This window comes from Hydrocarboniphaga sp. (assembly GCF_028291725.1).
Taxonomy (GTDB): Bacteria; Pseudomonadota; Gammaproteobacteria; order Nevskiales; family Nevskiaceae; genus Hydrocarboniphaga.
Genome location: NZ_JAQGNT010000092.1, coordinates 1 through 57,671, shown reverse-complemented (window position 1 = coordinate 57,671; position 57,671 = coordinate 1). Strand labels below are relative to the sequence as shown.

Sequence of the window (57,671 nt, the reverse complement as noted above, 5' to 3'; positions counted from 1 at the left end):
AGCTTCTTCGCGCAATGCTCGATCGAACAATTCCCCGACGGCAGCGACCCGCGAACATAGTCCTCCACCCGCTCCACCACGGTTTTTCTCGAGGCCACCTTGACCCGATCCAGGTAGCCGCCCAGCAGTCTGAACAGCAGGCGATTCGACGTGGTGACGGCCTGGCTCAGATTTTCAACCGGGAACGCGATCGCATTCGTCGTCGCCCTGGCGTTGAACCGGCAGCCCAGCTGGTTCTCGAGCTCGGCGATATCCTTCAGGCGCGTGTCGACAGCCAGGTTCACATAGCTCGGGCGAAAATTGCGGCCGCCGATCAGCCGAAGAAAATTCACGTCCAGCAGCGCCGCCTGGTAGTTCGCCTGGTTGTTCGAACCCAGATCGCTGCGGACGCACCACCTCAGCTCCGCTGTCTCCTTGCCTTCTACCAGTTCCATCAGGATCACCGGCGAGTGAACCACCGGCAGGTAGTCGATGAAGCCTACGATCGCTTCCCGGAACGTGGACGCCGCCCGGCACAGCGCGGTGACGGAGCCGAACAGGTCCGGCTCCTGAAGTTGCGCCAGCCGCAGGCCGAACAAGGGTTGGTTGAAGCGGGTGCTGCAGTCCTCCAGCAGCGAAACCAGGCTCTTGCAGCTGATATAGGAATCCGGGTCGCGGATCGCCCGCGCATCGAGTCCATGCCGCTCCAGGATAGGCCGGGGATCGGCGCCGAGGCCGCGAACCAGGTCCGCAAAACCGCCCAGGTTGGCGGTCCGCATCTGGCCCTCGGCGGGCATCGAATCCAGCGGCCCCTCCAGGCTGAAAAAAGCAGTTTCGCCCATTGTTGTATTCCTCCTCATCGAGCCTGCGCCTGGGGGACAGCGCGGCTTTGCACTCACTGTAGACGCTAGCACACAAGATGTCAGGACATGGGCGCCCTCGGTGTGGCAAATATTCACACCCGCCAGCGGAGAGCAAGGCCATGATCGACATCGACGACCTCAAGAAAGAAGCCAGGAAGTACATACGCTACGAGAAAGACACCGAGAACCGCATCGCCTACCTGAGCTTCGACCGCCCCGACCGCCTGAATGCGACGACCATCGGCATGCGCCAGGTCTACGCCGACCTGGTGTTCCAGGCGAATATCGACGACCACGTCAAGGTGCTGGTCATCCGCGGCTCCGGCGAAAATTTCGGCGGCGGCGGCGACCTGCCGGAACAGGCGGAAATGCTGTCTGAATCCGACGAGGATGTATCGCTGCTGCACGAGTTCGGGATCAAGGACCCCAGCGTCAAGTATCCGCCGAAGGACTCGTTCCGGTTCCTTCATGGCCTTACGGATCACTACGCGAAACCCAGGGCAGGCAACCGGCCGCTGCAGGATTTCAAGAAGATCAGCATCGTCGAGACCAAGGGCTATTGCTACGGCTGGCACTTCTACCAGGCGGCGGACGCCGATCTGCTGGTCTCGTCCGACGACACCCTGTTCGGCCACCCGGCGTTCCGGTACGCGGGCTGGGGCCCCCGGCTCTGGACCTGGGTGGAAACCATCGGTCTGCGCAAGTTCCAGGAGATGCTGTTCACCGGGCGCCCGTTCACCGCCAAGGAGATGTACGACTGCAACTTCATCAACAGTGTTGTGCCACGCGAAAAGCTGGAGCAGGAAACCCTCAAGTACGCGATGGCCTGCTCGCGCACGCGTCCGATGGACGTAGTCGCGGTGCAGAAGACCTTCCTGGAGATGTACAAGCAGTATCGCGGCGAATACATGGGCAGCCTGCTCACCGGCTTCGTCGAAGGCATGCTGCCGATGATGAAGAACGACCGAAAGAGCGACGTGCAGCTCGGCGGTGATGTCTTCGACAAAGGGCTCAACAATGTCGTCAAGGACCTCGACATGGACTATCCGCCCGAATGGCGCCTGAGCCGCTCCAATCGCCGCAAGCCCTGACGGGACGCTGCACCGGAACCGATAGGGCGGCGATCGCGCCGCTCTATGGGCCCGCCACCGGTGACCCGGCATCCGCGTCCTGCGCGGCGGTGGTGGCCGCCTCTGCATCGCTCCACAACTCTGCTGCGAGTTCGAAGGCCGCAGCGACCAGCGGTTCACGCCGGCGGGTTTCCAGGCAGACCAGGGTCAGCTCCGTCGCAACCGACACCGGCGTCAGTGCGACGCGCCGTGCACGGCTCTCGTGGCGCGCTACCGACTCGCGAACCAGCGACAGGCCGACCCCGGCCTTGACCAGATCGAGCATCGACGGCTCGACGTCGACGGTTGCTGCGATGTTCGGCGTGACGCCCAGGCGGCTGAACTGCGCCGTCAGCAGACGGTTGTGCACGGATTCCGGCGGCGTCCAGATCCACGGCAACCGGGACAGCTCCTCCCAGCTCGCATGGGCGACGCGATCCTTCCATTTGCGCGGCGCGACGACGCGGTAGCTGAAGGGCGTCAATCCTGCGACGTGCAGGCGCGAGCCCTGCGGCCGGCCGAGATAGAAGCCCAGGTCTAGAGTCCCGTCCTCGATCTGCGACAGCACCGATCCGGAGATGCCATGTGAAACATCGGTCTGAACCGACGGGTAGCGTTCCAGCATCAGCCCCAGCAGCGCGCCGAGCCGCAGGAAATCCGGGTCGAGAATGGTGCCCAGCCTGAGCGTGCCGGCAACGCGCGCGGCGAGCCTCGCGGCGGCCGACTGAAATTCGGATGTCGCCGCGAGTACCGCCTCCGCATACGGCAGCAGATCGCGGCCGCCCGGCAACAGCTCCATGCCGCGCGAGGTTCGCCGAAACAGGCTCGTGCCGATCTCATCCTGCAGTGTCTTCAGCTGCAGGCTCAGCGCGGACTGCGTGAGATGAATCGCCTCGGCTGCGCGGGTCATGCTGCCGTGCTGTGCAATCAACACGAACACGCGTAGCTGTTTCAGATCCATGAGCGGGTGATATTGGCCATTCTTATATCGTCACCCAGTTTAACTCATTGGCCTTTGCGTTCGGGATGCGCGCTAAATGCGGGATACCTAGGCGTCCAAGCCAACGGCCGTAGCCGGCCCGTCTCATCAGGAGAAGAAGATGTCCGAAGCACTGATCATCGATGTTGTGCGTACCCCACGCGCGATCGGCAAGCCGGGCAAGGGCGCCTACGCCGGCATGCACCCGCAGCACCTGGCCGCGACGGTCCTGAAAGCCCTGCAGCAGCGCAACGACCTCGATACCGCCGACATCGATGACGTGATCTGGGGCACCAGCGCGCAAATGGGCCTGCAGGGTGGCGACATGGGCCGCATGGCGGCGCTCGACGCGGGCTTCGACATCCGCGTCAGCGGCGTGACGCTCGACCGCTTCTGCGGCAGCGGCCTGACCGCCGCCAATCTGGCTGCGGGTCAGCTGATGTCGGGCATGGAGGATCTGCTGATCGCCGGCGGCACCGAGATGATGTCGATGGTCACCGCGCTGGGCCAGCTGCAGGCGGCTGCGGGCCTGCGCTCGGGCGGCCTGGGCACCGGCAACGCACGGCTGCAGCGCAAGTATCCGCAGTCCAATCAGGGCGTGTGCGCCGATGCCATCGCATCGATGGAAGGCATTGGCCGCGAAGCGCTCGACGCCTTCGGCCTCGAAAGCCAGCGCCGCGCCGCGCGCGCCATTGCCCAGGGCTGGTTCGATCGCTCGATCGTGCCGGTGATCGACGACGAAGGCCGGGTGATTCTGGCCAAGGACGAGTATCCGCGCCCGGACACGACGGCCGAGGGCCTGGCCGCGCTGAAGCCGAGCTTCGCGCAGATCGCCGACATGCCGAGCAGCCCCGACGGGCCGACTTTCCGCCAGCTCATCAATCAGGTCTATCCAAACCTGAAGATCGAGGCCTTCCATCACGCCGGCACCTCGTCCGGCGTCGTCGACGGCGCCGCGGCTCTGCTGATGGCCTCCAGCGATTACGCGCGCAAGCGTGGACTGAAAGCGCGCGCCCGGGTGATCGCTACCGCCAACATCGGCGACGATCCAACACTGATGCTCAATGCGCCGGTGCCGGCGGCCAGAAAGGTACTGGCCAAGGCCGGCCTCACGGTGGACGACATCGATCTGTGGGAAGTCAACGAGGCCTTCGCCGTGGTGGTCGAGAAATTCATTCGGGATCTGCGGCTGGACCGCGAGCGCGTCAACGCCAACGGCGGCGCCATCGCGATGGGCCATCCGATCGGTGCCACCGGCGCGGTGCTGATCGGCACCGTGCTGGACGAACTCGAACGCCGTGACCTGAAGCGTGCGCTGGTGACGATGTGCGCCGCGGGCGGCATGGCGCCGGCGATCATCATCGAGCGCGTGTGAAGCCCTGAACCGGTGTGGCTCTCGTAGGGCGGGAGCATCCCGCCTTTCGTGGGCCGGTTGCCCGAAAGGCGGGATGCTCCCGCCCTACATGAGACCTGTGGTTCATGGAGAGCCCCGTGTTCCTTGTGGACCTGCTCACGGACCATGAGCCCGATGGAGGTAGGTCGGCAATCCCTTGCCGACGTGCTCAAGCAATCAGGGCGCGCACGTCGGCAAAGGATTGCCGACCTACGTCGCTTGGGGGGCAGCGCCGGTTCACTGAAAGGGGACTCCTTTGTACGTGCATAAAAATGAAGTGAGCAGAAAATGACGCAGATCATGAAGGGCGTGAGAATCCTGGAAGTGGCACAGCACACCTTCGTGCCTGCGGCCGGCGCAATCCTGGCGGACTGGGGCGCGGACGTGGTCAAGATCGAGCACCCGCTGCGCGGCGACACCATGCGCGGCTTCCGCAGCACCGGTGGCGTGGCGCACAACCCGAACCGCCACACACTGGTCGAGCAAGCCAACCGCGGCAAGCGCAGTGTCGGTATCGACGTGTCCACGCCCGACGGCCAGCAGCTGGTCTACGCAATCGCCAAAACTGCGGATGTATTTCTGACCAACTATCTGCCAGCGCAAAGACAGAAGCTGAAGCTCGACGTCGAGCACATCCGCGCCGCCAATCCGAACATCATCTACGCGCGCGGCAGCGCCTTCGGCGACAAGGGCCCCGAGCGCGAAGCCGGCGGCTTCGACGGCACCGCGTTCTGGACGCGTAGCGGTGTCGGACATTCGATGTCGCCGCCGGGCCTGGACGGGCCGCTGATGCAGGGTATCCCGGCGTTCGGCGACTGCATCGGCGGCATGAACATCGCCGGCGGCATCATGGGCGCGCTGTTCCACCGCGAACGCAGCGGCAAGGCGATCGAGATCGACGTGTCGCTGATGAGCACGGCCTGGTGGGCGGCGGGTTCCGGCATGGCGCAGACCATGGAACTGGGTATCGTGCCGCGCACGCGCATGCCTGTGGGCGGTGGCTCGCCCGGCAATCCCTTCATGGGCAATTTCACGACGGCGGATGGCGGCACCATCAACTTCTGCATCTTGACGCCAGGCGCGTACATCCGTGACACCTTCGTGCACCTCGGCATTCCGGAAGCGGCCGACGATCCGCGTTTCTCCGCAGTCGAGGCCCTGATGAAGCATTGGGCCGATGCCAGCGCCCTGATCGTGCAGGCCATCGGCAAGAAACCGTTCGCTTACTGGACAAGGCACCTCAAGACCATGAAGGGCCAGTGGGCACCGTTCCAGAGTCTGATGGATCTGTCCAAGGACGAGCAGGCTCTGGCCAACGACATGATCATCGAGGTCGAATCCGGCGACGGCGGCGCGCCGATGCGGCTGGTGCGTCCGCCGGTGCAGTTCGATCACGCTGCCGTCACTACCACGCGCGCGCCGCAGGCCTCGGAACACACCGAGACTTTCCTGATGGAGTTGGGCCTGGACTGGGATCGCATCGAGAGTCTCAAGTCCGCCGGCGTTATCGCCTGACGCATGAAAAGTTTCGGCACTTTCGACTACATCATCGTCGGCGGTGGCACCGCTGGCTGCGTGCTCGCCAACCGTCTGTCGCAGGACCCGGATGTCTCGGTGCTGCTGCTGGAGGCCGGTGGCAAGGACAACTGGATCTGGATTCACATTCCGGTCGGCTATCTGTATTGCATCGGCAATCCGCGTACCGACTGGTGTTATCGCACGCAGGCCGAGGAGGGCCTGGGTGGCCGCGCGATCCTGTATGCACGCGGCCGCGTGCTCGGCGGCTGCTCGTCGATCAACGGCATGATCTACATGCGCGGCCAGACACGCGACTACGACGAGTGGGCACGCCTCACCGGCGACGATAGCTGGAGCTGGCAGCAGGTATTGCCGCTGTTCAAGCGCAGCGAAGATCACTGGCGCGGTGGCGACGCGCATCACGGCGGCGGTGGCGAGCTTCGCGTCGAAAAACAGCGGCTGCGCTGGGATATTCTCGATCGCTTCGTCGACGCGGCTGAGCAGGCCGGTATTCCGCGCAGCGCCGATTTCAACACCGGTGACAATACCGGCGCTGGCCAATTCGATGTCACGCAGAAAGGCGGCCTGCGCTGGAATGCGGTCAAGGCGTTTCTGAGGCCGGTGCGCAAGCGGCCCAATCTGCGCGTCGTCACCGGCGCGCTGATCGACAAGCTGAGCTTCGAGGGCCGGCGCGTCAGCGGCATAGCATTCTCGCTCGGCGGTGAGTTGTTGCATGTGTCGGCGCGCATCGAGACCGTGCTGGCGGCAGGCTCGATCGGCTCGCCGGCGATCCTGCAGCGATCGGGCGTCGGCGATGCGCAGCGTCTCGGCGAACTCGGCATCGAATCGAGCCATCATCTGCCCGGCGTCGGTCAGAATCTGCAGGATCACCTGCAGTTGCGCTCGATCTACCAGGTCGAAGGCATACGCTCGCTCAACCTGCTCGCCGGCAGCACTTTCGGCCAGATGCTGATGGGCCTGGAATACGCCTGGCGCCGCGGCGGCCCGCTGAGCATGGCGCCGAGCCAGCTGGGCGTGTTTACCAAATCCGATCCTTCGCAGCCGACGTCGAACCTCGAATATCACGTGCAGCCGCTGTCGCTAGACAAGTTCGGCGATCCGCTGCACCGCTTCCCCGCCTTCACCGCGAGCGTCTGCAATCTGCGCCCGACTTCACGCGGCTCGGTCGAGATCGCATCCCGCAATGCGGCGGACGCCCCGCGGATTTCACCGCGCTATCTGTCGACCGACGCGGATCGAAAAGTCGCGGCCGATGCCTTGCGGCTGACGCGCCGTATCGCGTCCATGCCGGCACTGGCGCGGTACCGGCCGCACGAGTATCTGCCGGGATCGCAGTACCAGACCGATGCCGAACTCGCGACTGCCGCCGGTGTCGTCGGCACCACGATTTTCCATCCCGTGGGCACTTGCCGCATGGGCCGCGCGGACGATGCCGATGCCGTGGTCGACCAGCGTCTGCGCGTGCGCGGCCTCAGTGGCCTGCGCGTGATCGACGCATCGGTCATGCCGACCATCACCTCGGGCAATACCAACACACCGACGATCATGATCGCCGAGAAGGGCGCGGAGATCATGCGCGCGGATCGGCGCAGTGCGACCAACAGCTGAGCATCGAACGCCATTCGCAAGCACCGACAGAAGGCAAGGGAATGACTATTCAGAAGCAAACGCGCGTTGCCGTGGTGACCGGGGCGAGTTCGGGTGTCGGTAAGGCCGCTGCGAAAGCACTCGCGGCACAGGGCTGGCGTGTAATCGGCCTGGGACGCGATGCCGCCCGCTGCGCGGCGGCGGAAGCGGAACTGCGGGCGAGTGCCGCGCCCGGCGCGCAGGTGGAAATGCTGCGCGCCGATTTCTCGCTGCTGGCAGACACGGCGCGCGCAGCGCGCGAAGTGATCGCAGGCACCGACAGGATCGACGTGCTACTCAACAACGCCGGCGGCGTCGCCCATGAGATGCGGATGACCTCCGAAGGCAACGAGGCCAGCTTCGTCAGCAATCACCTGGGCCCGTTCCTGCTGACCCAGCGCCTGCTGCCACTGCTGTGCGCCACAGCCGCCGTCAGCGAGCCTGGCACGGTGCGCATCATTGCCACTTCATCCATCGGCCACAACAACTGCCCCGGCATCGACTGGGAGGATCTGCAGCGCACGCGTAATTTCAGCACTGGTGGCGCCTACACCAACGCGAAACTCGCCAACATCCTGTTCACCCGCGAGCTGGCCAGACGCTACGCAAGCCTGGGCATCGTCGCGCATGCGATGGAACCCGGCGTGGTACTGGCCAGCAATTTCGTCAGTCACGCCGACGCCGGCATGCAGCGCTACATGGCGACGCTGACCGATGTCGCCGTCACTCCCGAGCAGGCCGCCGAGACGCTGGTATTCCTTGCGACAGCGACCGAGCCCGGGCAGACGAGCGGCGGTTACTACGCCCAGTGCAAACCGGCGCCGTCCAGCGCCGCGTCGCAGGACGCAGCAACGGCTGAGCGGCTGTGGATCGAGAGCGAGGCGCTGGCGGCACGCGCCGGTTTCTGAGCGCGATAGATGCGGCCCGATCTGACCCGGCGCCGGGTCTAGGGCCTGTTGAAGGAATTGCAGGTTTTGTCGAGACTCGGCCTGCGGATCGTTTGAACATGCCAGCCAATCAGCAGAAGTGAAATCCGGTTCCGGGTCTGTCCCAACGGACGGGCAACCCCGCTTTCACAGCGCACTGTCAAAGGAAATGCCGGCATGTCATTCGAGTTGAACAGGAAGCTTGCCGCCAAACGCGAGCCGCTCGCCACTAGCGCGACGGTCGATCCGGTAACCGCCAGCATCATCCGCGGCGCGTTCGAGACCGTGTGCTTCGAAGCCGCGACCCACCTGGGGCGGGCAGCATCCTCGCCGATCATCAATCAGTCCAACGAACGCAACGGCAGCATCATCGACGCCCACGGCCGCCTGGCCGGGGTGTCGGTGGGCACGCCGCACCTGGTGTTCATCTCGCAGCTGACGGTGCGCTACGGCCTGCAGTTCCTGGATTCCTACGACTGGGGCCCCGGCGACGTGTTCGTCGGCAATGACCCGGATTTCGGTGGCGGGCATCTGCCCGACTACAACGTCTACGCCCCGGTGTACGACGACAAGGGCGAGCTGGTACTGATCCAGGCCTTGCAGGCTCACCAGGGCGACACCGGCGGCAAAACACCGGGCGGCTTCACGCTAGACGCCACCGATATCTTCACCGAAGGCCTGGCGATCCCCTGCCTCAAGCTGCTCCACCGCGGCGAGCGGCGCCGCGACGTCATCCAGCTGCTGGAGCGCAACAACCGCTTCCCGTCCTTCGCCGGCGATCTCGCCGCGATGATCGGTGCGGTGCAGCATTGCGTGAAGCTGCTGGAGGACGTGATCCGCAAATGGGGCGCCGAGGTGGTCAGGGCGGCGGTCAACTACAACATCGATCACACCGAAAAAAGCTTCCGCGAAGAGATCGCGAAATGGCCCGACGGTTCCTACTCGGCCGATGTGCTGATCGATCACGACACCGTGGGCACCAAGGACGTCAAGGTTCACGTCGAGTGCACGATCAAGGGCGACCATCTCAAAGTCGACCTGACCGGCTCCGACGCACGCCCCGAACTGATCGGCGTCTGGAACACGTTCGCCAACAGCCGCGGCTATGCGATGACCCAGCTGGCCTCGATGATCGACCCGACCATCATCAAGAACGAAGGCCTGTTTCACGCAGTGGAAATCGTGCTGCCCGAAAACACCATCGTCCATCCGCCGATCAACAAGCCGGCGGCGCTGGGATCGTTCCATCCGGCCTGCGAAATCATCGAGGCGATCTGCGTGGCGCTGGCCGACGTCGTGCCGGAGCGCTCCTGCCCGCAGGTCTACAAGATCGGCATGCCGAATGCCGTCATCGGTTTCGACGCGCGCGGCATGTGGATGGATCAGGGCGTCGACGCCCGCTCGATGGATGCGTCCGCCGTGCAGGGTGTGGACGGCTGGGGTTCGTCCTGCGTCGGCCTCGGCAATTTGTTGTTGTCGGAAGCAGAAGACGCGGAAAGCCGCTTCCCGATCATCAACATCAGCCGTGAAATGACTGTCGATTCCGGCGGCGCTGGCGAGTGGCGCGGGCAACCCGGCAGCCTCAACGTCAAGAAAGTGCTGGAGCCGACGATGGCGATGGCCTGGATGGTGTCGGCGACGCATCCGTTGCGCGGCCTTTGCGGCGGTGACGATGCCGGCCCCTACTCCAACCGTTTCGAAGTGGGCACCGAAAGGGAATACAAGATCGAGCTGTCCACTCAGGCGCAACTGCCGGCCAACGCCGTCATCGCCTACCAGCACGGCGGCGGCGCCGGTTTCGGCCGCGCGCTGTTGCGCAAACCCGAGGCGGTCAAGGACGACGTGCTGGACGAGAAAGTCAGCCTTGCGGCGGCCCGGGACAAATACGGCGTCGTGCTCACCGGAACGCTGGACGAATACGACCTGGCCGTGGACTTCGCGGCAACCGAGGTTCTGCGGAAGCAGATGAGCGCCGCGATTGCGGCGAAAGCAGCTTGAGGCGCGAACCCGTGACCTATCGTATCGGCATCGATGTAGGCGGCACCTTCACCGACTTCGCGCTGCTGAAAGGCGCGGACGTGGTGCTCCACAAGAACCTGAGCACACCGCAGGACCGGTCCATCGGCGTGATGACCGGCCTGAAGAAGCTCGCCGAAATCGAAGGCCTGCCGCTGGGCGACTTCCTGCGGCGCTGCGATGCGATCGTGCACGGCACCACGATCGCCGACAACACCCTGATCGAAATGAACGGCGCAGTCACCGGCCTGATCACGACCGAAGGCTTTCGCGACGAAATCGAATATCGCCGTGGCTACAAGGAAGACATCTGGGACGTGCGCCTGGCGCCGCCGATCGAAATCACGCCGCGACGCCGGCGCCTGACCGTGCCGGAACGGATTCTGGCCGATGGCTCGGTCTATAAAGAACTCGACGAAGCGGCGGTGCGGGCATGCTGCCGGCGGCTGAAGAAGCAGGGCGTGGAGTCGGTGGCGATCTCGCTGCTGTTCTCGTTCGTCAATCCGGCACACGAAAAACGCGTCGCAGGCATCGTCGCCGAGGAAATGCCGGGCGTGCACCTGTCCAGCTCGCACGAAGTGCTGCCGCGTGCGCCGGAATACGATCGCACCAGCACCACCGTGGTCAACGCCTATGTTGCGCCGCGTGTCACGTCCTACCTGGAAAAGCTGGTCGATCGCCTGAAGAGCGCAGGCTACGCACACCAGCTGATGGTCATGCAGGCCAGCGGCGGTGTGATGACCAAGGAATACATCGAAGGCGCGCCGATCCGCGTGCTGGCTTCGGGCCCGGCAGGTGGCGTGATCGGCTCGGCGCATGTCGGCGGCGCCAAGGGTTATCCGAACCTGCTGTGCGTGGACATGGGCGGCACGTCCTACGACATGTCCGTGGTCATGAACGGCGCCGCGCCGGCGGAAACCGGCTGGAACATGCATCACCGCTACCTGATCGGCGTGCCGATGGTAAAAGTGGAAACGCTAGGCGCCGGCGGCGGCTCGATCTGCCACGTCAACAAGGGCGCACTGGAAGTGGGGCCTGCGTCGGCGGGCTCCGACCCCGGCCCGATCTGCTACGGGCGCGGCGGCCAGCGGCCGACGATCACCGATGCGCTGTTGATGCTGGGCATCCTGTCGGCGGATTCGGACTTTGCCGGCGGCAGCTTTTCGCTGACCAGGACGGGCGTCGTAGAAGCGTTCCAGCAACTCGCCGAACCCATGGGATATGGCGCGGAACAGGCCGCCTTCGATTGTTTTCGCGTCGTCAACGCCAACATGAGCCAGGCGGTCAGAAGAACCGTCGCCGGCAAGGGCATCGACCCCAAGGACATGGTGATGCTCGCCTACGGCGGCAACGGCCCGGTTTTCGCGGCGGTCCAGGCCGAGGATCTGGGGATCGAAAAAGTGCTGGTGCCGAAGGCATCGCCGACGTTCTCGGCTCTGGGCACGCTGGTGGCCAACCCCTGCATCGACGAAGAGCGCTCGTATATTGCAGCGGCCGGCAGTCTCGATGCCGGCAAGCTGAAGTCGCTGTGGAGTGATCTGGAAGCCCGCGCCGAAAAATACTTCGCCGAGGCCAACTTTGCGCGCGACCAGGTCACCGCAAAGTACCAGATGAAGATGCGCTACCCGGGCCAGAACTGGTCGCTGACGTTCGATATCAAGCTCAATCAGGGCCTGCACGATCTGTCTTTCGTCGACGGCAGCATCGGCGCCGCGGCCATCGAGTCGTTCAACACGCGCCACATGGAGGAATTCGGTCACGTGCGTGAAGGCGAGTTGCCCGAGGTGACCGGCGTGCGCCTGCTCGCCTATGTCGACACGCCTTCGCCGAGCGTCACCCGGGGCTTCAGCGCGCCGGTCGTTGCCGCCAAACCGGTCAAGACCCGCCGCGCCAACCTGGGCACGGGTTATCAGCCAACCGATGTTTTCCTGGGCGCCGAATTCAAGCCGGGCCACGAAGTCACCGGCCCCGCGATCATCGAAGAGACCTTCACCACCATCGTGGTCTACCCGGGCTGGAAAGCCCAGGTGGACGATGCGGGTGACTACGAGTTGACCCGGCTTGCCTGAAAATTCCCTCTACGCCAGGGGCCCGGCAACCAGCCTGACAAGGAGCCTTCGGTGTCCGCTTTAAAACCGTTCAGGGTGCTGGAGCTGTCGGAGGGTGTTGCCGGCGAATACTGCGGCAAGCTGCTCTCCGACTTCGGCGCCGACCTGATCAAGATCGAAGCGCCCGGCCGCGGCAGCCCGACACGCAGGCTCGGCCCGTTCGCAGCCGGCGGCGCTGACCCGGAGCGCAGCGGACTGTTCGCCTATCTCAACACCAACAAGCGTTCGATAGTGCTCGATCTGTCGACCGCCGCCGGCATCGAGACGCTGGCCGGCTTGCTCGGCGATGTCGACGTGGTCATCGACGATCATGCCCCCGGCTGGTTGCAGCGCATCGGGCTCGACCTTTGCCCCGGCCGGCTTCGGCAAACCTGGCCGCGGCTGGTGCTGTGCTCGATCACCCCGTTCGGACAGTCACCGCCCGAAGACCGGCTGCATGCCGAAGACCTGAACGTGTTTCACAGCAGCGGCTGGGGATACCACACGCCGAGCGGCGCGGACGAGCGCCTGCCACCGCTGAAAGGGCCAGGCCGCTTTCTGCCGAGCTACGAGGCCGGGCTGGAGGCCGCGATGTGCATCGTTGCCGCGCTGTACGAGCGCGAGGCTTCCGACCAGGGCCGGTTCATCGACATCTCCAAGCACCAGGTGCTGGCTTCGCGGCTCGACTATGTGCTCGGCCAGATGGTCGCCGGCGACATGGATGTCAGGGCCGACCGGACCGCGCTCGAGCTGTCCGGGCCCGCCGGCATTTTCCGCTGCCGGGACGGCTACGCCTACATCTGGTTGTCGGCGCCGGCGCACTGGCAGGCGCTGGGCCAACTGCTCGGCGAGCCCGCGTGGATGAAGGCGTTTCCGGAGCGCTGGCTGGAGCGCGACTGCACGGCCGAGCGTGTTACCGAATGCCGCCGGCACATCTCCGCATGGCTGGCGACACAACAAAAAGAAACGGTGTCCGCCGCGGCGCAGAAGCTCGGCCTGACACTGGTCGCGGTCAACGATGCACGCGATCTGCAGGCCTCACCGCAGTACCGGCATCGCGGCTTTTTTGCCAACGTGAAACATCCGGTGATCGGCACGGCCAGCTATCCGACGGTGCCGTACAAGCTCGGCGTGACGCCGGCGCGGATCGTCGCGCCGGCGCCGCTGCTCGGGCAGCACGATGACGATGTGCTTGTCCCTTCTCCCTCCGGGAGAAGGTGGCGCGTAGCGCCGGATGAGGGCGCTGCCGAAAGCAAGTTCTCCGATATCGGAAACGCCCTCACCCCTACCCCTCTCCCGGGAGGAGAGGGGAAAGCGCAAAGCCGCGGCGGGCCCTTGGCCGGCCTGCGTGTGGTCGAGCTGACCAAGGTCTGGGCCGGCCCCTATGCCGGCAAACTGCTCGCCTTCCTGGGCGCGGAAGTGATCCGCATCGAGAGCCTGGGCTCGCTCGACATCACCCGCACTTACGGCGTAGCCGACATCAACGAGGCGCCGGGCTTCCAGGCGGTGAATCCGCAGAAGCTCAGTGTCCAGATCGACGTCAAGATACCGGAAGGCGTGGCGCTGCTGCTCGACCTGCTGCGCAACTCCGACATCCTGATCGAAAACCTGCGGCCAGGAGCGGTCGAGCGTCTCGGCCTCGGCTTCGATGTGGTCAAGGCGGTGAATCCCGGCATCGTCTACGTCGCGATGGGCATGTGGGGCAACAACGGGCCGCTGAGCTATCAGAGCGGCTATGCGCCCTGCTTCGCCGCGCTCGGCGGCGTCAGCGCGCGGGTCGGATACGAGGGGGGCGCGCCGGCCGGCATGAACGTGCGCTATGCCGATTCGACTTTCGGCACCGCCGCGGCCTACGCCGCGCTGGTGGCGCTGATGCATCGCCGACGCGCCGGCATCGGTCAGTTCATCGATGTTTCCGCGGTGGAAACCATGAGCAGCATGATCGGCGACACGATCATGGATTTCGCGTTGAACGGCGCGGTGCCGGAATGCGACGGCAACCGGCATCCCGACATGGCGCCGCACGGCCTGTATGCCTGCCAGGCCGGAGAATGGATCAGCATCGCCGTCGCCTCGGACCGCGCCTGGAGCGCGCTCGCGCTCGCAATGGGCCGGCCGGAGCTGGCCGGCGACGCGCGGTTCAAGCATCACGCCGATCGCAAGGTTCATGAGACGGAGCTGGACCGGCTGGTCGGCGATTGGGCGGCGCCGCGCCATGCCGGCGAGCTGGCAGCGGAGCTGCAGCGACGCGGCGTCGCCGCGGCCAGGAGCCAGAATTCGGTCGACCTGGTGTCGGACCCCCAGCTATGGGCTGAGGGCGTCTTCAAGCAGGTCGGCGACCGCAGCGAACGAAGCCGGACCATCGTCGGCCCCTCATGGACGATGTCGCGCAGCGCGGCCATCACCGACGCGGCACCCCGGCTGGGCGAGCACAACGCCTACGTATTCGGCGAGATCCTGGGGCTGTCGGACGAGGCGCAGCGCAAGCTCGCCGAAGCGGGGATCACGCGCTAGCCGGCGCTTTGCGACACAAGACCTCGTCCCTCGCCCCGTCATTCCCGCGAAGGCGGGAATCCAGGGACGGAGAGCGCGGCGCTTGAAGCTCTGGATTCCCGCCTTCGCGGGAATGACGAGCGATGCGCGAAATGTACATGGCGCCGCGCAGAATGCGGGGATATGGCAGCAGGCCCGGGATAATATCCGGTCACAAACAGCCGACGATCAGATCGGTCTATCGCGCGGGGCCTTTCGACGCAAAACGCAAAGAGGCTCCGGGCCGGAGGATTGACGTGACCGAGACACTTTTTGTATTCGACGAGCGCAACTATCGGAATTGCCAGAACAGCTTTCGCGGTGCCAAAAACCAGGAGTATTACCTGGGCGATTACTCCATCGAGGCCGGCTCGGTCATCGATGTGCGCGCCGACAAGAAAGCCGTGGGCTCCTCCTCGATCATCCGGCTGCGCTCCAAGACCCGCCTTTTCTTCAGGCGCTCCTGGTCGCATATCAGGGAAGATGCGACCGACGTCACCGTGCTCTGGTTCGTCAAGCGCGGGCGCCTGTGCGTGTCTCACCAGACCGGCCACTGCGTTGCCAAGGCCGGCGACTTCGTCATCACCAAATCGGCAACCCCGTTCTCGATCGAATGCCAGACCGATGACGAGCGCCTCCACGAGGTCTTTCACGTGATCATTCCGGCCCATGCGCTGCGGCGCTTCATCCCCGAGGACGTGAGCACCGGCTTCATGGTCTCGGCACGCGGGCGCGAGTTCCTGATCGCCGAACATATCCTCACCGACATCTTCGAAGACGCCGGCGAGCTGGCCGAACACAGCGCCCAGTTGCTGGTCGACAGCGCGCTGTCTGTGCTCAGCGACGCGATCAAGCGCGACGCCGCCTGCCCTGCCCGGCAGACCATCTCCGATCAGCGCCTGCAGGATGTGTTGCGGTTCATCGACATCCATCTCTCCGATCCCGCGCTGAGCGTCGCGACGGTGGCCAAGGGATGCGGCATTTCGTCGCGCTACCTGTCGTTCCTGTTCAAGGTTTATGGCACTCCGTTCTCGACCCTGATCTGGGACAAGCGCCTGAAAATGGCGGGGCTGTGGCTGGCCTCGTCCAAGCCCGGCGATATCTCCGTCAGCAAGGTCGCATACAAGGTGGGGTTCAAAAGCGCCGCGCATTTCAGCCGGATGTTCAAGCGCACTTTCAACATGAGTCCGCGCGAATATCGTTCGAAGATGCCGGCGAAGTCCCCGCCCGCTTATCAAATGCCGGCCGGCAACGAAAGCTCGCTGCAGTAATAGACCGCGAAACCAAAGAGATCGACTCATGGACTCCAAGCAGGCCGGGCACTGTCCGGTGACAGGTCACGGCCAGACGCCGCTCGCGGACATGACGCTGAGCAATCCCAAGATCGGCGCGCAGCCCAATGCCTACTACCAGGCGATGCGCGTTGAGGACCCGGTGCACTACGACGAAAAGCTGGGCATGTGGCTGGTGTCGCGCTACGACGACATCGTGACCGTTCTGCGCGATCCGCTGACCTACTCCGACAAGCACGGCTACGCGGCGCAGTACGCCAGCGGCTTCTTCCAGGAGTTCAAGGCGATACTCGAGCGCGACGGCGGCGGCTTCTTTCCGGACGCGATCAAGGACGATCCGCCCGCGCACACGCGCGTGCGCCGCCTGCTCGACAAGGCGTTCACGGCGCATCGCGTGGCGACCCTGGAGCCGGGCATCACCGCGATCATCACCCGCCTGATCGAGCAGCTTGCGGACAAGGCGGCCAATGGCCAGGTGGTCGACGGCGTCAATGACTTCGCGATTCCGCTGACCATCTCGGTGATCTGCGAGCAGCTCGGCATCAGCCAGTTCAACTCGGGCAAGATCCAGCGCTGGTCGTCGGCCGTCACCGCGCAAATCGGGCGCATGCAGAACCGCGAGCAGATGCTCGACAACGCCGCGCAGATCTGCGATCTGCAGAACTTCATCATCGCCGAGATGAAGGCACGCGAGACCGAGCCGCGCGAGGACATGATCTCGGATCTGGTGCACGCCACCCTCGACGACGGCAGCAAGCTGACATTCGCCGAAGCCGTGTCGCTGATCCGCGCTCTGATCATCGCCGGCAACGACACCACCGCGACCGCCATCGGCAATCTGCTGTTCGTGCTGGCCACCCGGCCGGAAGTGGCCACGGCCCTGCAGGCATCGGTCGACGACGAGCGCCTGATGAATCGCTTCGTCGAAGAACTGCTGCGCATCGAGCCGCCGGTTCGCGGCCTGGCCAAGATGACCACCAGGGAAATCGAGCTCGGCGGCCGGCTGTTGCCGAAGGACGCGCACCTGCTGGTGCTGTATGCCTCGGGCAACGACGACGAAACCCAGTTCACCTGTCCGCGCAACTTCGATCTGAATCGCAGCAACATCGGCAAGCACGTCGCCTTCGGCGTCGGCGTGCACCGCTGTGTCGGCGCGTCGCTGTCGCGCATGGAAATCAAGGTGGCGGCGCGCGAAGTCGTCAGGCGCCTGGCCGACATCAAGCTGGCGGTTCCGGTCGAGCAGATCCGCTATCAGCCGACGGTGGCGGTGCGCTCGATCGAGCGGCTGCCGCTGACGTTCACTCGCCGCTAGAACACCGAACCCCCTCCCTCGCTCGCGGGGGAGGGTTGGGGGTGGGGGAATGAAAGCGCGGCGCGTCACTTTCAGTCTCGCACGCCCCCATCCCGGCCTTCCCCCGCAAGCGGGGGAAGGAGCACATCAAATCCAAGCTTATGGAGTTGCCCGTGGGTCAGGAACTAGCCGGTAAAGTGGCAATCGTCACCGGCGCGGCCGGTGGTATCGGCCGCGCGACGGTGGAGCTGTTCGTCGCCGAGGGCGCCAAGGTGGTCCTCGCCGATGTCGATGCCCGGCAGGGCGAAGAACTCGCGGCGCAATTCGGAGCGTCGGCCGCGTTCAAGCGCACCGACGTATCCGATGCCGACGAGGTCAAGGCGCTGGTCGCCTACGCGGTGTCGCATTTCGGCGGGCTGCACATCATGTTCAACAACGCCGGCATCTCCGGCGCCCAGTATCCGCGCTTTCTCGACGACGACCTGAAGGATTTCCAGCGCGTCATCGGCATCAACCTGTTCGGCGTAATGGCCGGCAGCCAGGCCGCCGCGCGCCATATGTCGAAGCACGGCGGCGGCGTGATCATCAACAACGCGTCCATCGCCGGCGTGCTGCCAGGCCAGGCGCTGATGACCTACCGTGCCAGCAAGGCCGCGGTGATCATGTTCAGCAAGTCCAGCGCGATCGACTTCGCCGAATACGGGATTCGCGTGAACTGCCTGGCGCCGGGCCATATCCGCACGCCGCTGACCTCGTTCGCACCTGCCGACGCCAGCCCGGAAGTCGCGGAGCGCGTGAAGCAGGCGGTGGGTGCTGCGTTCGACGTCAATCAACCGCTCAAGCGCACCGGGTATCCGATCGATGTCGCACAGGTCGTCCTGTTCCTGGCCAGCGACCGGGCGGCGCAGGTCACCGGCATCGTCATGCCGGTGGACGGCGGCATCACCGCGGGCGATCCGGTGAATCACCTGACGGAAATCCAGGCAGCGCGCGCCCGCGCCATCAAGCCATGACGAGCCACCGCCAGTAGCGGGGCGCTGTCAATTACCGGCGTCATTCCGGTTAAAGCGGGAATCCGGAGTCCAGGGAACTGCGCTCGGGAATGCACAGGGGAGAAAAAATAAAAATGAAATTCCGTAAGAAGCACGATCACCACGCTGCTGTACTGCCGTACTGGGCACTCACTGCCGCGCTGTTGGCGGGGCCTCTGTCGGCCCGGGCTCAGGAGGCCGCTGCCGTCGCCGACACTTCAGCGCCACCGACCGCTGCCGCCGTGCAGGACGATGACATCGAGGAAGTCACCGTGACCGCGAGGCGTCGCGAGGAGAGCCTGGAGAAAGTGCCCACGTCGATCATCGCGCTGAGTGCTTCGGCGCTCGAGGCGCAAGGCATCGTCTCGCAGTCGGACCTGCAGACCTCCGTGCCCGGCCTGACCGTGCGTCAGACCCAGGGCTCCAACTCGCTGACCTTCTCGATCCGCGGCCAGACAGTCGATGCCTTTACCGGCTCCAGGACCGCAGTCATCCCGTATTTCAACGAAGTGCAACTCAACAGCGGCGGCGCATCCACCTTCTTCGACCTGGAGTCGATCCAGGTGCTCAAAGGCCCGCAGGGCACCTTGTTCGGACGCAACACCACCGGCGGTGCGGTGCTGTACACCTCGGCCAAGCCCGACGAGGAGTCCGGCGGTTACGTCAAATATCGTGGCGGCAGCTACGACTTGAGCGAAGGTCAGGCCGCGGTCAACGTGCCGCTGTTGGACAAGACCCTGCTGATCCGCCTCGCCGGCGATCTGATCTATCAGGACGGCTTCCAGCACAACCTCTATGACGGCCGCGATCTGGGCGAGATCGACCGCCAGAGCGGGCGCCTGAGTGCACTGTGGCGCCCGATCGAAAAATTCGAAAATTCCCTGGTTTTCGAGGCCGATCGCGTCAAGGGCAACAGCACTGCAACCCGCTTGCGCACCGTCAACCGGATCGATCCCAACACCTTCCAGTGCGTCAATCCGAACGTGGCGAACTGCTCGTCCGATCTGCTCTACAGCCCTCTGGTGGACACCGTCTTCCAGTATCCGGGCTTGTGGGCTGCGTATACCGCCGTCCATCCGAACCTCAATCCGAATGGCATCGGCGCCTATCTGGACCAGGATTCGCCGCATATCGGCTTCTGGGATGCCAACGAAGTCGCTCCCGTATTCCACTACGAGACCGACTACTTGGTGTCGAATGCAAGCAGCTTCGAGCTGACCGACAAGATCAAGCTGAAGAACATCTTCGGCTATTCCAATTCCGACACGCGCGATCTCGGCAGTTCGGTCGGCGCGCCTTACGGGGTGTTCTACTCGGCGAATCTGGCCCGCAACGACTACGGCAACCATGTGCAGAACCGCAGCTATTCCGACGAGCTGCAGCTGCAAGGCCTGGCGATGGACGACGCGCTGACTTACATCGTCGGTGCCTACTACCAGAAGGAGGTATCGAAGACCTTGTTCCCGCAGGTCTACTTCGATTACTCGCCGGTTCTGCAGGGCACCAGCGTCGACAGTCATTTCCAGATCGAGGACGAGACGCCGGCGGTCTTCGCCCAGGGCAGCTACGCCCTCACGCCCAAACTCAGTTTCACGCTGGGAGCCCGCTACACCTGGGAGTCGGTCAGCATCAAGCAGCTGGCCCTGAGCTCCAACCTGCTCGACCCCTCCCAGCCGACGCATCAGAGCACCAGCGACAGCAATCCGAGCTGGACCGTGGGCCTTTCCTACCAGACCACCGAAGACCTGATGTTTTACCTGACCAGCCGCGGCAGCTGGCGCAGCGGCGGCTTCAACGGCACCGCACCGCCGACCGTGGCCGGCGTCGCCGGGCTCACCAATCGCTTCGACGCCGAAACCACCTACGACGTGGAAATCGGCGCCAAGTTTGCGGGCCGTATTCTGGATCGCCCGGTGCGCGCGAACGTCGCCGTCTTCAACCAGTGGATCGACGACGTGCAGCGCGCGGAGTTTCCGGACCCGCCGGGGCCGGCAAGTTCGATCGCTTATACCGTCAACGTTCCGCAGGCGCGAGTCTCCGGGCTGGAAATGGATCTCACGATCAAACCCCTGCCCCGGCTGGAAACCGGCCTGTCGGGCGCCTGGACCTATGCGCGCTTCATCGACGGAAAGAACACCGCTGAGGTCTTCGGCACCACCTATCGGTTCGGCCCCTACGCCGATTCACCGCGCGCATCGGGCTCGCTCTATGCCAGCCTGCTGCTGCCCACACCCGACCACTGGGGTGCGATGGATGTGCGCGCCGATCTGTATGGCCAGACCAGCCTGTATTTCTCGAACAACAACTCGACCATCACCCCCGACACGCAGCTCCCCGGCTATGGAATCGTCAACCTGCGTTACAGCTGGCAGCAGATGCTCGGCTCCAAGTTCTCGCTGGCGGCCTACGTGAAGAATCTGACCGACAAGGAATACTACGCCGGCGGTTTCGCACTGACCGCATCGCTGGGCGTGAACTCAACCGCGGTCGGCACGCCGCGCATGTTCGGTGCGGAACTGAATTACGCATTCTGATTTTTTATCTGGCAAACGGTGCGGCCAAGAATCTGCTCTCAAAGCGTAACGAGCGATGGCAGTTTGAGGGCAGATTCCACGGCATCACGGAGATTCGATTTATGCGCGGTATCAGAGTGGTCCTGATTCAAAACGATGGGGTGGCGAGGACAATCGACAACGCGGCGATCGGCGTGTCGCTGATGGAAGTCGGCAGAGCCGAAGGCGTCGACGGAATCCTCGGCGACTGCGGCGGTGGCTGCTCCTGCGCGACCTGCCACGTTTACGTCGACGCCGAATGGCAGCAGCGCGTAGGCCCGCCCGACGATGTCGAGATCGCAACCCTGGACATGGTGTCCCACCTGCAACAGAGCAATAGCCGCCTGTGCTGCCAGATCGTGCTGACGCCTGAGCTGGATGGCCTGAAAGTGACCGTGGCACCCGCCGAATGAAGGCAGCGCCAGCAAGCCGATGCCGGAGAAAAACAGATGAGCAGCAATGAAACATACGACGTGATCGTGGTCGGCTCCGGCGCGGCCGGAGCCATGGCGGCGCTACGCGCAAAAGAGCGCGGCCTGTCGGTGCTCATCGTCGAGAAAGCGCACAAGTACGGCGGCACTTCGGCCACGTCGGGCGGCGTGCTGTGGGTTCCCGATCACCAGCTCACGCTCAACGACGACAGCCGCGAAAAGACGCTCGAATATCTCGACAGCATCATGCCGGGCCCGATTCAGCGCGACCGCCTCGACGCCTATCTCGACAACGCGCCGGAGATGGCGCGTTTCATGAAATCGCTCGGCATCCCGGTCGGCGTCGCGGCCTGGCCGGACTACTACCCGCAGGCTGCCAGTGCACGCGCCGACCGCTCGCTGATCTGCGACACCTTCGACGGGCGCGAGCTGGGCGAGCACTTCCCGCTGATGCGCGAGCAATACAACCGCTTCAAGGTGTTCGGCCGCTACTCGATGGACGTGATGCAGTTCTTCTCGATCTCGACGCGGGCCAAGGGCTGGGTCATCACCTTCCTGAAAATGTTCTTCCGCTACTGGACCGATTTCAGCACGCGCAAGCTCACCATGCGCGACCGCCGCTTCACGATGGGCGCGGCGATGATGGGCTGGCTCTACAAACAGGTTTTCGATCGCAAGATCGAGGTCCGGCTGGACACGAAACTCGATGAGCTGATCGTCTCCGACCGCCAAGTGACCGGCGTCCGGCTGAGCCACTACGGCCGCCGCTACGAGATCAAGGCGAGTTGCGGCGTGGTGCTGTGCGCCGGCGGATTCGAATGGAACCAGGAGCTGCGCGACCGCTTCTTCCCGGTTCCAGGCCTTACGCGGCACAGCAGTTCGCCGGAAGACGCCAATCGCGGCGAAGCGCTGATCGCCGGCATGCAGATCGGCGCCGCCACCGAGCACACCGAGTCGGGCTGGTGGATCCCCACCATGCAAATGCCGATGCCCAAGGCTTCGAACTTCGAGGAGATCCATCAGGCGGCCTTCGACGTCGGCCGGCCGCACAGCGTGGCGGTGAATCGCAAGGGCCTGCGCTTCGTCGACGAAGCCTGCGGCTATGACGATTTCGGCAAGGCGATGGTGGCCGATCAACTCAAGACCGGCGCCAATACGCCGTGCTGGCTGGTGTTCGACGCGAGGTTCCGCGACAAGTTTTCGGCCGGCGGCATCATGCCGACGATCCTGATGCCGGATAGGAAAATTCCGCCGGACTGGTGGGATCGCTACCTGTTCAGGGCGGACACGCTCGAGGCGCTCGCGGCCAAGATCCTGGTGCCGGTCGACACCTTGAAGCAGACCGTTGCCAACATGAACCGATACGCCGGGACCGGCGTCGACCCGGAGTTCGGCCGCGGCAGCAACGCCTATGACCAGATGTTCGGCGACTGGAACGTCAAGCCCAATCCCTGCCTGGGGCCGATCGACAAGGCGCCCTATTACGCGGTGCCGATCAACCTCGGCGACCTCGGCACCAAGGGCGGACTCAAGGCCGATGCGAGTGCACGCGTGCTCGACGGCAGTGGACGGCCGATCCCGAATCTCTACGCCGCGGGCAATAACGCCGGCAGTCCGTTCGGCAACTGCTATCCCGGTGCCGGCGGCACGATAGGGCCGGCGCTGACCTTCGGCTACGTCGCCGCCAACCATATCGCGGCATGCAAGGTCGAGCAGCAGCAGGCCGGCGCGGGTGCCAGCCATGTCGATGCGGCGGCTTGAGAAGAATGAACTCGCTTAAACCTTTCTATCCCCTACCCAGGAACCTCTCCCTCCCCCGCATGCGGGGGAGGGCTGGGGTGGGGGCGAGCAGGCGCGGCGCTATCGTCTCGCCCCCATCCCAACCTTCCCCCGCATACGGGGGAAGGGGCGGGGCGGTTCCGGGGCTCAAGCCGGCAGCGCCAAGCTGCGGCGGTCTCTCCCGCAAGCGGGAGAGGGGACTCCGGGTTGAGTAGGTCGGCAATCCTTTGCCGACGTGTGCGCCCTGATTGCTTGAGCACGTCGGCAAAGGATTGCCGACCTACGAGCGCGTCTGCCCCTCACCGCTTCCTGAGCGACTTCTTCGCGTTCAAGTCGCGGATGCTGGCCTCCATCGCCTGCTGTATCGAAACGTAGAACTGCGACATCGCACGTAGCCGTGTAGCGGTCTCTCCCTTTGCGACGGTCGATGCGCTGTTGCGCAGCAAGGCTCCCAGCGCTCCGAGCAACACGCACTGCTTCACCATCGGCACGTCAAAATTGTCGGTAGGTCCGTAAAGCGCCCGCTTACTGCCGGGCTCGCCGTAGCGGCGCACGTGCCCGAACTCTTCCAGCGACCGCGCCGCATTCCAGGCGGCGACCTTGCTCACCTGCAGATCAGCCGCGATCTGGTTAACGCTGACCGGGCCCTGGTGCAGCAGCAGATAGCCGTAGACGCGGCCCGACATCACCGCCATGCCCCAGGGCGCCAGCAGTCCGGCCATGTCGTCGACGAAACGCAGCTCGTCTTCGGAGAGCTGGCTGGCCGGAATATTAACTATTTTCTTAATATTCATTAGATAATAATATCACGGAGATTCGATTCCGGGCCGCAGCAGCGTGGAGCACCGGCCCGATCACAAGCAATGAGGAGAAAGCCGATGAATTTTGCCGATCGCTATGGACCCTGGGCCGTGGTCGCCGGCGCCTCCGAAGGAACCGGGCGGGCGTTCGCTCGCCAGATCGCGGCACTGGGCCTGCCCTGTATTCTGATCGCGCGCCGCGAGGCGCCGCTGGCCGCATTGGCGGCCGAGATCAAGGCGGAAAGCGGCGTGGACTGCGTCGTCGCGAGCGTCGATCTGGCGGCGCCCGATGCCTTCGAGCGCATCGTCGCCGCCGTGGGGTCGCGGGAAGTCGGGCTGTTCGTCAGCAATGCCGGCGCCGATCCGCATGGCGACCACTTCCTCGATCGCGGCATCCAGGACTGGATCGACCTGGCACAGCGCAACACCATGGTCACGCTGCGCTGCTGCCACCATTTCGCAGAGCCGATGCGCACGCGCGGCAAGGGCGGCATTCTGCTGGTCAACTCGGGGGCCTGCTACGGCGGCGCGAGCTTCATGGCGACGTATGCGGCAAGCAAGGCGTTCACGCTGTGCTTCGCCGAAGGCCTGTGGGCCGAGTTGCATACGCAGGGCGTCGATGTGCTGACGCTGGTGCTGGGGCGCACCGACACACCGGCCTTCCGCAAGATGCTCGCCGACAAGGGGCAGCCGGTTCCGGACCAGGTCGCGTCCGCCGCGGAGGTCGCCGCAATGGGCCTGGAGCGGCTGCCGCACGGCCCGGTTCACAACTGGGGCGTAGCCGACGATGTCGCCGGCTTCGCGCCGAACTCGGCCGCTGCGCGTCGCGAGCGCATCCTGATGGTCGACCGGATCAGCAGCCAGATATTCGGAAGCCGGCCATGAGCGATGCAGAAACGCTGCGCTCGCTCGCCGACCGCCAGCAGATCACCGACCTGATCTACCGCTACTGTCGAGCGGTCGATCGGCTCGACGTCGCGCTCGGCCGCTCGATCTGGCACGAGGACGCGATCGCCGACTACGGTGCGGACGTCTATCAGGGCGACGGACGCGGCGTGATCGACCACATCTGCGCCCAGCACCGGCATACGCTGGTGCACTCGCACCAGATGTCGAACATCGTCATCGAGCTGGATGGCGATCGCGCGGGCAGCGAATCCTATGTGACCGCCTGGCTGCGCATGCGCCGCGGCGAGCAGCTCAAGCAGATCACCGTGCTGAGCCGCTACGTGGACCAATGGTCGCGACGCAATGGTCGCTGGGGCCTGGACAAGCGCATCGCAATCCGCGACTTCGACGAAATGCGCGATGTGACCGCGATGGTCGAACACGATACCGGCCGCCGCGACCGATCCGATCCGTCCTACACCGCGCTGAAAGCGACACCGCAGGACAGCCGATGAAAGCGGCCTATCTGCAGAACAGCCAGATCCACGTGGGCGAAGTGCCGGACCCGATCCCGGCCAAGGGCCAGGCGCTGGTACGCACCCACAGCTGCGGCCTGTGCGCGTCCGACGCACACTTCGTGCACCTGGGCGCCAAGGTGGTGGAAATCTCGCGGCAGTATGGCGGCCCCTACTCCAATCTCGACCTGAGCCAGATCATCGTTCCCGGCCACGAGTACGTCGGCGAGATCCTCGACTACGGCCCCGGCAGCCGGCGGCCCCTGAAAGTCGGCGCCAAGGTCACATCGCAACCGGTGATGCGCCATGCCGGCGGGCATTCGGTGATCGGCCAGAGCCACGACTGCCCTGGCGGCTTCGGCGAATACATGCTGCTCGACGAAAACACGCTGATGGAGGTTCCCTCCGATCTCGACGACGACCTCGCGGCGATGACCGAGCCCCTGGCGGTCGGCCTGGAACATGCGCGCTCGGGCGAGCCGACTCGCGACGACGTGCCGCTGGTGATCGGCTGCGGCGCGATCGGCCTGGGCGTGATCGCCGGGCTCAAGCTGATGGACATGGGCCCAATCATCGCGGCGGACTTCGATGAGAATCGCCGCAACATCGCGATCCGTATGGGCGCCGACGTGGTGATCGATCCACGCGAGCTGTCGCCCTATGGCCCGATACACGGGCTGGGTAACCGGCGCGCGACGCTGATCTATGAGTGCGTCGGCAAACCGGGCCTGCTCAACCAGATCATGAACTCGGTCGGCTTCGGCGCGCGCATCGTCATCGGCGGCTTCTGCCTGGAGCCCGAGCCGCTCTACGTGCCGTCCGGCCAGATGCGGCGGCTCAAGATCTTCTTCGCCGCCGGCGAGGAGCAGCAGGATCTCGACCTGGCGCTGCGCTCGATCGTCGACGGCAAAGTCGACATCAAAAGCTGGCTGGGCGGCCGCATCGGCCTGTCGGGCGTCGCTGCGGCACTGGACGCGATGAGCAGCGCCGCCGCACCGGTGCGCACCGTGGTCGATCCGCGGCGCATGTAGGACCACATCGTAGGTCGGCAATCCCTTGCCGACGTGAGGCCTCGGTTGCGCATCGAAGGTACACGTCGGCAAGGGATTGCCGACCTACGCGGCGCGTGCCTGCGGCGCGGCGGATGCGGCATCGAATGCGTTCAGCAGCGTCTTCAGGCGCCGTTCGTAGGCGGCTACGGCGGCGTCCTTCACCGGTCCGTAGCCACCGATCTCTCCCGCGGCATGCGCGATATCGATGCCGACGGAAAGATTGCCCGGGTGCAGCCGTTCGACGATGCCGCCGATCAGCGCGCGGTAATCCCCGATCAGGCGCCGCTCCAGCCGCCGCTCCGGGAAGTAGCCGAAGGGATCGAAGGGCGTACCGCGCAGGCCCTTGAGCCGCGCCAGTACCTTGAACGCCGGCATCATCCACGCACCGAAGCGGCGCTTCTTCGGACGGCCCGAGGAATCGCGGCCCGGCAGCATCGGCGGCGCCAGGTTGAAGCTGAGCTCGAAGTCGCCGGAGAACTGCTCGCGCAGCCGCTCGATGAATTTCGGGTCGGCATACAGGCGAGCGACTTCGTACTCGTCCTTGTAGGCCATCAGCCGCGCCAGGCTCAGCGCGACTTCGCGGACAAAGCGCTCGCCGTCGCGCAGCCGCAGCGCGGTCACGCGCTGGCGCACATCGTCGATGAAGCTGCGGTAACGCTGCGCATAGGCGGCGTCCTGGTAATCGGTGAGCAGACGCATGCGGCTCGCGAGCACGTCGTCGACGGTGGCCAAGGGCACGAGCTTCTTGTCGACGCCCAGTTCGCGCGCCAGCGCCTCGGGGTCGTGCGCGGCCAGGCGGCCGAGCGCGAAAGTGCGCAGGTTGCCTTCGATGAAGCTGCCGTTGAGCCGGATCGCCTGCTGCAGTGAGGCGATCGACACCGGCAGCAGGCCGCGCTGCGCCGCGTAGCCGAGCATCAGGATGTTGGTGCCGATGCTGTCGCCGGTCAGCTCGGTGGCGAGCCGGCTGCCGGCCAGCTCGAACAGCGGCCCGCCGTCCAGCGCATCGACGATCGCGGCGCGCATGCGGTCTTCGCCGAGGTCGAGGTTCTTGTTGGCCTGAAAGTCGCCGGTCGGCGCGACGTCGGTGTTGAGGATCGCCGCGGTGTGGCCCGGCTTCACCGACTTCAGCACCGGCGCACCGGAGCCGACGATCATGTCACAGGCCACCAGCACATCGGTCATCCCCTCGCCCAGGCGTGAAGTGTAGATGCCGCGCGGATCGGGCCCGATGCGGATATGGCTGGTGACCGAACCGCCCTTTTGCGCCATGCCGGTCAGATCGAGAATCGTGCAGCCACGGCCGTCGAGATGCGCGGCCATGCCGAGCAGCGCGCCGATGGTCAGCACGCCGGTGCCGCCGATGCCGGCGACCAGGATGTTGCAACCCCGTTCGTCGAGCACCGCGACGGCAGGCTCGGGCAGGCCCGCGATCAGCTGCTTGAGTCGCTCGGGATCGCCACTGGAACGCAGCGCGATCTTCGCGCCGGTGACGGTTACGAACGACGGGCAGAAACCCTTTACGCAGCTGTAGTCCTTGTTGCAGGTGGACTGATCGATCTTGCGCTTGCGGCCGAACTCGGTTTCCAGCGGCAGCACGCTGATGCAGTTGGACTGAACCGAGCAGTCGCCGCAGCCTTCGCAGACGGATGAGTTGATGAAGACGCGCTGGTCCGGGTCGGCCATCAGGCCGCGCTTGCGGCGGCGGCGCTTCTCGGCGGCGCAGGTCTGCTCGTAGACGATGGCGGATACGCCCTTCACCGTCTGCAGTTCGCGCTGGATCGGGTCGAGCTCGTCGCGGTGATGCACGCTGACATCGGGCGGCAGCTTGATATCGGCGTATTGCTCGGGATGGTCCGAGACCAGCCGCACCGGCCGCACGCCTTCGGACAGCAGCTGCTTGACCATGTCGATCGGCGAGATCTGCTGTTCGACCGGCTGGCCGCCGGTCATCGCGACCGCGTCGTTGTACAGCAGCTTGTAGGTCAGCGTCGCCTTGGCCGCGACCGCGGCGCGGATCGCCAGAATGCCGGAATGCGAATAAGTGCCGTCGCCCATGTTCTGGAACACGTGTGGCATGTCGACGAACTGGCTGACCGACACCCAGGGCGAGCCTTCATGACCCATCGGCACGAACTGCATGGTGTTGCGGTCCATCACCACCGCCGCGAGGCCGTGGCAGCCGATGCCGCCGAGAGCCTGCGCGCCGTCCGGAATCTTGGTGCTGGTGTTGTGCGGGCAGCCCGAGCAGAAGTAAGCCGGGCGGACGGTGCTGCTGCCCAGCGACACCGCGCGGGTTTCCAGCTTTTGCAGCGCAGCGTATTGGGTCTCGACGCGCTCGTCGCCGATGCCGATCTGCTCGAGCAGCGTGCGGATCGCGGTGCGCACCTGAGCCACACGCAGTTCGCCGGCCGCCGGCAGCAGCAGGGCGCCGTTGAGATCATGCTTGCCGGCGATCGCCGGGCGGCGCCGCGCTTCCAAGGCGTACAGATGGCGAGCCACCTGCTCTTCCATCACCGGCCGCTTTTCCTCGACCACCAGCACCGCGGTACTGCCTTGCGCGAATTCGACCAGACGCTGCCTGTCCATCGGCCAGATCAGGGCCGGCTTATACACCCGGATGCCGAGCCGCGAGCAGTTCTGCTCGTCCAGGCCGAGATCGGCGAGCGCCTGGCGCACGTCGAGATAGGCCTTGCCGGCGCTGACGATGGCCAGCGTGCGACGCTCGCCGCCGAAGACCACGCGGTCCAGTCCGTTGGCGCGAGCGAAGGCGGTGGCGGCCGGCAGACGCTGGTTGACCAGGCAGTCTTCCTCGACCAGCGGCGGCTGGTTCTGGCGCAGGTTCCGGCCCGCCGGCGGCAGCAGGATGTCGCTAGGCGTGATGTAGGAACGATGCGGATCGGGCAGCTCGATCGACGCGGTCAGATCCAGCGTATCGGTGATGCACTTGAGCGCGACGTAGCAGCCGCTGTAGCGCGACATCGCCCAACCAGCGAGTCCGAACTCGATGATCTCGGCGATGGTCGCCGGATACAGCACCGGCAACATCGCGGCAATCAGGGTGTGCTCGGACTGGTGCGCACTGTCCGAGGACTTGCCGCCGTGGTCATCGCCGGCAATGGCAAGAAAGCCGCCGGTGGCCGACGCGCCTTCGAGATTTCCGAGCTTCAGCGATTCGCAGGCACGGTCGACACCGATGCCCTTGCCGTACCAGAGCCCGAACACACCGTCGAACTGAGACTTGCCGAACCACTTGAGCTGCTGCGTACCGCGGATCGCGCTGACCGCCAGTTCCTCGTTGAGCCCCGGCACGAAGCGGATATCGTTGGCGTCGATCAGCTTCTGCGCGCCCCACAGCGCGGAGTCGTAGACACCGAGCGGCGAGCCGCGATACCCGGAGATGTAGCCGGCGGTCTTCAGGCCGGCGGCGCGGTCGCGACGCGACTGGTCGAGCGGCAGGCGCACCAGCGCCTGGTTCGAAGAGAGAAAGACGCGGCCGCCGGTCTGCAGGTACTTGTCGTCGAGGGTGGTTACGGACTTCGTCATCGGGGGCTGGATGCTTCTCGGGTAAAACAGCTGGCAAAGCAGATAAAAACCATGTCATTCCCGCGAAGGCGGGAATCCAGTGACGAGCAGCGCCGCCCTTGAAGGCTGGATTCCCGTCTTCGCGGGAATGACGTTACTCGGGGAGCTATCTCGCCACCGGCGGCAGCCTGTCCATACGAAAATCGCAGTGCTCCGCGGTCTGCTGGATCTCGATCAGATTGCCTTCGGGATCACGGCCGTAAATCGACTTGACGTGGCCGACGTCGATCGGGCCCGGCTGGCTGAACGTCATGCCGAGTCCGCGCAGGCGCTCGACCTCAAACTCGATGTCGGTCGCGTCGACGCAGAAGTGCGTGTACCCACGATCGAAAGGCTGCAAGGGGCCGGGCGCGACCGGCTTGGGCTCGCGGTACTGGAAGATTTCCATGTAGCAGCTGCCGGCGCGCAGCATGCCGCCGCGCGCGGCCGACCGGGGCACATCGACGATCTTGTCGATGAACGCATCGTTCTCCCAACTGAAGGGCTCGCCGACGAGCTCGAAACCGAAGGCCTCCTTGTAGAACTTCAACATCCGGTCCATATCGCGAACGTGGACGGCTAGGTGATGGATGCCTTTGATCATCTGGATCTTCCTCCTCGGCATGCACGAAGCATTGCCTGACAGACGGCGAGTCTAGCGAGCGGCTGGCGGCGCAAAGAGCGGCTGGCCCCGGCAGGCAAGTTGGCGTGCGCGCGAGGTCATCTGGCCAGGGAATGCCGGTCGCATAATCCATCGACCGGCAACAGCCCCATTTGGAGGGCTGGGAGGCAGAACGCATGAACAAGATCATCATCAGCGGCGCCAGAATCTGGGACGCCAGCGGCGCGGCCGCCTTCGATGGCGACGTGCTGATCATCGGCAACCGCATCAGCGCGGTATCGCGCTCCCCAGGGCAGCTCTCGCGCAGCGGCTGCCAGGTGATCGAGGCCAAGGGCATGACCCTGATGCCCGGCCTCACCGAGGGCCACGCACACCTGTCGTTCGAGGCCGTGACCTCGACCGAGGACCTGATCACGCCGCCGCCCGAAGAACACACGCTGTTGACTGCACGCGTAGCCAAGGTCCTTCTGGATCATGGTTTCACCAGCGCCTGGGGCGCCTCGGAGGCCAAGCTGCGGCTCGGTGTGGCGGTGCGCAACGAAGTCGATGCCGGCCGCCTGCCCGGCCCGCGCATCCGCGCCGGCTCGCTGGAGATCACCGTCACCGGCGGCATGGGCGACGAGAGCAAGCTGCACAACCCGCGCAAGGGCCCCTCAATCATCGTCGACGGACCCGAAGAGATGCGCAAGGCCGTGCGCCTGTGCTGCCGCGAGGGCTGCGACAACATCAAGCTCGATGTCTCCGGCGACCCGTTCTATCCGAACACGCCGGCCAACACCACGCCGATGTCCTACGAGGAAATCCTGATGGCGGTGGACACCGCGCATGCCTACGGACGCAAGGTCAATGCGCATACGCGCTCGATCGGCGGCACCCAGGCCTGCCTGAAAGCAGGCGTCGACGTGCTGTTCCACTGCGAATATTCCGACGAAAAAACCCTGGACATGTTCGAGGAAGCCAAGGACCGCGTGTTCGTCGTGCCGACGGTCAGCCTGTTCCACACCATCGTCAAGAACGAGGCGGCAGGCTACGGCCTGAGCGCTGAAATCGGCGGCTACATGGGCATCCCGGGCCTGCTCGAAGCCTCGGTCGCAACGCACACCGCGCTGCGCAAGCGCGGCATCCGCCACGTCATCGGGGGCGACTACGGCTTCGCCTGGAGCCGCCAGGGCAGCAATGCCCGCGACCTGCAGTTCTTCGTCGACTACTACGGCTACACGCCGGCCGGCGCGCTGCGCTGCGGCACCGCCAACGGCGGCGCGCTGATGACCAGCGCCAACGGCGAGCGCATGGGCGAGGTCAAGGAAGGCGACCTCGCCGACCTGCTGCTGGTGGACGGCGATCCGCTGGCGAATCTGTCGCTGCTGTGCGACGCCAGCCGCCTGAAACTGATCATGAAGGACGGCGCCGTCTACAAGAACGAAACCGGCGTCGTGCAGCACCGTGCTGCTGCCTGAAATCCATCTGGAGCAAGCCTTTTGAACACGCGAACCCTCATTCCCGGCATCAAGAACGCGTCCTCGGAACCAGCCAAGGGCGAGCAGCGCTGCCCCGGCGCACCGAGCACCCAGGACATCGTCGCTTCCGACAAGGTCCGCGCGCCCGGCTGGGTACGTTCGGAGTCCTACCAGTTTCTCGGCGACCAGGACATCTCGAAGGATCGCTACATCGATCCGGCGTTCGCGCGGCTGGAGATGGATACGCTGTGGAAGAAGACCTGGCAGTTCGCCTGCCGTGAAGAGCACATCCCGGAGGTCGGCGACTACCACGTCTACGACATCGGACGTTTCTCCTTCATCGTCACGCGCGTTGCGCCGACCGAAATTCGCGCCTACTACAACGCCTGCCTGCATCGCGGCACCAAGCTGCGTGCCTCCGGCACCGAGGGCAACACCGATGAGTTCAAGTGCAGCTTCCACGGCTGGAGCTGGAAGCTCGACGGCTCGCACCAGGAGACCGTATGCCACTGGGACTTCCCGCACGTCGACCCCAAGGACTTCTCGCTGCCGCAGGCCAGGGTCGAGCGCCTCGGCGGCTTCGTGTTCATCAACATGGACTTGAGCGCGCCGACGCTCGCCGAGTATCTCGGCCCTGAAATCAAGGCACATTTCGACGCCTGGAAGCTCGAGAACCGCTACATCTACCTGCACGTCGCCAAGCGGCTGCCGTGCAACTGGAAGCTCGCGATCGAGGCCTTCATGGAGGCCTACCACGTCATCGAAACGCATCCTCAGGTCGCGGTCAGCAACGGCGACGCCAACTCGCAGTACGACGTCTACGGCGAGCATGTGAACCGCTTCATCTCGCCGCTGGGCGTGCTCAGCCCGCACCTCTACGGCAAGCACACCGAAGAGGACATCCTCAAGCAATTCACGCTGGGCGACAGCGGTGCCCTCGGCGGTGGCGAACGCTCACTGGGTAAAAACGGCAGCGCACGCCAGGTGATGGCCGACATGTTCCGCGGCATGTTCGAGAAGGCGACCAATACCGACCTCAGCGGCGTGTCGGATTCCGAACTGCTCGACTGCTATTCGTACACGGTGTTCCCGAACACTTTCCTGTTCCCGGGCATCTCGCTGCCAATGGTCTACCGCTTCCGTCCGGACCCTAGCGATCATCGGAAGTGCCTTTACGAGGTGCTGTTCATGCGCCCGGTGCCGGTCGATGGCAGCCGCCCGATGCCGGCCGAACCGATCCGCCTGCGCGACGACCAGTCGTTCTGCGAAGCTGCGGGCATGGACGCCGGCTTCGGCGCGATTCTCGACCAGGACACGGACAATCTCGTGCTCCAGCAGGAAGGCCTGGAGGCCAGCGCCAAGCCCGGGATCACATTGGGCAACTACCAGGAAATCCGCGTGCGGCACTTCGAGCTCGCCATCGAAAAGTACGTGAAGCCGAAAGCTTGAATCCACACAAGCTGGCATTCACGCGCGTGCTGCCGGCTTCCGAGCTGCCGCCCAATGCCAAGAAGCCGCTGAGCATCGAAGGCAAGGCGATCCTGCTGTGCAACGTCAACGGCCAGCTGCATGCGATCTCCAACGTCTGCTCGCACAACGACAAACCGCTGGAGCGCGGACGCCTCGGCAATGGCTGGATCGCCTGCCCGACCCACGGTGCGCGCTTCGATCTTGCAACCGGCAATGCGCTGTGTCTGCCCGCGACCAAACCGATCGCGACCTACGAAGTACGCGTCGTCGAAGACTGGATCGAAGTCCTCGTTTAGCGGGTAACTTGGGGGTAGGTTGGGGTGAGCGCAGCGAACCCCAACGATCACCGCCAGATCAGGGCCAGCGCCGCGCCGATGTTGGGGTTCGCTGCGCTCACCCCAACCTACACGGCTCGTTTCAACCCGCAAGTTGCCGTGAACCGAAACCAGATTTGCCCCGGTCGGCCAGCGCTGCCCGATTCCGCATTTCGGGCCTGTGGCCGGCGTATGGTTCTGCCTGCATCGAACTCTCGTCAGAAGAGACGCATGCCGATAACAGAACCATATGAGGAGACGCATGTTCAAAGGAATGACGCTGGGATTCACCGTGGCCGTCGTCGTCACATCGACTTTCGCAGCGGCACAGGAGCCAACGCCGGAAGCGCCGCAGGCAGACCCGGCATCGCCGGCATCGGCTCCGAACGAAATTGAGGAAGTCATCGTCTCCGCGCGCAAGCGCCAGGAATCGATACTCAAGGTGCCGGTGGTCGAATCGGCGCTGACCGAACAGCAACTCGACCAGTTCGCAACCGCGGATCTGAACGCGATCTCGGACCAGATACCGGGTCTGCTGATCGGCGCCGCCACTGCATCGTTCGGCGCACAGATTTCGCTGCGCGGCGTCGGCACCAGCACGCTCAACTCCACGATCGACCAGTCGGTGTCGCTGAACATCGACGGCATGCAGATGACTCAAGGCCTGGCCTACAAGGCCGGCATGTTCGACATGGCCCAGGTCGAAGTGCTCAAGGGACCGCAGGCTCTGTTCTACGGCAAGAGCAGCCCTGGCGGCGTGATCGCGATCCACACCGCCGATCCGGGCAGCGAATTCGAGCTGGTCACGCGCGGCGGCTATGAGTTCGAATCCGCCGAGAGAAAAGGCGAGCTGATCGTGTCGGGCCCGGTGAACGACACGCTGGGGCTACGGCTGGCCACCGCGGTGTCGTCGTCCGACGGCTTCTTCCGCAACGAGGCGAGCACGCCGCCCGGTTACGGCGGCGTGGACCCGAAGTACCGCGATTTCGCGCCCGACAAGGAGTGGCAGACGCGAGGCACCGCGGTGTGGAAGCCGAGCGCCGAGTTCAATGCGCGGCTCAAGGCCAACTTCGCGCACACCCGCATCGACGGCGACGGCGGTGGCCTGCAATACAAATCCTGCCCGGACGGAACCGATCCGATACCGGCACTGGGGAACATCCCGTTCCTGGCCGGCGAAGACTGCCATTTCGACCGCAGGCTCCGCCTGGTCGACATGGATCTGAGCGCATTCCCGGGCCTGAGAAACGGCGGCGTGCCGTTCAGCAATATCAACCAGGGTTTCGGCACCGTCGAGTTGAACTACGAGCTGCCCTCGCACCTGCAGCTGAGTTCGGTCTCCGGCTACTACTCGACCAGGCAGGGCGTCGAAATCAACGGCAGCCTCGCCGCATCGGCCGGCCCGACGCTGGTGACCGACACCGATTTCAGCCGTCACGATTTCACCCAGGAACTGCGCCTGGCTTCGGACTTCGTCAGCCCGGTGAACTTCACACTGGGCGCGTTCTACCAGGACGGCTTCATGAAGAACACCAACAACCTGCGCGGCAACACCGCGCTCGGCCTGCCGTCGCTACTGCAGCAGGGTTATCACGACATCGATATCACTTCTTACTCGGGCTTCGGCCAGGCGCGCTGGAGCGCGACCCGGCAGCTGGAACTCGCCGCCGGCGCGCGCTGGACCCAGGAGGAGCGGACGCATACGCAGATCAACACGATCAGCGGAACGCCGGTGGAAACCACGCTCGCCGATCCCAAGATCAAATCCGACAACATCTCGCCGGAAGTCACCGTCACTTACACGCCCACCGATAATCTGACCGTGTTCGGCTCCTACAAGCAGGCCTACAAATCCGGCTCGTTCGACACCGTGACGATAGCGGCCGAGAACGGCGAGGCCGCGTTCGGCGACGAGAAAGTCGAAGGCTTCGAAGCCGGCATCAAGTCGCGCTTCCTCGATCGCCGGCTCAGTTTCAACGTCGCCGGCTACCGCTATCGCTATCGCGACATGCAGGTCGGCGCCAACGAGGTCACGCCCGATGGCCTGGTCATCGATCGCACGCTCAACGCGGCCTCGTCGACGATCTACGGTGTCGATCTCGATCTGGCCTACCGGCCCGAAATACTGCGCGGCCTGACGGCACGCGGCGGCCTGAACTGGAACCACGCGCGCTACGACCAGTTCGACGACGCGCTGTGCTGGGGCGGGCAGACCGCGGCCGAGGGATGCAACCGTATTCCCGATGCGACGCAGACCGATCCGAATACCGGCGAGCCGCTGTTCACCGCTCAGGATCTGTCGGGCCACCGGCTGGTGCGCGCGCCGGCCGTGTCGGCGACGTTCGGCTTCGACTACCAGGCCCAGGTTGGTCACGACATGACGGCGGGAATCGCGTCGAGCACGCTGTATTCGTCGAAGTATCTGACCAATCTGACCGACCGCAGCGACATGGTTCAGGACAGCTACTTCAAGACCAACCTGAGCCTGTCGCTGAGCGGCCACGACGACCGCTGGGAGCTGGCGCTGATCGGCAACAATCTGAACAACGCGATCACCACCGGCAACTGCGTCAATGCGCCGCTGGCCAGCGGCATCGCCTTCGGCGGCGAGATCACCGGTGGCACGTCCAGCGGCCCGGCCGGTGTCGATGAGCTGGCCTGCAATGCGGAGCCGGGCCGCGAGCTCTGGGTTCGCCTGACGCTGCGGCCGGTCGGGCTGTTTTGATCACCACCCGGTAGGTCGGCAATCCTTTGCCGACGTGTATACCCTGATCACTTGAGCACGTCGGCAAAGGATTGCCGACCTACGGGAACAAACCCGTACCATGCGCCAAATGTTGATCGGCTGGCACTAGATGACGGGATCGCGTCTTCGCGGAAAGCATACGATTGCTGATATTGCTTTTTAGCTTGGAGGAGTCTGGATGTCCGCGAACCTGGAGCAGACCGGCGAAGTGAAGCTCGACATGAGCGACGTCGACAAGTGGGTCGGCAAGCCGGTGATTTTCGCCGAGCTGTGGGACCCGTGTAACGCGACCGATATCCGCCGCTGGGTCATGGCGATGGACTACCCGAATCCGATCCACTGGGATCAGGAGTTCGCGCAGCAATCGCAGTTCGGCGGCATCGTCGCGCCGCAGTCCTTCGCGGTGGCGATGGATTACGGTCACGGCTGCCATCCGGCCTGCGTCGGCAAGATTCCCGGCTCGCATCTGATCTTCGGCGGCGAAGAATGGTGGTTCTTCGGCGCGCCGATGCGTCCGGGCGACAAGCTGTTCCAGAAGCGCCGCTTCGACGGCTACGACGTCAAGGACACCAGCTTTGCCGGACCGACCGTGTTCACACGCGGCGATACCGAGCACCGCAACCAGGACGGCGTGCTGGTGGCGCGCGAGCGTGCCACCGCGATCCGATATCTGATCGACGAGGCCAACAAGCGCGCGGTCTACGGCAAGGAGAAGGCCACTCCCAAGCGTTGGGACAAGCAGGAGCTGGCCGAAATCCACAAGCTGCGCTTCGACTGGCTGCTGTCGAACCGCGAAGGCAAGTCGCCGGCCTGGAAAACGGTGAACGTCGGCGACAAGCTGCCGCGCCGCGTGATCGGCCCGCACTCGATCGCGACCTTCGTCACCGAGTACCGCGCCTACCGTCAGAACGTCTGGGGCACCTGGCGCTGGAACGTGCCGGAAGGCGCCTACGATCCGGCCAAGGAAGACGCCGGCTTCGCCCAGGACATGACCTACGACCACGACGCGCGGCGCATCGATCCGCGTCAGGGCGACGGCCTGTATTACGGCCCTTCGAGCGGCCATGTGAATTTGGAGAAGGCGTCCAACATCGGCATGGGTGGCATGTATGGCTACGGTGCTTCGATGAATGCCTGGCAAGTCGACACCATCGCCTATTGGGCCGGCCACAACGGCTTCATCTGGCACTCCGCCACGCAATTCCGCAGCCCCGCGTTCGAGGGCGATATCACCTACATCGACGGCGAAGTGGTCGACAAGATCGAGCGCTCGCCCTACGGCTGCCCGGTGGTGGTGGTGCAGGTGAAGATGAAGACGCAGAACGGCGAGACCATTGTCACCGGCAAGGCGGAAGTGCAGTTGCCCTATTGACGCAACGTCGAGGCCACGATGAATGCCGCCATGCCCACGCTGAGGTCCGGCCCCTGGTCGCTGATCCACGGCTTGCCCTTGTCGCAGGAGCCGGGCCTGGGTTCGCTGACGATCGCGGGCTACGCGCGCGAAGTCACGCGCCGCTATGCCGAGCGCGAGGCCCTGGTGCTGCATGCGCCGCAGGGCCGCATCTCCTGGACCTACGCCGAGCTGTGGGAGCGCTCGGTTGAAGTGGCCCAGGCGCTGATCGCAGCCGGCGTCGACAAGGACAGCCGTATCGGCATCCTGATGACCAACCGGCCGGAATACCTGTCCGCCGTTTTCGGTATCGCGATGGCCGGCGGCACGGCGGTAGCGCTGAGCACCTTCTCCACGCCTTACGAGCTGGAATATCTACTCAAAACCTCCAATGTGTCGCTGCTGCTCTACGAGCGGCAGGTGTTGAAGAAGGACTTCGGCGCGATGCTCACCGAACTGGAGCCGCGGATCGCGACGGCCACGCCGGGCCGTTTCAGCTCGATGAAGTTTCCGTTCCTGCGCCGCCTCGTCGCGCTCGACGCGGTCACCGCCGTCGCCGCCCCGGCTGCTGCGGACGCCGCGATCGTCGAGCGCTGGGCCGACTTTCTCGCCGGCGGCGTGGCGATCGATGCCGCGCAGGTGGAGGCCCGCGCGGCAACCAGTTCGCCCGGCGATCCCGGCGTGCTGTTCTTTTCTTCCGGCACGACCAGCACGCCCAAGGGCATCCTGCACGCGCAGCGGGCACTGGCGATCCAGTGGTGGCGCTGGCCGCGCCTGATGGACATCGACGCCGAGCGCTACCCGGTGCGCTGCTGGACCGGCAACGGCTTTTTCTGGTCGGGCAACCTGTCGATGGTCGTCGGTAATGCACTGAGCACCGGCGGCGCGGTGATCCTGCAGCCGGCATTCCAGGCTGACGAGGCGCTCGTCATCATGGAAAAAGAAAGGGTGAGCTTTCCGAACGGCCGGCCGCATCAATGGGCGCGGCTTGAGGCCTCGGACCAATGGACCCGTGTCGATCTCAGCAGCCTGCACTACATCACCTACGGTACGACACTGCTGAAGCATCCGAGCGTCAAGACCGACTGGCAGCTGCGGCCCGCGTTCGGCACGACCGAAACCCTGACGATCAACACTGCCGTGCCCGCCAATACACCGGAAGCGGAGTATCGCGGCAGCTACGGCGTGCCACTGCCGGGCAACGTCCTGAAGATCGTCGATCCGGATACCGGCGAGTTGGTGCCGATCGGCGAGCGCGGCGAGATCGGCATCAAGGGGCCGACGCTGATGCTCGGCTACATCGGCAAGACGATCGAGGAAACCTTCGACAGCGAAGGCTATTTCATGACCGGCGATGGCGGCTATGTCGACGCCGCCGGGCGGCTGTTCTGGGAAGGACGCCTGACCGAGATCATCAAGACCGGCGGCGCCAATGTCTCGCCATCCGAGATCGACGCGGTGATCGCCACGTTCCCCGGCGTCAAGCTCACGCAGACCGTCGGCGTGCCGCACGACACCCTGGGCGAGATGGTCGTCGCCTGCATCGTGCCGCAGGATGGCAAGACACTCGACGCCGCTGAACTCTGTGATTTTCTCAAGGAGCGCCTGGCGAGTTTCAAGCTGCCGCGCGAAGTCCTGTTCTTCAGCGAGGACGAGCTTGCGGTCACCGGCAGCGGCAAGATCAAGTTCAAGCTGTTGCGGGAGATCGCCGTCAAGCGGCTGGCTGCCGGCGGATCACCGGCCTCGCCTGCCTGATTCGGCGCCATCGCGCCGCTCAACACGACGGACCGCCGCTAAGAAGTCCTGCCGCGCAGCCGCAGTGCATTGCCCACCACCGACGCTGAACTCAGGCTCATCGCCAATGCCGCCAGCATCGGCGACAGCAGGATGCCGAAAATCGGGTACAGCACACCGGCGGCGATCGGCACGCCCAGGCTGTTGTAGAGCAGCGCGAAACCCAGGTTCTGTTTCATATTGCGCACCGTCGCCTGCGAGATATCGATGGCCCGCGCGATGCCGAGCAGGTCGCCTTTCACCAGCGTGATGTGCGCGCTGTTCATGGCCACGTCGGTACCGGTGCCCATCGCGATGCCGACGTCGGCACCCGCAAGTGCCGGCGCGTCGTTGATGCCGTCACCCGCCATCGCAACCCGGCGTCCCTTGGCTTTGGAATCGGCCACGAGCCTGGCTTTCCCCTCGGGGCGGATCTCGCCGTAGAACTCCGTGATGCCCAGGCGCTGCGCAACCGCACGCGCGGTGGTGACGCCGTCGCCGGTGGCCATGACCACCTCGATGCCGAGCGCCCGCAAGGTCTTCAAGGCCTCCGGCGTCGAGGGCTTGATCGGATCGGAAACCGCGACCAGGCCCACGAGACGAGCGTCGACGGCCAGGAACATCACGCTCGCACCCTCGGCGCGCAGCGCCTCGGCCGCCGCGGTGAGCGGTGCGGTGTCCGCGCCGGTCTGCTGCATCAGCGCGGTATTGCCCAGCGTCAGCGCCTGTCCATCCACGACACCGCGCACACCGATACCGGTGACCGCTTCGAAACCCTGTACTGCCGACAGAGCGACGCCCTTGGCCCGCGCCTCGGTGACGATGGCCGCGGCCAGCGGATGCTCGCTGCCCTGGTCGAGACTGGCGGCCAGCTGCAACACCTGGCGGCTCGTGTAGCCCGCCACGGCCTGCACGCTATGGAAAGCGGGCGCGCCCTGAGTCAGCGTGCCGGTCTTGTCGACGATCAGCGTGTCGATCCTGCGCAGCATCTCGATGGCCGCGGCATCGCGGAACAGCACGCCGGAACTCGCGGCGCGCCCGGTGGCCACCATGATCGACATCGGCGTGGCCAGGCCCAGCGCGCAGGGACAGGCGATGATCAGCACCGCGACCGCGTTGATGAAACCGTACACCCATGACGGCTCGGGACCGAACAGTCCCCAAACCAGCAGCGTCGTCAGCGCGATGCCGATCACGCCGAGCACGAACCAGAAGCTCACCGCGTCGGCCATGCGCTGCATCGGCGCCCGGCTGCGCTGCGCCTGCGCCACCATCTGCACGATCTGCGACAGCAAGGTGCCGGTACCGACCTTCTCGGCACGGACCACCAGACTGCCGTTGCCGTTGAGTGTGGCGCCGATCACCGCGTCGCCCGGCTTGCGGTGAACCGGCACCGGCTCGCCGGTGAGCATCGATTCATCGACGTGACTTTCGCCCTCCAGCACGACGCCGTCGATCGGCACCTTCTCGCCCGGGCGCACGCGCAGGCGATCACCGACCTGGACCTGGTCGAGCGGCACATCTTCCTCCAGGCCGTCGCTGCGCAGACGCCGCGCGGTCTTGGGTGCCAGGCCCAGCAGCGAGCGGATCGCGGCCGAGGTTTGCGAGCGTGCCTTCAGTTCGAGAATCTGGCCAAGCAGGGTCAGCGACACGATGACGGCAGCGGCCTCGAAGTACACGCCGATGCGGCCGTGCGCGGCAAAAGCCGTCGGGAACGCTCCGGGTGCGAGTGTGGCAATCACGCTGTAGACGTAGGCGGAGGAAACGCCGAGCCCGATCAGCGTGAACATGTTCGGGCTGCGCTGGCCGATCGATCGCACGCCGCGTTCGAGGAACGGCCAACCGGCCCACAGCACCACCGGAGTGGCCAAGATCAACTCGACCCAGGACTGCGTGGCCATGCTCATCAGGCCAAGACCATGCCCGAGCATCGCCAGTGCCATCACGATCACCGAGAGCGGCAGCGTCCACCAGAAGCGCTGCGTGAAGTCGCGCAACTCGGGATTATCCTCGGCCTGCAGATTCGGCATCTCCGGTTCCAGCGCCATGCCGCACTTGGGACAGTTGCCGGGATGGTCCCGGCGAATCTCAGGGTGCATGGGGCAGGTGTAGATCGTGCCCTCGGATGCCACCACCGCTTCGGCCATCGCGGGCTTCAGGTATTTCTCGGGATCGGCAGTGAACTTGGTCTGACAACCCTGGCTGCAGAAGTAGTAGGTGTGGCCGGCATGCACTTGAGAGCGTGCGGTCTTCGGATCGACGGACATGCCGCAGACCGGATCCTTTTCCATCCCGGATGCGTCGCTATCCCGGTCGCCACCAGGATGGTGATGGTGTTGATGTACCGAAACTTCGGGCATCGCGGCTGTTGCAGGTTTTCCTGAGCAGCAGGATTTCGATTCGTGCGGGGCGCCTGTCGGCAACGACGCCGTCGGCCGGGACGCCGGCTTTGAAGGAGCGTCGATACTTTGAGACTTGGTGTTTCCGCAGCTGCTCATGATGGTTCCTGGCTCAATGCGTTGACGATGGGGCATTCGGACAGCGCACCGTGTCCGGTAAAAAAATGACGCGAGGCACACTGTAAAGGCTGGACCATAGTCCAGAGTCAAGAGCTGTATCCAAGTTTGCGCGCTCGGGTGGGACCTGTGTGATCAATCCATCGGAGCACCAAAGGTGCTCTGGTCTCCAGCATCACCCCAAAACTCAAAAAAGCAGATTGATCTGAGTCAATGCGCCATGGCGGTCCGGCCATGACACTGTGGCTCTGTTCAATCGTTACCCGGGCTCGCGGCAGCCGGTATTGCTCTGCTGCAAAACACTCAATTGGAGTTATCTCATGAACAAGATGTCCCTCAGCATTGCTGCCGCCTGTCTGATTTTGACCGGCTTGGCTTACGCCGCCGACGAGGCCGCCCCGATGCCGCAGACCCGCGGAATGCAAGGCATGGACCCCAAGATCCATGACCCGGCCAACAAGCCCACCGTCACTTGCACGCCGAAGGCGGGTACCGAAGCGATGACGCACGACGCCAAGGACCATCCGATGCCGGATACGCGCGGCATGAAGGGTATGGACCCGGCGATGCACATGAAAGACTGCGACAGCTCCGACACGTCGCCGGAGCCGAAAACCGGCCCGCACAAGCACAAAGAACCCGGACAGGGCTGAAACGTACTCTCCTCTTCCCGGAGACATTTCCATGCAAACGCAAGCGCCGCGTTGTGGACGGGGGCAGGTTATGTGCGCTGCCAGACCGACGGCCCGGCGCCTTGCACGTAGAAGCTCTCGCACCATGAGGGCTGTCCGTATATGCGGGTTTAGCTGGGCCAGGCATCAGGAGTTTGCGTTGCTTGGCTAATACGTGGAAATACCGGAAGACGTCGTCTCCACGATGGAGTGTTCGGTCCGTGGCGCCGTGCATCGCGTGTACGACCTGCCCGGCCTGAAGAACGAAACTCCGCCGATCTATCACGGTATTGCCGCCCCCAAAGGTGGCGATCGCCGCCCTGAGGTTATTGCTGGCTTGAGCGCTCGCCAAGGCTCAGCTTGAAAACAGGGGAACCTATGAATCGTGCAGTCGCGATCCATGTTTTCGCCGCGGCGCTGACGCTCGCCGCGCTTCCCGCGGACGCTCAGACGGATAGCGGTCATGCCAGCCATCATCCGGCCGCAGGCGCGCCCGTTGCACCCACAACGACACCCGCTGCGCCGATGGCCGCACCCGCCACCGCTGACGCACCTGCCTCACCGGCTACGGCGGGCGGCGGGATGATGGACATGATGGGCAAGATGGGCAAGATGATGGCCCCCGCCGGCTCCGGTGCAGCGGCGATGGCAGCGCCTGCGCCGGAAATCGGCGCGGCGGCGGCAGGCATAGCCGGCACAGCTGCACCAGCGGCGATGGGTGGCTGCATGGCTGCGGGTTGTGGAGCCGGCGGTGCCGCCAAGACGCCGATTTATCCGTCGCTGATGACGCTGCCGGCACTCACCACGGAGAAACGCGCCGAGATTGAAGCACTGGCGAATCACCAGCTCAGCAAAGGTTTGGCGCAATTGGCGAGCAGCTATGAGGCGCTCAACCAGGCCACGCAAGCCAGCGACCACGCCGCTATGCAGCAAGCGGTCGGCCTGATGCGCGAGGCGCTCGGCGAAGTGGGCGCTGGCATCGCCGCGCAGCGCGTGCTGACCGAGGGCAAGTCGCCGCGCAACCTGGCATTGGACTGGTTCAAGCGCGAGATGAACCTGGCATCGCCCATTGTCACTGGAGCATCGCACACGTCCGCCGGCGTCAAGGTGTTTCACCTCACCACGATGTTGCTGTTGATCGCGTTTGCGCTGGCGATGGTTATCCTCTCCGTCCTCAAGATGCGCCGCGCAGCGGCACTCTTTGGGCGTCTCGAAGGCGGCCCTGATGGGTCGCCGCCGGGATCGTCACCGCCGCCTGCCGGAGCACCCGGCCCGACGCCGCCCCCGACGCCACCCGCCGCCGGGGCTCCACCACCTGCCACGCAGGACGCTGCAGCAGCCTCGCTGGCTAGAAGGCCACCAGCATTCGTTGCGGCGCCTGAAGTGCAGTCGGCCTTCGTCGTTCCCGACGCCCCCGTAGCAGCAGCGCCATTGACCGCCAAGTGGCGTGGGCAACTGCGCGTGGGCAGCGTCATCATCGAAACGCCGAGCGTCAAAACGCTGCGCTTGCTGCCATCGTCGGGCGCCGGACGGCTGCCGTTTACCTTTCTACCCGGTCAGTTCCTCAACGTCTCATTGTGGATTGGCGGCGCAAAGATGAACCGCTCCTACTCCATATCGTCATCGCCAACGCAGCGCGGCTTTGTGGACCTCACCGTGCGCCGCGAGCCTCGGGGAGCGGTCTCTCGGCACGTCGATGATGTGCTCAAGGTCGGCGATGTGATTGAAGCGGGCGGCCCGGTCGGACGCTTTACGTTCACCGGCGCCGAGGCCAGCAGCATCGTGCTGATCGCCGGCGGCGTCGGGATCACACCGATGATGAGCATCGCGCGCTTTCTCACCGAGCGTGCATGGACCGGCGACATTTTCTTTCTCTACGCCTGCCGCTCACCCGCCGATTTCATTTTTGCGAAAGATCTCGCTGAGCTTCAGCGGTTCAATTCAAAGCTGCACGTCACCGTGACGATGGAACGCCCGGAAGGCACCGACTGGCAGGGGCCACGCGGACGCATCACCCGGGAACTGCTGACGCAGACGGTGCCGGATCTCACCTCGCGCAGAATCCATCTGTGCGGGCCGCCAGTGATGATGGACGCTATCAAGACACTGTTGGCAGAGATGGGCGTTCCGCCCAAGCAGGTGAAGACCGAGGACTTTGGCAGTGCCGCGCCAACCCCGGCCGCAGCGGGCACCTCAGCCCGGCTCATGGCCCCGGCCACCGGTCCCCGGGTGAGCTTTGCGAAGAGCAATAAATCTTCCAACAGCCGCAGCGGCCAGACCGTGCTGGAACTCTCCGAGGAGTTGGGCATCGGCATCGAATTCTCCTGCCGTGTCGGTACCTGCGGGGTGTGCAAGGTGACGATGAGATCCGGCGAAGTCGAGATGGCGGTCGAGGACGCTCTCGACACCGATGACAAGGCTAAAGGCGTCATCCTCGCCTGCCAGGCCAAGCCCAAGGCTGAGATCGTGGTTGAGGCCTAGCCATGAAAGAGCGCGAACGCATCGTGGTCATGGGTGTGCTGAGTGTGTTGCTGCTGGCCTGGCTGGGCTTTCTCGTCCATCGCTCGCCGCGCTTTCCGGGCAGTGGCATTGGCACCGCCTTCGGAATCGCGGGCGCGGTGCTGATGCTGATGCCGCTCGCGTATCCCATCGTCAAACGCATCCCGTATTTTCACCAGCGCATCACGCCATACGTCTCGATGCAGTCCTGGATGAGCTTGCACGTCTATGCCGGCATTTTTGGCCCCTTGCTCGCGATCATCCACACCGGGCACAAGTTCGACAGTCCGCTGGGCGTGGTCTTGACGGCGGTGTTGTTGTTGGTCGTTGTCAGCGGCATCGCAGTTCGCTACCTGCTGACCTACGTCAGCCGCGACATCAAAGACAAGTTGATCCTGCTGCAAACCGCAAGAGGCGATCTCGATCACGCCTGGGGCGTGATCGAGCAGGCTCCGGCAGAACTACCCGCGGGCTCGAAGGCGTTCGTCTTCAGCTCGGGGCTGGCGTCGTTGGGGATCGGGCTGCCGGCCAGCGGCCCTGCCGCCGAGGTCACTCGCATCGCCGAGTCCGTGGCCGATCTCGAATATGCCATCCGCATGGATGAGTTCTTCAAGCGCTGGTTCGCTCGCGCGCTGAACCTGCACATCGCTCTGTCTATCGTCTTCTACGGGCTGCTGGCGCTGCATATCGGTGCCGGCATTTACTTCGGCCTGCGGTGGTTGCCATGAAGCGAGTCGCGCTTTGCTTGCTGCTGATCGCGGTGGTGGCCGCAAGCGCCGTGTTCGCAGTGCGCCACTACGCGCCGGCATCGGCTGCGGCGCAGAAAATGCTCAGTCCGGGTCCGCTGTCGCCGGGGCACGCCTATCTCAGCAGCCAGTGCGGTGCCTGCCACCAGCCGGCCGTGGGAGTCACAGTAGCGAAGTGCACGGCCTGCCATGCCATTGCGGAGCGACTGCTCGGGCGTCAGCCGACCGCCTTCCACGCGAGCGTGCAGGAATGTTCGGCTTGTCACATCGAACATCAAACGACGGGTGTGCGGCCGGTGGTGATGGATCACCTGGCTCTTGCCAGAATCGGTACAAGAACCCTTGCGCGCGCTTCTCGCAGCGACCCGGAAAGCGCTGCCACACTTCAGTCGCTCGAAATCTGGCTGCACATCAACAGCCCAAAACAACTCGACGCCAGCACGGCGCGCGAGGCTCTCAATTGCGCGGGGTGCCACGACAACAAGGACCCACACCTCAAGCGCTTTGGCAGTGACTGCGCGCAATGCCATGCGTTTGAGTCTTGGGTCGTGCCCGGTTACCAGCATCCGTCACCCAGTTCCAAGGATTGCGTGCAGTGCCATCAACCGCCTCCGAGCCATCTCATGGAGCATTTCTCGATGGTCTCGCAGAAGTTCGCCGGCAAGGAAGGCGCGCGCGTGGATCAGTGTTTCGAGTGCCACAACACCACCAGCTGGAACGACATTGTCGGCGTCGGTTTTTACAAACACCACTGAAAATCTCGATTGACCGGAGTCAATGCGCCGCGAAGGACGCTCCCGGACACTGAGGTCGTATCAAGCTTGCTGCAAAGGCTCATCAGCACAAGACGCCCGGCAAGAGCTGAAACCTCTGCACCCACTTTTACCGGAGATACCTCGATGCAAACCCGTTTGATGAAAACCGCTCCCGCCCGCTTGGCCGCGGCCGTTCTTGTCCTCGGTGTGGCCACGACAGCGGCCTACGCGGACATGGAGCCTATGGCGCCCATGACCCCGCCTGCCGCCACAACCAGCACTCCGGCGCCGGCAGCGAAGGCGCCAACAACCACACCGCGCAGCAACGCGCAGCTGGAGCAGGAAATCAAATCCTTGCGCGCGCAGGTTCAACAACTGCAACAGGCGCAGGGCATGCCGATGAGCAAGCCGCCCGGCAAGGGCATGTCGAACATGCCCAAGGACGGAGGCGCCACACCGCCTGCCGATCCGCCTATGAAAAAGGGCTGCATGGGCATGGGCTGCATGGAAAAGGGCGACGACGCGATGAAGATGCCGCCGCCGGCCGTCGATCCCAAGCCGATGCCGGACCAGCCGATGTCGGACATGTAGTCAGGCATCTACGCTGCTGAACCGAGATCCGGCGCAGCAGCAGCCGTCGTTTGAGAACCCGGAGAGTCAGTGATGCAAAGCGTTCATGAACATTCATCGGGGTTGAGCCGACGAACCCAGCTCTGGCTCGCCACTGGCGTGTTGCTTGCGCTTGCGGCGGCCTGCTACTGGTATTCGACCGAGCATCAAGGCCACATCGGCCTGGTGCTGTTCTGGGGGCTGATCCTGGCCTGTCCGCTGATGCACATTTTCGGACACGGCGGGCATCGCCACGGCGCCGATTCGTCGAACAAACGCCAATGATCGACCCGCGAGCCCCAGTGACCAGTCCAGTGACCCGCCGCCGTTTCGTACAAGGGGTGGCGGCTACCGCCGCGCTGGGCGCTTTCGGTACCTGGCCCGCGCGCTTGCTGGCGACTACCGGTGCGCAGACCGAATTGCGCGGCACCGAGTTCGACCTGGAGATCGCCGAGCTGCCGGTGAATTTTACGGGCAGGGCCAGCATGGCCACGGCCGTCAACGGCCAAGTGCCCGCGCCGGTATTGCACATCCGCGAGGGTGATGCGATCAGCTTGCGCGTAACCAACCGCCTGAGCGAGCCGACCGCCGTGCATTGGCACGGCCTGCTGGTACCGCCTGAGATGGATGGCGTGCCCGGCATCAGTTTTCCGGGTATCGCCGCCGGTGAGACGTTCACCTATCGATTCACGCTGCGCCAATCGGGCACCCACTGGTACCACGCGCACACGCTGCACGAGCAGACCGGCTTGTATGGCGCCATCGTCGTCGAACCGCGCGTGGTGGCACCACTGCGCACTGATCGCGACTACACCGTGCTGCTCAGCGACTGGACCGACGAGGCCCCGCTGCAGGTGTATCTCAATCTGAAAAAGATGGGCAGCTACTACAACTACGGGCTGCCCACCACCGGCGACGTTCTCAAAGATCTGTCGCGACTGGGTGTGGCCGGTGCGCACAAGCGGCGCGTAATGTGGAACCGCGCGCGCATGAGCCCGACCGACTACAGCGACGTGTCGGGCGCGACCTATACCTATCTGATGAACGGCACTACGCCCGCAAGCAACTGGACGGGCATCGCCCGCGCGGGTGAGCGCGTGCGGCTGCGCTTCATCGGCGCCGGCACCGCGACCTACTTCGATGTGCGCATTCCCGGTCTCAAGCTGAACGTCGTCGCCACAGACGGTCAGGACGTGGCGCCGGTGGAAGTCGACGAAGTCCGCATTGGCCCCGGCGAAACCTACGATGTGATCGTGCAGATGCCGGACGACCGCGCCTACACGATCTTTGCGCAAACCATGGACCGCACCGGCTACGCCCGCGGCACACTCGCGCCGCGCGCCGGCATGCAAGCCGACGTGCCGCGGCCCGACGCGCCGGTGTGGTTGAGCGAGACCGACATGATGGGAGCGATGGCGGCCATGGCCCCGATGGTAGACGGGGCCACCGGTGCAGCGTCCATGCCGAAAAAGACCCGTCACGCACGCAGTGAATACGGTCCCGGCGTGGACATGCGCGTGGATAGTCCGCGCAGCAATCTCGACGATCCGGGTCCGAACCTGCGCAACAACGGACGCCGCGTGCTGACCTACGCCGACTTGCGTACGCCCGGAGGCTCGATCGACACGCGCCCACCCGGCCGCGAAATCGAGCTGCACCTGACCGGCAACATGGAGCGCTTCGAGTGGTCGTTCGACGGCGTCAAGTTCAGTGACGCCAAACCCATACACTTCCGCAGCGGCGAACGGCTGCGGGTGATTCTGGCCAACGACACCAACATGATTCATCCCATGCATCTGCATGGGATGTGGATGGAGCTGGAATCGGAAGGTGGCGCGTTCCAGGTGCGCAAGCACACGATCACGGTGCAGCCGGCGCAGCGCATCAGCTTTGGCGTGACCGCCGATGCGCCCGGCCGCTGGGCCTTTCACTGCCATCTGCTCTATCACATGGCCGCGGGCATGTTCCGCGAAGTGGTGGTCGCATGAACGCCAGGGCTTGGCGCAGGGCTGCCCTGGCTGGCGGTTTGCTGCTGGCGTCGGCGAACGTCACAGCCGCCGCCCAGGACGCGATGCCGGGCATGGAGATGCCCGCCAAGCCGACACCTCAGCCTCTCGTCTCCGAACCAACGCCAACGCCCCCAATGGAACCGATGCCGGGCATGAGCGCTGAGGCTCAGGCACCGGCGAAGCCGATGGAACCCATGCAAGGCGACACCGCGGCGCCCGACGCGCGCGATCCCGAGGCCTACGCCGAGGGCTACGAATACACCGGCATGCCGGGCATGGAACGAACCGACCGGATCGCCTTCGGCACGCTGCTGGCGGACGAGTTGGAATTTCTGTCCGGCAACGAAGGCGAGGGCTACGCCTGGAGCCTGCAAGGCAACTACGGCGACGACCGCAACAAGCTGTGGCTGCGCAGCCAGGGCCTCAAGCTGCCGGGCGAGATCGATCCGACCACGAGTGCTGAGGTGCTGTGGTATCGCCCCACCGCGGCGTTCTGGGGAACGCAGCTCGGGCTGCGCCAGGACTTTGGCGCCGGTGCGCATACCTATCTGGCGGCGGGCATCCAGGGCTTGGCGCCTTATTTGTTTCAGATCGAAGCCACTGGCTACGTCGGCGACGACGGGCGACTATCGGCGCGGATCAAGCTCGCTTACGACATGCGTTTAACCAACCGCCTGTTTATGGTGCCCAGCATCGAAGCAAACGCCTACAGCGAGCCTGAGAACGAGCGCGGCCTGGGTGCGGGCCTCGGCAATGTCGAAGGCGGCTTGCGCCTGCGTTACGAGCTGCACCGCAAGTTCGCGCCCTACGTGGGCTATGTGTGGGAGCGATCTTTCGACGGCACCGCCGACCGCCGCCGCGCGGAGGGAGGTTCAATCGACGAACGCCGGTTCGTAGCGGGCATCCGGATGTGGTGGTGACGGAGCAAGCACCTAAGGTCATTCTCAGCTCGTTCGGCGTCCCCGTTCTCGATCAGCCGGTGCCGGTCTCGCCGCTTACCTTGCACCTGGTGTCGGCGGGCATTGCCGCGCTCTGGTCGCGGATCGTGGCGGCCAACCCGATGGCCGACTCGCGCCCCCTGCTGCTGAGCTACGACGTACATCCGATGCCGGATGGACCAGTCCTGATCGAAGTCAACACCAACGCCGGCGGCGTGTTGACCGCGATGCAGGCGGCGCGCAACGGCAATGAATGCTGCGCGGACTGGGAGCATGGGCAACTGGAAGCGCGATTGCTCGCGCTGTTCCGCCGGGATCTGCTGGGCCTTGACCGTGACAGAACCGGTATCGTTGCCATCGTCGACGATAGCCTCGCGGCGCAGCCCCTGCTTGCCGAGATGCGGGCTCTGGCCGACCTGATGCGTCCGTTCGCCGCCGAGGTTCTGGTACTCGATGCGGCCGATCTCAACTACCACGACGGGCGTCTCCGGCACGGCGAGACGGCGATCGACCGCGTGTATTGGCGCAGCACGGATTTTTTGTTGACCGAGCCAGGGCACGCGTCGGTGCGCCGTGCCGTACTGGAGAAGTCGACGATACTCGCGCCCTCGCCGGAGGCTTATGAGGCCATCGCCGACAAGCGGCGCTTGGTGGAATGGTCGGTACAGCCGGAGCTGGCAACCGACGCCATTACCGGACTGTCGTTTCGCATCGCGGAGACCCTGCCCATGAACACACGAACGGTGGAGGCCTGGTACGCCGACCGAAGCGAATGGGTTTTCAAGCCGGTCTCCGGCTATGCCAGCCGCGGCGTGTACATCGGCAAAAGCATCAGCCGCCGCAAGCTGGCCGAGCTGCCCGCCGACGACTATCTCGCTCAGCGCTATGCGCCGCATCCGGTGATCGATCGCGACGGCAGGCAATGGAAGTACGACGTTCGATTCTTCGCCGATCGGGGCCAGGTCATCGGCGCCGCAGCCCGCGTGTTCCAGGGCCAGGTCGTGGGCATGCGCGAACCGGGCAGCGGCTTCGCACCGCTGCGCGTGGAGGCGGCCTGCTGCCTGATCGGGGCGCTGGCCGCAGCCATGAAACCCGCCTATGAAGTGAAGCGGCCCTTGATCTGAGTCAAAGCCGATTTCGCGGTGAGCGGAACGACCATGGCTTGCGTATGGTCTTGCAAAAGACTACAAATTGCGACCCGATGAAACGAACTCGAACCCTGCTCGTGGCACTGATGGCCTGGATGCTTTGCTTCCAGGCGGTCGCGAGCGTGTCCGATGTTCGCTGCACGCACGCCGGTCAGACGAAGCCGATGCAGCACATGATGAATGGCCATCTGATGACGATGGCCGCTATGGGCACCGAACCGAATTCGATGATGGGAGCCAGTCACACGACTGCCGTCAAGAAGTCGGCGGCGGCATCGATCTGCGGTTGTGGATCGGGCTGTGTCTGCTCGGGGCAGTGCACTGTTTCGTGTACGGGTATGGCCGGTGCCCGCTCTGTCGTCCTCACGTTTTCGCACAGCCTTCCCGTTGTCCGTACCCAGTCAGTTGCCGTTTCCACTGCACACGGACTCGATCTCTTTCGACCTCCCAGTATTTCCTGAATGAAGCCGCGTTAGCGGCAGGGCGTGCCCCTGTCCGCCGGCTCTCAACATCGGTCATGCGCTCGCCGCATGTTCCGACCCAGGAATGCTTGGAGGTTTCGTGTTTTCAAACAAATTAGTCGCGCCCGGCGCCATCGCGCTGGCGATGCTCAGCGGCTGCGCTTCGGTGCCATTCGATTGGGGCCGCGGTCAGACGTCGCAGTACGCAGCCGATCGTGGTCGTGCACTACCGCAGCCTGCGGATGCTGCATCTTTCACCCGCGACTTGGTCGGCCGTCCGCTAACCCCCGAAGCTGCGGTGCAGATCGCGCTCGTCAACAGCCCCGCCGTGCGCAAGGAATCGGCGCGTCTGGGGCTGGCGGCAGCCGATGTGTACGAAGCGGGGCGCCTCGCCAACCCGGTGTTCTCCGCATCGCGTCTGCATGCCGGCGATCCGTCGGCGGCCAATGCGCAACTGACGCTGGGTATCGCCTTCAATTTCGTCAACCTGCTGTTCATCCCGGCGAACTCCCGTTATGCCGGTGCGCAATTTGAAGCCGCGAAGCTGTCGGTAGCCTCGGCGGCGGTGAACCTCGCGGCCGACGTCGAGGCGGCATATTACGAAGCCGTCGGTGCCAACCAGCTCGCCCAGATGCGCGAGACCGTGGCGAAGTCGGCGCAGGGCTCGGCCGATCTTGCCCAGCGCTTCTTCGACGCCGGCAACATCAGCAAGCGCGAACTCGCCTCCGAACAAGCTGCTGCCAGCCAGGCGCAGCTCGACGCGCTGTCGGCCGGCGCCGATGCCGTGGCCGCTCGCACCGCGCTCAACCGCGTCATGGGGCTGTCTGCCGATCAGGACACCTGGCAGCTCGATGCGCGACTGGCGGAGCCGCTGCCCCAGGAAGACGACCTGGCGGCGTTGCAGCAGCTCGGTGCGAAGTCCCGTCTCGACATCGAGGCCGCTCGCAAAAACGCGGCTGCGCTGTCCGCTCGCTACGGCCTGCAGCGCCATACGCGCTTCATCAACAACATCGAGGTCGGCGTCGAGCGCGAGAAGGATTATGACGGCGCCATCAACGTCGGGCCGACACTGCAGTTCGAGCTGCCCTTGTTCAACTGGGGCGGCGGTCGGGTAGCCGCTGCGCAAGCCGCACTCGACCAGGCCGAAGCCGAACTCGACACGCTGGTCATCGGCAGCAGCAACGACATCAAACTCGCTCGCGCCAAGGTCGATGCGACCCGAGCCCGCATCGAACGCTACCGCGGCAGCCTGATCCCCCAGCGTGAAGCGGTGGTTGCGCAGATGCAGGGCGAGGTCAACTACATGCTGATCGGCATTTTCGATCTGCTGGTGGCCAAGCAGCAGGAATACGACGCCTACGCCGGCTACCTCGAAGCGGTGCGCGACTACTGGCTCGCGAGAACCGAACTCACACGCGCCGTGGGGCAGCGGCTGCCGAGCAGCGATCAAGCTGTGAATGCCACGCTCGATCCCAAGGAGCTGACCAAGCCCAAGGGCGGCGGTATGGGCCACATGCATCACGGCGGCTCGATGAGCGGTATGGAAGGCATGAGCGGCATGGAGCCCGCTGGTCAGCCAGCGCCAATGGGCGATATGCCGGGCATGAACATGCAAGGCGGCGGCGACAGGCCGATGGAAATGCCCGGAATGAAGGGCATGCAGCCCAAAGGCAGCCAGTCGAAACCGGCAGCCCCATCCAAATCCGCCAAGCCCGCAGCGCCGCACAACATGAAGGACATGCCCATGGGTGACATGCCGGGTATGGAAGGCATGGATCACTCGCAAAGCGGCGCCACTGCAAAACCGCCGGCCAAGCCAGCGAGCGGACACGAGATGAAGGGTATGGAGCCTTCGGCGATGCCCGACCCAAAGAAGTCTCCGGAACAGCCCGTCATCCAGGAAGTGCCCCATGCGCATTAATGATTTTCAAACCGGGCGCGACGCGCCCCTCAATCGGAGTAACACCATGAAGAACCTGACCCGCATCACGCTGGTAACCGCTGCCCTGTTCATCGCGCAGAGCGCAATTGCACACGATCCGAAGGAACATGAGAAGGAAGCCGCCGCCGCCAAGGCCGGCCCCGACTGCGCGTCGATGAAGGACATGGATATGTCGAAGATGGATATGAACGACCCGGTGATGAAGGCGATGCACGACAAGTGCATGAGCAAGCCGATGCCGGCCGGCGACATGAAAGGCATGAAGATGGACGCCCCGAAGACCACTGACGATCACGGAGGCCACTGATGGTCACAAGACGTGATCTGCTGCAGGTCGTGAGCGCGAGCGGCGCCGGCCTGCTGGCCGGTGTCGCCACCAGCGCGCGCGCACAGCACGAGGGCCACGACATGAGCAACATGTCCTCGTCTCAGATGGGCGACATGAAGATGCGCGAGAGCACCCAGCCGATACCGCCACCAGCGGAGTTGGCACCACCGGCGGCCTTGCAGCGCGACGCACAGGGCTACGTGCCGGTGCGCACGCTCAACGGCTGGACCCTGCCGCATCGGGTACAGGGCGGCGTCAAGGAATTCCATCTGGTCGCCGAGGAAGTCGAGCATGAGTTCGCGCCCGGTTGTCGCGCCAAGTGCTGGGGCTATAACGGCACCACGCCGGGGCCGACGATCGAAGCGGTCGAAGGCGATCGCGTGCGCATCTTCGTGACCAATGCGCTGGGCGAACCGACCACGGTGCACTGGCACGGCATCGATCTGCCCAACGGCTACGACGGCGTCGGCGGGCTCAACCAGCCGCACATCGCGCCGGGCGAAACCTTCGTCTACGAGTTCACGCTCAAGCAGCACGGCACGCACATGTACCACCCGCATGCCGACGAAATGACGCAGATGGCCTTCGGCATGATGGGCCTGTTCATCATCCACCCCGAGGCGGGCGAAGCGCTGCGTATCGATCGCGATTATGCGTTCCTGCTGCACAACTGGGCCCTGCGTCCGGGCACCTTCCGGCCGGACCCGTCGGTGATGCAGAACTTCGATCTGTGGACTTTCAACTCGAAAGTGTTTCCAGCGACCGAGCACCTGGTTGCCGGCATGGGCGAACGCATCCGCATCCGCATCGGCAATCTGTCGATGTGGAATCACCCGATCCACCTGCACAGCAATCCCTTCTGGGTAACCGGCAGCGACGGTGGACGCTGGCCGAAAGAGCAGTGGCGACGCGAAGTGACCGAGATCGTCGGCGTCGGCCAGATGCGCGACTTGGAATTCGTGCCGACCGAACCGGGCGATTGGGCGCTGCACTGCCACATGTCGCATCACACGATGAATGCGATGGGCCATGAGGTTCCGAATGTGGCCGGCGTCGATCAGACGGGTGTGGAAGCCGAAGTCCGCAAGATGCTGCCGGGCTACATGGCGATGGGAAAAAGCGGCATGTCCGAACACGCCGGCCACATCGAGATGGGCCTGCAGGGCCCCGACAACACTTTGCCGATGATGATGGGGGCAGGCCCGTATGGCGCGATCGAAATGGGCGGCATGTTCACGGTGCTCAAAGTGCGCGAAGGCATCGCGGCCGGCGACTATCGCGATCCGGGCTGGTATCGGCATCCGAAGAACGCCGTCGCCCGCCGCGTCAGCCTCGATCCGAAGTTCGGCGACCCGCCGAGGCGCAATCCTTATCGCGCCACAGCCGCCAATGCGGCGGCGCCCGCGACACCCGACACCCTGATGCCTTCCATGCCGGGCATGGATCACTCCCAACACGGCGGTTGAGGCCGCCAGTCCCCTTATGAAAATTCTGAAGATCGCGGCGGCCCTGGCCGTCGCCGGACTGCTGGCTGCGCTCGGGATGGTCTATTCCGGCGCCTATCCGATCGGCGCGGACGTGCCTCACACCCGGGCGGTCTTCTGGGCGCTGGAGACTCTGCGTGAGCGCTCGATCGCGCAGCGCACGCAGGACATCGAGGTACCGAATCTGGATAGCTCCGATCTGCTGCTCGCGGGCGGCCCGGACTACAACGAGATGTGTGCCGGCTGCCATTTGAAACCCGGAAAAACCAGCTCGGAAATATCGAAGGGGCTCTACCCGGCGCCGCCGAATCTCGCGATCGCGCCGAGCGAGGACGGCGACGCGAAGGCCAGCGCCGCGCGCCAGTTCTGGATCATCAAGCACGGCATCAAGGCCAGCGGCATGGCGGCCTGGGGCCCCACCCACGACGACGCGCGCATCTGGGCGATGGTCGCCTTTCTGCAGAAGCTGCCGACGCTGACGCCGGCGCAATACCAGATCCTCACGGCGCGCAGCGGCAGCGAGATGGATCACGACGACATGGATGAAGACGCCGCGCCCGCAAGCGACGCGCACGACGGGCATGACGAGCACGCACCGATGGACATGCCCGGCATGGCGCATGCGGCCGAAACGCCCGGCGCGCGCAGCGCTCAGGACGCGGTCAACGCGTTTACCACCGCGCTCAAGACCGGTGACGCCGCCGGCGCGGCCCTATGGCTGGCGCCGGACGTTGTGATCTACGAAGGCGGAGAGGTCGAGCGCTCCCGTTCGGAATACCAGGCGCATCACCTGGCCGCGGACATCGCCTTCATGAAAACCTCGGAGATCCAGATCCTCAAGCGCGATGGTGGCGAAAGCGGCGACACCGCCTGGGTAAACACCGAGACGCGCGTGCGCGGCAAATCATCGAAAGGCCGCGACATCGATTTGCTGAGCACCGAGACCGCTTTGCTGCGCAGGACCGCGCAGGGCTGGCGTATCGTGCATCTGCATTGGTCGTCCAGCGACTACCCGCCCGGCTCCTGATCGACAGACCGCCGCCGACGTCACGGCTACCGGCCCGGCAAGCGCCGCACCGGCGAACCGCCCAGATATTTCATCAACTGCGGCGCGAAGAGGGCGATGACTCTGCTCAACCCGCGATGCGCAAACTGTCGTCGCCGTGATCCGGTGCGTCTTCGCGCCAGCGCATGGAGCCGGAGGGGAGGTCCAGCCAGCGCCGCACCTTGATCGGCTCGATGCCGACGTGCATGGCACGCACGCGCCGATACAGCGCGTTGTCGTCGAGCGTGCGGCGGCTGCGCAGCCGCAGGTAATCGTGCCAGCTGGGACAGCGGAAACGCTCCGACCATTGATCGGGATCGGCGATATCGCGCGACAGTGACCAGTCGTAGGCACCGTTGCGCGTGCGGGCGCGCTGCACATCGCACATGAACTTGTAGAAATCGCGTGCGTTCTCGGAAGGGATGCGGTACTGGAGTTCGATACTGATCGGCCCGCTGCGGCCACTGATGCCGAGTTGGACCTCGGGATCATCCAGCGCCCGGTCGT

The 57,671-nt window shown here is 64.8% G+C and carries 43 protein-coding genes (1 of these 43 running past the window's edge); 36 read left to right on the top strand and 7 right to left on the bottom strand.

Translation table 11 applies throughout. The annotated features are described in order from the left end of the window. A protein-coding gene (locus JWQ90_RS23785; RefSeq protein WP_299697494.1) for an AraC family transcriptional regulator crosses the window boundary here: on the bottom strand, positions 1-821 show its 5' portion. Its footprint begins 247 nt before the window's first position; the window shows 821 of its 1,068 coding nt (coding positions 1-821); it begins with the start codon at positions 819-821; the stop codon falls past the left edge of the window. A 140-nt stretch (positions 822-961) separates the two neighbouring features. On the opposite strand from JWQ90_RS23785, the gene JWQ90_RS23780 reads away from it, so the two are divergent. After that, positions 962-1,933: an enoyl-CoA hydratase/isomerase family protein gene (locus JWQ90_RS23780; RefSeq protein WP_299697493.1), complete on the top strand. Its 972-nt coding sequence runs from the start codon at positions 962-964 to the stop codon at positions 1,931-1,933. 43 nt (positions 1,934-1,976) lie between these two features. Here the strand turns inward: JWQ90_RS23780 and JWQ90_RS23775 are convergent, their stop codons facing one another. After that, positions 1,977-2,912: a LysR family transcriptional regulator gene (locus JWQ90_RS23775; RefSeq protein ID WP_299697492.1), complete on the bottom strand. Its 936-nt coding sequence runs from the start codon at positions 2,910-2,912 to the stop codon at positions 1,977-1,979. A gap of 139 nt (positions 2,913-3,051) precedes the next feature. Between JWQ90_RS23775 and JWQ90_RS23770 the strand changes: the two genes are divergently transcribed. The 13 genes from JWQ90_RS23770 (at position 3,052) to JWQ90_RS23710 (ending at position 23,407) form a co-directional block, all read left to right on the top strand. Further along, entirely contained in the window at positions 3,052-4,305 is a 1,254-nt protein-coding gene (locus JWQ90_RS23770; protein WP_299697491.1) for an acetyl-CoA C-acetyltransferase, read from the top strand. 306 nt (positions 4,306-4,611) lie between these two features. Next, on the top strand, positions 4,612-5,838 hold the full coding sequence (locus JWQ90_RS23765; RefSeq protein ID WP_299697490.1) for a CoA transferase: 1,227 nt from the start codon (positions 4,612-4,614) through the stop codon (positions 5,836-5,838). A gap of 3 nt (positions 5,839-5,841) precedes the next feature. Further along, the gene (locus JWQ90_RS23760; protein WP_299697489.1) at positions 5,842-7,470 is read left to right on the top strand and encodes a GMC family oxidoreductase N-terminal domain-containing protein; all 1,629 of its coding nucleotides are present in this window, start codon (positions 5,842-5,844) and stop codon (positions 7,468-7,470) included. Between the two features lie 41 nt (positions 7,471-7,511). Further along, positions 7,512-8,396: an SDR family NAD(P)-dependent oxidoreductase gene (locus JWQ90_RS23755; protein ID WP_299697488.1), complete on the top strand. Its 885-nt coding sequence runs from the start codon at positions 7,512-7,514 to the stop codon at positions 8,394-8,396. 195 nt (positions 8,397-8,591) lie between these two features. Further along, positions 8,592-10,412 carry a hydantoinase B/oxoprolinase family protein gene (locus tag JWQ90_RS23750; protein ID WP_299697487.1) on the top strand — a complete coding sequence of 607 codons (1,821 nt, stop codon included), beginning with the start codon at positions 8,592-8,594 and terminating at the stop codon, positions 10,410-10,412. Between the two features lie 11 nt (positions 10,413-10,423). Continuing rightward, positions 10,424-12,499, top strand: a complete 2,076-nt coding sequence (locus JWQ90_RS23745; RefSeq protein ID WP_299697486.1) for a hydantoinase/oxoprolinase family protein — start codon at positions 10,424-10,426, stop codon at positions 12,497-12,499. 51 nt (positions 12,500-12,550) lie between these two features. Beyond that, positions 12,551-15,031: a CoA transferase gene (locus tag JWQ90_RS23740; RefSeq protein ID WP_299697485.1), complete on the top strand. Its 2,481-nt coding sequence runs from the start codon at positions 12,551-12,553 to the stop codon at positions 15,029-15,031. A gap of 275 nt (positions 15,032-15,306) precedes the next feature. Next, positions 15,307-16,320, top strand: coding sequence for an AraC family transcriptional regulator (locus tag JWQ90_RS23735; protein ID WP_299697484.1), 1,014 nt, complete (start codon positions 15,307-15,309; stop codon positions 16,318-16,320). Between the two features lie 28 nt (positions 16,321-16,348). Further along, positions 16,349-17,653: a cytochrome P450 gene (locus JWQ90_RS23730; protein WP_299697483.1), complete on the top strand. Its 1,305-nt coding sequence runs from the start codon at positions 16,349-16,351 to the stop codon at positions 17,651-17,653. 152 nt (positions 17,654-17,805) lie between these two features. Then, a complete protein-coding gene (locus JWQ90_RS23725; RefSeq protein ID WP_299697482.1) occupies positions 17,806-18,645 on the top strand; it encodes an SDR family NAD(P)-dependent oxidoreductase in 840 nt (279 codons plus the stop codon). Between the two features lie 113 nt (positions 18,646-18,758). Next, entirely contained in the window at positions 18,759-21,197 is a 2,439-nt protein-coding gene (locus tag JWQ90_RS23720) for a TonB-dependent receptor (RefSeq protein ID WP_299697481.1), read from the top strand. A gap of 101 nt (positions 21,198-21,298) precedes the next feature. Next, complete coding sequence (locus tag JWQ90_RS23715; protein WP_299697480.1) at positions 21,299-21,628, top strand: 2Fe-2S iron-sulfur cluster-binding protein; 330 nt, start codon at positions 21,299-21,301, stop codon at positions 21,626-21,628. Positions 21,629-21,664: 36 nt separating this feature from the next. After that, positions 21,665-23,407: an FAD-dependent oxidoreductase gene (locus tag JWQ90_RS23710; protein ID WP_299697479.1), complete on the top strand. Its 1,743-nt coding sequence runs from the start codon at positions 21,665-21,667 to the stop codon at positions 23,405-23,407. Positions 23,408-23,724: 317 nt separating this feature from the next. Here JWQ90_RS23710 and JWQ90_RS23705 read toward each other — a convergent pair whose 3' ends face one another. Then, a complete protein-coding gene (locus tag JWQ90_RS23705) occupies positions 23,725-24,219 on the bottom strand; it encodes an HTH domain-containing protein (protein WP_299697478.1) in 495 nt (164 codons plus the stop codon). 84 nt (positions 24,220-24,303) lie between these two features. Between JWQ90_RS23705 and JWQ90_RS23700 the strand changes: the two genes are divergently transcribed. Genes JWQ90_RS23700 through JWQ90_RS23690 form a run of 3 tightly spaced genes read left to right on the top strand, consistent with a single transcriptional unit; the run spans position 24,304 to position 26,659 of the window. Continuing rightward, entirely contained in the window at positions 24,304-25,110 is an 807-nt protein-coding gene (locus JWQ90_RS23700; RefSeq protein ID WP_299697477.1) for an SDR family NAD(P)-dependent oxidoreductase, read from the top strand. Then, entirely contained in the window at positions 25,107-25,628 is a 522-nt protein-coding gene (locus tag JWQ90_RS23695) for a nuclear transport factor 2 family protein (RefSeq protein ID WP_299697476.1), read from the top strand. Before JWQ90_RS23700 ends, JWQ90_RS23695 begins: the two co-directional genes overlap by 4 nt. Continuing rightward, complete coding sequence (locus JWQ90_RS23690) at positions 25,625-26,659, top strand: zinc-binding dehydrogenase (protein ID WP_299697475.1); 1,035 nt, start codon at positions 25,625-25,627, stop codon at positions 26,657-26,659. The genes JWQ90_RS23695 and JWQ90_RS23690 overlap by 4 nt, the downstream gene beginning before the upstream one ends. A gap of 84 nt (positions 26,660-26,743) precedes the next feature. On the opposite strand, the gene JWQ90_RS23685 is transcribed toward JWQ90_RS23690, so the two are convergent. Both JWQ90_RS23685 and JWQ90_RS23680 read right to left on the bottom strand, forming a co-directional pair. Beyond that, the gene (locus JWQ90_RS23685; protein ID WP_299697474.1) at positions 26,744-30,223 is read right to left on the bottom strand and encodes an indolepyruvate ferredoxin oxidoreductase family protein; all 3,480 of its coding nucleotides are present in this window, start codon (positions 30,221-30,223) and stop codon (positions 26,744-26,746) included. 145 nt (positions 30,224-30,368) lie between these two features. Beyond that, positions 30,369-30,845 carry a VOC family protein gene (locus JWQ90_RS23680; protein WP_299697473.1) on the bottom strand — a complete coding sequence of 159 codons (477 nt, stop codon included), beginning with the start codon at positions 30,843-30,845 and terminating at the stop codon, positions 30,369-30,371. A gap of 194 nt (positions 30,846-31,039) precedes the next feature. On the opposite strand from JWQ90_RS23680, the gene JWQ90_RS23675 reads away from it, so the two are divergent. The 6 genes from JWQ90_RS23675 to JWQ90_RS23650 all read left to right on the top strand — a co-directional run bounded on the left by JWQ90_RS23675 (position 31,040) and on the right by JWQ90_RS23650 (position 39,995). Beyond that, positions 31,040-32,320, top strand: a complete 1,281-nt coding sequence (locus JWQ90_RS23675) for an amidohydrolase family protein (protein ID WP_299697472.1) — start codon at positions 31,040-31,042, stop codon at positions 32,318-32,320. Positions 32,321-32,341: 21 nt separating this feature from the next. Beyond that, entirely contained in the window at positions 32,342-33,769 is a 1,428-nt protein-coding gene (locus JWQ90_RS23670) for an aromatic ring-hydroxylating dioxygenase subunit alpha (protein WP_299697471.1), read from the top strand. Then, positions 33,766-34,086 carry a non-heme iron oxygenase ferredoxin subunit gene (locus tag JWQ90_RS23665; protein ID WP_299697470.1) on the top strand — a complete coding sequence of 107 codons (321 nt, stop codon included), beginning with the start codon at positions 33,766-33,768 and terminating at the stop codon, positions 34,084-34,086. The genes JWQ90_RS23670 and JWQ90_RS23665 overlap by 4 nt, the downstream gene beginning before the upstream one ends. Positions 34,087-34,366: 280 nt before the next feature. Next, positions 34,367-36,829, top strand: a complete 2,463-nt coding sequence (locus JWQ90_RS23660; RefSeq protein ID WP_299697469.1) for a TonB-dependent receptor — start codon at positions 34,367-34,369, stop codon at positions 36,827-36,829. 199 nt (positions 36,830-37,028) lie between these two features. Next, on the top strand, positions 37,029-38,222 hold the full coding sequence (locus JWQ90_RS23655; protein ID WP_299697468.1) for a MaoC family dehydratase N-terminal domain-containing protein: 1,194 nt from the start codon (positions 37,029-37,031) through the stop codon (positions 38,220-38,222). 18 nt (positions 38,223-38,240) lie between these two features. Next, positions 38,241-39,995, top strand: coding sequence for a class I adenylate-forming enzyme family protein (locus JWQ90_RS23650; RefSeq protein WP_299697467.1), 1,755 nt, complete (start codon positions 38,241-38,243; stop codon positions 39,993-39,995). A gap of 38 nt (positions 39,996-40,033) precedes the next feature. Here JWQ90_RS23650 and JWQ90_RS23645 read toward each other — a convergent pair whose 3' ends face one another. Continuing rightward, complete coding sequence (locus JWQ90_RS23645) at positions 40,034-42,304, bottom strand: heavy metal translocating P-type ATPase (protein ID WP_299697466.1); 2,271 nt, start codon at positions 42,302-42,304, stop codon at positions 40,034-40,036. Between the two features lie 545 nt (positions 42,305-42,849). Between JWQ90_RS23645 and JWQ90_RS23640 the strand changes: the two genes are divergently transcribed. The 13 genes from JWQ90_RS23640 to JWQ90_RS23580 all read left to right on the top strand — a co-directional run bounded on the left by JWQ90_RS23640 (position 42,850) and on the right by JWQ90_RS23580 (position 57,146). Next, positions 42,850-43,182 carry a hypothetical protein gene (locus tag JWQ90_RS23640; protein ID WP_299697465.1) on the top strand — a complete coding sequence of 111 codons (333 nt, stop codon included), beginning with the start codon at positions 42,850-42,852 and terminating at the stop codon, positions 43,180-43,182. Positions 43,183-43,578: 396 nt separating this feature from the next. After that, the gene (locus JWQ90_RS23635; protein ID WP_299697464.1) at positions 43,579-45,681 is read left to right on the top strand and encodes a 2Fe-2S iron-sulfur cluster-binding protein; all 2,103 of its coding nucleotides are present in this window, start codon (positions 43,579-43,581) and stop codon (positions 45,679-45,681) included. Positions 45,682-45,683: 2 nt separating this feature from the next. Further along, positions 45,684-46,427 carry a hypothetical protein gene (locus JWQ90_RS23630; RefSeq protein WP_299697463.1) on the top strand — a complete coding sequence of 248 codons (744 nt, stop codon included), beginning with the start codon at positions 45,684-45,686 and terminating at the stop codon, positions 46,425-46,427. Continuing rightward, entirely contained in the window at positions 46,424-47,200 is a 777-nt protein-coding gene (locus tag JWQ90_RS23625; protein WP_299697462.1) for a cytochrome c3 family protein, read from the top strand. The genes JWQ90_RS23630 and JWQ90_RS23625 overlap by 4 nt, the downstream gene beginning before the upstream one ends. Positions 47,201-47,344: 144 nt before the next feature. Further along, complete coding sequence (locus JWQ90_RS23620) at positions 47,345-47,791, top strand: hypothetical protein (RefSeq protein WP_299697461.1); 447 nt, start codon at positions 47,345-47,347, stop codon at positions 47,789-47,791. A 72-nt stretch (positions 47,792-47,863) separates the two neighbouring features. Then, complete coding sequence (locus JWQ90_RS23615) at positions 47,864-48,094, top strand: DUF2933 domain-containing protein (protein WP_299697460.1); 231 nt, start codon at positions 47,864-47,866, stop codon at positions 48,092-48,094. Further along, positions 48,091-49,797: a copper resistance system multicopper oxidase gene (locus JWQ90_RS23610; protein ID WP_299697459.1), complete on the top strand. Its 1,707-nt coding sequence runs from the start codon at positions 48,091-48,093 to the stop codon at positions 49,795-49,797. Before JWQ90_RS23615 ends, JWQ90_RS23610 begins: the two co-directional genes overlap by 4 nt. A 38-nt stretch (positions 49,798-49,835) precedes the next feature. Then, positions 49,836-50,738, top strand: a complete 903-nt coding sequence (locus JWQ90_RS23605) for a copper resistance protein B (RefSeq protein WP_299697458.1) — start codon at positions 49,836-49,838, stop codon at positions 50,736-50,738. Then, positions 50,735-51,880: a hypothetical protein gene (locus JWQ90_RS23600; protein WP_299697457.1), complete on the top strand. Its 1,146-nt coding sequence runs from the start codon at positions 50,735-50,737 to the stop codon at positions 51,878-51,880. Before JWQ90_RS23605 ends, JWQ90_RS23600 begins: the two co-directional genes overlap by 4 nt. A gap of 585 nt (positions 51,881-52,465) precedes the next feature. After that, complete coding sequence (locus JWQ90_RS23595; protein WP_299697456.1) at positions 52,466-54,286, top strand: TolC family protein; 1,821 nt, start codon at positions 52,466-52,468, stop codon at positions 54,284-54,286. 46 nt (positions 54,287-54,332) lie between these two features. Next, entirely contained in the window at positions 54,333-54,614 is a 282-nt protein-coding gene (locus JWQ90_RS23590; RefSeq protein WP_366919584.1) for a hypothetical protein, read from the top strand. Between the two features lie 140 nt (positions 54,615-54,754). Further along, complete coding sequence (locus JWQ90_RS23585; protein ID WP_366919583.1) at positions 54,755-56,101, top strand: copper oxidase; 1,347 nt, start codon at positions 54,755-54,757, stop codon at positions 56,099-56,101. Between the two features lie 16 nt (positions 56,102-56,117). Next, positions 56,118-57,146: a nuclear transport factor 2 family protein gene (locus tag JWQ90_RS23580; protein WP_299697453.1), complete on the top strand. Its 1,029-nt coding sequence runs from the start codon at positions 56,118-56,120 to the stop codon at positions 57,144-57,146. Positions 57,147-57,252: 106 nt separating this feature from the next. On the opposite strand, the gene JWQ90_RS23575 is transcribed toward JWQ90_RS23580, so the two are convergent. Further along, positions 57,253-57,671, bottom strand: a 419-nt coding sequence (locus JWQ90_RS23575; protein WP_299697452.1) for an MFS transporter, incomplete at its 5' end; no start/stop codon positions are given.

Bases quoted from the DNA above. Each gene is read 5' to 3' on its own strand.
- JWQ90_RS23645 (WP_299697466.1), bottom strand. From the start codon at position 42,304: ATGGAAAAGGATCCGGTCTGCGGCATGTCCGTCGATCCGAAGACCGCA.
- JWQ90_RS23750 (WP_299697487.1), top strand. From the start codon at position 8,592: ATGTCATTCGAGTTGAACAGGAAGCTTGCCGCCAAACGCGAGCCGCTC.
- JWQ90_RS23730 (WP_299697483.1), top strand. From the start codon at position 16,349: ATGGACTCCAAGCAGGCCGGGCACTGTCCGGTGACAGGTCACGGCCAG.
- JWQ90_RS23635 (WP_299697464.1), top strand. From the start codon at position 43,579: ATGAATCGTGCAGTCGCGATCCATGTTTTCGCCGCGGCGCTGACGCTC.
- JWQ90_RS23715 (WP_299697480.1), top strand. From the start codon at position 21,299: ATGCGCGGTATCAGAGTGGTCCTGATTCAAAACGATGGGGTGGCGAGG.
- JWQ90_RS23610 (WP_299697459.1), top strand. From the start codon at position 48,091: ATGATCGACCCGCGAGCCCCAGTGACCAGTCCAGTGACCCGCCGCCGT.
- JWQ90_RS23655 (WP_299697468.1), top strand. From the start codon at position 37,029: ATGTCCGCGAACCTGGAGCAGACCGGCGAAGTGAAGCTCGACATGAGC.
- JWQ90_RS23695 (WP_299697476.1), top strand. From the start codon at position 25,107: ATGAGCGATGCAGAAACGCTGCGCTCGCTCGCCGACCGCCAGCAGATC.
- JWQ90_RS23755 (WP_299697488.1), top strand. From the start codon at position 7,512: ATGACTATTCAGAAGCAAACGCGCGTTGCCGTGGTGACCGGGGCGAGT.
- JWQ90_RS23700 (WP_299697477.1), top strand. From the start codon at position 24,304: ATGAATTTTGCCGATCGCTATGGACCCTGGGCCGTGGTCGCCGGCGCC.
- JWQ90_RS23660 (WP_299697469.1), top strand. From the start codon at position 34,367: ATGTTCAAAGGAATGACGCTGGGATTCACCGTGGCCGTCGTCGTCACA.
- JWQ90_RS23770 (WP_299697491.1), top strand. From the start codon at position 3,052: ATGTCCGAAGCACTGATCATCGATGTTGTGCGTACCCCACGCGCGATC.
- JWQ90_RS23680 (WP_299697473.1), bottom strand. From the start codon at position 30,845: ATGATCAAAGGCATCCATCACCTAGCCGTCCACGTTCGCGATATGGAC.
- JWQ90_RS23585 (WP_366919583.1), top strand. From the start codon at position 54,755: ATGCGCGAGAGCACCCAGCCGATACCGCCACCAGCGGAGTTGGCACCA.
- JWQ90_RS23690 (WP_299697475.1), top strand. From the start codon at position 25,625: ATGAAAGCGGCCTATCTGCAGAACAGCCAGATCCACGTGGGCGAAGTG.
- JWQ90_RS23710 (WP_299697479.1), top strand. From the start codon at position 21,665: ATGAGCAGCAATGAAACATACGACGTGATCGTGGTCGGCTCCGGCGCG.
- JWQ90_RS23580 (WP_299697453.1), top strand. From the start codon at position 56,118: ATGAAAATTCTGAAGATCGCGGCGGCCCTGGCCGTCGCCGGACTGCTG.
- JWQ90_RS23765 (WP_299697490.1), top strand. From the start codon at position 4,612: ATGACGCAGATCATGAAGGGCGTGAGAATCCTGGAAGTGGCACAGCAC.
- JWQ90_RS23650 (WP_299697467.1), top strand. From the start codon at position 38,241: ATGAATGCCGCCATGCCCACGCTGAGGTCCGGCCCCTGGTCGCTGATC.
- JWQ90_RS23640 (WP_299697465.1), top strand. From the start codon at position 42,850: ATGAACAAGATGTCCCTCAGCATTGCTGCCGCCTGTCTGATTTTGACC.
- JWQ90_RS23760 (WP_299697489.1), top strand. From the start codon at position 5,842: ATGAAAAGTTTCGGCACTTTCGACTACATCATCGTCGGCGGTGGCACC.
- JWQ90_RS23705 (WP_299697478.1), bottom strand. From the start codon at position 24,219: ATGAATATTAAGAAAATAGTTAATATTCCGGCCAGCCAGCTCTCCGAA.
- JWQ90_RS23615 (WP_299697460.1), top strand. From the start codon at position 47,864: ATGCAAAGCGTTCATGAACATTCATCGGGGTTGAGCCGACGAACCCAG.
- JWQ90_RS23630 (WP_299697463.1), top strand. From the start codon at position 45,684: ATGAAAGAGCGCGAACGCATCGTGGTCATGGGTGTGCTGAGTGTGTTG.
- JWQ90_RS23780 (WP_299697493.1), top strand. From the start codon at position 962: ATGATCGACATCGACGACCTCAAGAAAGAAGCCAGGAAGTACATACGC.
- JWQ90_RS23720 (WP_299697481.1), top strand. From the start codon at position 18,759: ATGAAATTCCGTAAGAAGCACGATCACCACGCTGCTGTACTGCCGTAC.
- JWQ90_RS23625 (WP_299697462.1), top strand. From the start codon at position 46,424: ATGAAGCGAGTCGCGCTTTGCTTGCTGCTGATCGCGGTGGTGGCCGCA.
- JWQ90_RS23685 (WP_299697474.1), bottom strand. From the start codon at position 30,223: ATGACGAAGTCCGTAACCACCCTCGACGACAAGTACCTGCAGACCGGC.
- JWQ90_RS23620 (WP_299697461.1), top strand. From the start codon at position 47,345: ATGCAAACCCGTTTGATGAAAACCGCTCCCGCCCGCTTGGCCGCGGCC.
- JWQ90_RS23775 (WP_299697492.1), bottom strand. From the start codon at position 2,912: ATGGATCTGAAACAGCTACGCGTGTTCGTGTTGATTGCACAGCACGGC.
- JWQ90_RS23675 (WP_299697472.1), top strand. From the start codon at position 31,040: ATGAACAAGATCATCATCAGCGGCGCCAGAATCTGGGACGCCAGCGGC.
- JWQ90_RS23590 (WP_366919584.1), top strand. From the start codon at position 54,333: ATGAAGAACCTGACCCGCATCACGCTGGTAACCGCTGCCCTGTTCATC.